This is a genomic window from Streptomyces sp. NPDC024687 (assembly GCF_055559055.1).
In genome coordinates this window covers 1-56,447 of the sequence record NZ_JBVHLJ010000020.1, presented here as the reverse complement: position 1 = coordinate 56,447, position 56,447 = coordinate 1, and the positions used below count along the sequence as shown (strand labels likewise).

Genomic DNA, 56,447 nt, shown 5'->3' with positions numbered 1-56,447 from the left:
GACCCCGGCCATCTCCTCAGGTGTCACACCACCCCAACGACCCTCACGGACCAGCGGACACGCCACCCAGAGTGAAACTGACCAAGCCCTACTAGTGCCGTGACCGGGAAGGTTCGCCGGGTTGGCGTGGTCAGGCCGCCGTGGTGAGGGGGCGCCCGCCCCAACGAATGCCTTTCTCACTGCGGATGTGGGCACGTTCACGGCGTTGGGCGGCCAGGACGTCAGGGTGTCGGGCGTTGGTGTTGCGCCAGCGCAGATATCGGTGCAGTTCGCGGGTCTGGACGGTGTGATTCGGGTGGTGGGAGTTAGCCAGGGTGAACTGCCGCAGCGGGCCGAAGTGGGTTTCGATCGGGTTGGCCCAGGACGCATTCGTCGAGGTGAAGCACAACTCGACCTTGATCTTCCGGGCTCACCGGCGGATCTTGCTGCCCTTGTGGGCGGAGAGGTTGTCCAGGATCACGTAGATCGGGGCGCCGTCCGGTCGCGCGGCCCGGATGGACTTCAGCGCGGCCAGGGACTGGGTGGCGCCCTTGTGACGGCGGTTGACGCCCCACAAGGTGTCGTCGCCGACCGCGGAAGTAGGTGAACCCCGTGGGTGCGGTGACACGTCGCCGGCACCCGGTGCGGGCGACCCCGCTCGGCCCAGCCGGACCCGCCGGTCGGGCTGATCCCCGAGTGGCCCGAACTCGTCGAACGCGAAGATCCGGTTGGGGAAGCGTGCGAGGACGAGCTCGATCCGGTCGAGCTTGACGTCGCGCTCGGGATCGGTGGATTCTTTCCAGGTCTTGGTGCGCTGGAAGGTGATCCCGCGGCGGACCAGCAGACAGCGCAGGGCCTCCCGGCCGATGCGGATGCCCCGCCCGTGCACCTTGCGCAGGTAGGCGGCGAGCTTGCGGATCGACCAGCGAGTGAAGGGCTGGTCGAGCTTGCGTGGGCGGGTCTTGGCCGTCTGGACGACGAAGTTCTCGTCATCAGGACTGAGTTGGCGGGGACGGCCGCCCGCCCACCGGGGGTCCAGACAGGCCAGACCGATTTGGTTGAAGCGGTGGATGACGCCGCGGACGGTGCCCTGGTCAGCCTGAACAAGCCTCGCGATGACCGGGACGCTGGTGCCGCCCGCCGATGCCAGCAGCATCATCGCCCTGCGGAACCGCACCGTGCTGGTATTGCCCCGCCGCACGATCCGCTGCAGAATCTGCCCCTCCTGTCCGGACAGCCTGCGCACCCTGACCGGCTCTGCCATCAAATCGCCCCATGCTGATCGGACATGTCACCACAGACGGCCGACGTGAGGCCACCTTGCACTAACCCGGTGTTCGATCCCGGTCACACCAGTAGCACGGCAGAAGCATGACGCAGTTCACAAAGAAAGGGTGACAGGGCGTTGTCGCGGGCCGCTGAGACTGTCGAGGGCATGACGATCACTGATGAGGACTGCCTTCCCGAGACCCTCGGGTTCAACGAGCAATTTGAGGCTGCCGCCGCGAGACGTCCAGCTCGCGGGCAGGTGCCGAGCGCCGCCACGCTGGCGCTCCTGCGGCGCAACCGGCTCGGCGGTGACACGCCACCGGGAAGACTGCCGCACGGCCAAGACCGCGTCGTTGAGGGCGCAGTGAAGGTACGGGTCTTCGTGCCGGACCAAGTCGACGGCGTTTACCTGCACATCCACGGAGGTGGTTGGGCTTTCGGGTCCGCGGACGGACAGGACGAGCGGCTTTGGCGGCTCGCCGAGCAGACACGGCTGGCCGTGCTGAGCGTGGACTACCGCCTCGCGCCGGAACACCCCTTCCCCGCCGGGCCCGACGACTGCGAAGTGGCTGCCCGGTGGCTGGTGAAACACGCCGCGGGCGAGTTCGGTACCGACCGGCTGCTGATCGGCGGTGAATCGGCCGGTGCCCACCTCAGCGTCGTGACGCTGCTGCGCCTTCGCGATCGGCACGGCATCACCGGCGCGTTCCGGGCAGCTCACCTGCTCTTCGGCCCCTACGACCTGTCGATGACACCAAGCCAGCGGAGGTTTGGCCCCCGACAGCTGCTGAGCAATACCGACACGCTTCGGGGCAGCTATGAGCTGTTCACACCGGGGATGGGGGAAGAGCAGCGCCGTAGCCCAGAGGTCTCGCCCCTGTTCGCGGACCTGGCCGGGCTGCCGCCCGCCCGGATCGTCGTCGGCACCGAAGATCCTCTGCTGGACGACTCGCTGTTCCTGGCCGCACGGTGGCAGGCGGCGGGTGCGCCTGTGCAGCTCGGCGTCGTCGCCGGCGCGATGCACGGCTTCACTCTGTTCCCCCTGACCATCACCGAGCGGGAACTACGGCGAGAGCGGGACTTCCTGGCCTCCGCGTGACGGTAGCGTCGGCGGCATGAACCGCACTGCCCGGCTGTATGCGCTGGTGGAAGAGTTGCGCGCGGCGGCGCCGCGGCCGCTGACGGTCGCGGCGCTCGCCACGCGGTTCGAGGTCAGCACACGCACGGTACAGCGCGACCTTCAGACACTGATGCAGACCGGTGTCCCGGTGCGCTCCATACCCGGGCGAGGCGGCGGCTGGTCGATCGACCCGGAGATGACCCTGCCCCCGATCCACCTCACCGCCGATGAAGCCTCGGCACTGACCGCCGCGCTCGCCGCGGCCGACGCCTCCACCCCCTACGCCGGCGCGGCCCGCACAGCGGCTCAGAAGATCGTGGCCTCGATGACCGGCCCCGTCTCGGCGGCGGCCCAAGAACTCGCCGCACGGATCGTTACCCTGCCGACGCACGGCGACTCCGCGATCCGTACCGCGGTGGAGCACGCCCTCGCCAACAACATGGTGCTGCGGCTGTCCTACACCGACGCGGCAGGACACGAAAGCAACCGCGTCGTGGAACCGGTCGGACTGCTCACCGCCGACGGCCGCTGGTACCTCATCGCCTGGTGCCGCACACGCCGGGCTGGCCGGGGCTTCCGGCTGGACCGGATCGCAGCAGCGGCTCCAACCGGCGAACAGGCACAACCCCATAACCTGACCGAGCTACTACTCGGCTCGGCCGCCGCCAACGCAGTACAACCCACCGCACTGGCCTCACTCACACCCTCACGATGAGAATCCGAAGGCACCAACCCGGCGAACCTTCCCGGTCACGGCACTACCGCGGCTTGCTCCGGGCTTTCTACCTCTCCGCGATGGCCAGTCTGAGAACCTGTTCCGCCTCCCAGGCCTACTACGGGCGCAAGCGGAACGAGGGCAAGGGACACAAGCAGGTCCTGCTCGCTCTGGCCCGTCGACGAGCCAACGTCTTGTGGGCCATGCTCCGCGACGGAGCGTGTTACGAGGTCCTACCAACCGTCACGTCGGCGGCTTGACATCGTCATTGGGAAGTTCTTTGCCAAGGCGGAGGTGGAGCGTGGCAGTTGAGCTGACAACGCGGGGTGGAAGAACAGTGATGTGCGGTGACTGCTGGGGCGGTGTGGGCGTTTACGGGTAGGTCGGATACTCGGTGATCGTTCGATGGTGTCCGTGTGCCGCGCTCGCATGGCCTTGCTCTGACGGGGTGTGAAGCCGGCCGCCGTTCTCACCGCCAACGATCTGCGGGCCCTGGGCGTCTACCAGGCGGCTCGGGAGTCGCGGCTGACCATCCCCGGCGATCTGAGCGCGGTCGGATTCGACGACCTGCCGGTCACTTCCTGGGTGGAGCCGCCGCTGACGACGGTTCACCAGCCCCTGGTGGAGCCGGTCGAGTGCACGTGCTGTCCCTTCGGACAGGTGGGTGGGGGCCTGTGGCGGTCCGGAGGCACCGGGACCGCCACAGGTGTCTGCAGGCCCTAGCAAACCAGGGGTGCGTAGTCGAACCAGTCGAAGTAGGCGGTCCCGGTGGCGGCGTAGAGGCTGATGACGCGTCCGGTGAAGCCGCCGGCGACCTCGGTGGAGAGGTAGCGGCCGTCCAGGGTGGCAAGGTCGGTCGCCGTTCCGTCGGCGGACTCGAAGCCGAAGACCAGGGAGTCCGGGCCGGTGCGCGCGCCGTGCGGCTCGGGGGCGGGTCCGGTGCGGACGAAGAGGGTCACCGGGCCTGCCGGGAGGGTGCGTTCGGCGGTGACGGTGCGCAGCGAGCCGATCCTGGCGATGACCGAGAGCCGGCCCCCGGGGGCCGACTCGATGCTGTAGTGGTGGAACTCGTCCAGGCGCACGGCGAGCCCCCCGCTGCCCTCGGCCGTATCGATCAGGGTGCGGGCACGGAAGGCGAGGTGCTGCTGGCGGCGGCCCAGCAGGACCACGTCGGGCTCGTCCAGGGAGGCGCCGCGGGCGCGCAGGGTCAGCCAGCTGTCGCGCTCCTTGGTGCTGACCAGCTCGGTGGGCCGGTCGCGCAGGGAGATCCAGCGGTGTGCCAGGTCGCCGGGCTCGAAGTCGTCCCGCTCCGGCTCGGGGGTGGGGGCCGCCACCGGCCAGGGCAGCTCGGCGCGCTCCACACCGACCTCGCCGATGACGGGCCAGCCGTCCTCCCAGCTGACCGGGGCCAGGAAGGTCTCGCGGCCGAGTACGTGCCAGCCGGGGGTGCCGCCCTGGGGCCGGACGGCCAGCAGCAGCATCCACCAGCTGCCGTCGGGCGCCTGCACCAGGTCGGCGTGGCCGGTGTTCTGGACCGGCTTGCTGGTGCCGCGGTGAGTGAGGATCGGGTTGGCCGGGCACGGCTCGAAGGGGCCGCTGGGGGAGGAGCCGCGGGCGATGGAGACGCTGTGGCCGCGTTCGGTGCCGCCCTCGGCGAGCATCAGGTACCAGTGGTCGCCGATGCGGTAGAGGTGCGGCGCCTCGGGCGCGGTGGCGCCGGGGGTGCCGGACCAGACGGGGTAGGGCTCGCCGAGGATTTCGCCGGTAGAGGGGTCGAGGCGGACCTGGGCGACCCCGGCGTAGGTGCACCAGCAGGTGCCGTCCTCGTCCCAGGCGAGGTCGGGGTCGATGCCGGGGACGCCGGGGACGCGGACGGGATCGGACCAGGGGCCTGCCGGGTCGGTCGCGGTGTAGACCATGTTGCCGCCGCCGGAGGCGACATTGGTGACGATCAGCCAGAAGCGACCGTCGTGGTGGCGCAGGGTAGGGGCGTAGAGGCCGCCGGAGGAGGGGGTGTCCGGAGGGAGGTCGAGCTGGCTGGGGCGGTCCAGGGCATTGCCGATCTGGGTCCAGTTGACCAGGTCGCGGCTGTGGAAGACGGGCAGGCCGGGGAAGTACTCGAAGCTGGAGCAGACGAGGTAGTAGTCCTCGCCGACCCGGCAGACGCTGGGGTCGGGATGGAAGCCCGGGATCACCGGGCTGGTGGCGGAGGTCATCGGTGTGAAGTCCTTGGCGGCGTGGTGGGCGGCGTGGTGGGTGGGTGGGCGCCGTTCAGGGCGCGAACGTCAGCGCGGCGAGACGCTGTTCACCGGTGAGTACGACCGTCAGTTCGCTGAGCGTGCCGTGCTGGTGGCCCAGGGCGGCGCTGACGGTGGTCCAGGTGTACCGGTCGCCGGTCGAGTCCACCGGCAGTGCAGCAAGCAGCAGTCCGTCCGCGTAGACGTCCAGGCCGGCCGGGCCGGGCGCGGTGCGGGAGACCTCGGCGGTCAGCGTGGCCGCGCCGGTGAGGTCCACATTGCGGAAGACCAGCCGCGCGGCCTGGTTCGCGGCAGGCGTCACCGCGTCCCCGTCGGTGCGCCCGGCGTCGACGATGACGGCGTCGCGGTAGTCGTCGAAATCCACGGCACGCAGTGGCCGGCCGACGGCCCGGCGGGGACCGGGAGCCGGTCCGTCCACGGTGAACCGGGCGGTGAGCACGGGGTCGGCGGCGCTGCGGGCGACGAGCAGTTCGTAGCGGCCGGGGTCCACCGTGAAGGCGCCGGTGGCGACGTCCCAGTGGGCCAGTGCCTGCTCGACGGGCAGCCGGAACTCCAGCTCCGTCCACTCGCCGGCCGCCAGCCGGACCTTGCGGAAGTCGGCGAGGCGCAGCAGTGGCGCCTCGTAGCGTGCGTCCAGGGCGCGGACGTAGAGCTGGACGGTCTCCATTCCGGCCCGCTCGCCCCGGTTGCCCAGGGAGACCCGGGCCGTGACCGTTCCGTCCTGGGGCAGGCGGTCGGCGTCGAGGGCGAGCCGGGAGTAGCTGAAGTCGGCGTAGGAGAGCCCGTGGCCGAAGGGGTAGAGGGCGGGGGTGCGGTGGTACTGGTAGGTCCAGCCGGCCTTGATGATGTCGTAGTCGAGGCGCTCGGGCAGTTCGTCCTCGCCCTGGTACCAGGTCTGCGGGAGGCGGCCTGACGCGTCGGCATCCCCGCGCAGCACGCGGGCGAGGGCGCGGCCGGTCTCCTGGCCGGCGTGCGAGGTCCACAGGATGGCAGGGACATGCCCGGCTGCCCAGTCCAGCGCGTAGGGGTAGCTGGACATGACCACCAGGACGGTGTCCGGCTGGGCGGCGAGGACCGCGCGCAGCAGGCAGTCCTGGTTCGGCGGGAGGTTCAGTCCGGCCCGGTCCTGGGTCTCCCGGCCGTTGATGTGTGGGTCGTTGCCCAGGACGACGACCGCGGTGTCCGCCGCGGCTGCGGCGGCGACGGCCTCGGCGACGCCGTCACGGACGACGGTGCGGGTGAGGACCGCTGCCACCTCCGGCGACTCTCCGGACATGGTGACGGCACCGGTGGCGGCGTGGACCTGCGCGTACCGGCCGGTGAGGACGCTCCGCAGCAACTCGCCCCCGTCGCCGTCGGGTTCGAGCCGGAAGGTCTCGTGGACGTCCCACTCGCCGGGCTGGTCCCGGTCGGCGGCTACCCGGCGGTCGGCGTCGCGCAGGGAGGCGTAGCGGCCGGTGGCGGCGGAGCGCAGGGTGAGCACCCCGAGATCCCAGTCGAAGAGGTCGAACTGTGCGGACGGGTCGCTGTCCTGGGCTTCCGCCACGGTCAGCAGTCCGTCGGGGCCTGCGGCGGTCAGCGCCCGGCCGTCCGCGGTGCGCAGCACGATCCGGTCCACGCCCTCCACGCCCTGGACGCCGAGGCCGTCGGCGACGGTGATCCGGTAGGGGTGGCTGCCGCTGTACCAGTCCTCGAACAGGGAGCAGGCCAGTGGGCCGACGACGGCGACCCGGCGGTCGGCGGGCAGTGGGAGCAGCCCCTCGTTCTTCAGCAGCACCACGGATTCGGTGGCCGCGCGCAGAGCGAGCTCCTGGTGGGCGGGGGAGTTGACGACCTCCCAGCCGATGCCGGCGTAGGGGTCGTGCTCGGGGTCGAACTCGCCCAGGCGGAAGCGGATCGACAGCTGGCGACGCACGGCCAGGTCCACGTCGTCCATGGTGAGCAGGCCGCGGTCCAGGGCCTCGGTGATCCGGCCGATGGTGACGGACGAGTCTTCGCCGTGGTCGGTGAAGGAGTCGATGCCGGCCTTGAGGGCGGCAGCGTGCGACTCGGCATGGTCCTCGTAGTAGTGCTCGGGGTCGACCAGGTTGGAGGGAGCCTCGGCGTCGCTGACCACGAACAGCTCGTGCCCGGTGGGTTCGGCCCAGCGCCGCAGCTGCTGCTCGATCAGCGGACTGACGTGGCAGGGACGGCCGTTGACGAGGTTGTACGCGGCCATGACGCCGGTGGCGGCGCCGGTGGCGATGGCGAGCCTGAAGGCGGCCAGGTCGTACTCGTGCAGCACCCGGGGGCGCAGCCCGGAGGAGGTGGTGCAGCGGCCGTCCTCGTTGTTGTAGCCGAGGAAGTGCTTGAGCACGGGGGCGGTGCGCAGATGCTCGGGGTCGTCGCCGGACATGCCCCGGCAGAAGGCGTCGCCGAGCCGGGCGGAGTGCGCGGGGTCCTCGGAGTAGCCCTCCTCGTTGCGTCCCCAGCGCGGGTCGCGCAGCAGGTTCACCACCGGCGCCCAGCCCTGGAGGCTGGTGCGGCCGGTGCCGACGGCCGGCGGGCGGTGGTGGTGGAAGGCGCGCTGTTCGACCGAGACCGCCTCGGCGACCTCGCGGACCAGGCTCTCGTCCCAGCTCGCGCCCAGGCCCACGGCCTGCGGGAAAGTGGTGGCCTCGCCCAGCCAGGCGACGCCGTGCAGGGTCTCGGTGCCGGTGCGGAACTCGCCGACTCCCAGCCGGGGGATCGCTGGGGAGTACTGGTGCAGCATGGCGATCCGCTCCTCGGCCGTGAGCTGGGAGAGCAGCTCGTCGACGCGCTGGGCCAGAGGCAGCCCGGGATCGCGGAAGTGGGGCGTGGCGGACACGGCGGCAGTGCTCACAGGTGAGGATCCCTTGCAGAACGGGCAGTCGGGCCGACAGGCGCGGTCGCGCAACCCTGCCGGTGGTGAAGCCCTTCGACGCTGACAGGCGATCACACCAGCGTCAAGAGAAAGTTTCGTTGGTAGCCACCGGAAACTTTAAGTTGTCGTTTCTCTGTGCATGCCTTGCCCTCCGGGGAAAGTGGCGCTTAACCTCTCGGCAACATCGAAGCGCCTCGACGGCTTCCGGCGGACAGGCCGTCAGTTCCCTGCAAGGGTCCGGCTGCACTACAGCGCGTCTGCACGAGGCTCGACTCCTCATCCCACCCTCGAAGGGCAGCCCATGAGCATCGCCATGAGTCGTAGAACTTTCGTGAACGGCGCGGTCGCTGTGGCGGGAGCAGCCGCCCTGTCCCCGGTGCTCTCCGCCTGCGGCGGGGGCAAGTCCTCCAGCAGCAAGGGCGGCGCCAACAGCAAGACCGGTCTGGCCGCGGCGCTTCCCGCCTACGTGGCGAGCACGGCAGTCAAGCCGGACATTCCCTCGGTGACCGGGGCCGCAGGTTCCTTCACCGACCCGGGCTACCTGACCTACCCGGCCCACCCGGTCGCCACCGTCTCCGGCATACCGGGCAAGGGCGGCAGCTACACCGCGGTGACCCCCATGTGGGACGTCCTCCCGTCGGCGGGCAACTCGTTCTACCAGGGCATGAACAAGGCGCTGGGCATCAACCTCACCATGAAGCCGGCGAACGGCAACGACTACGCGACCATCATCCCGACGATGACCGCGGCGAAGAAGCTGCCGGACTGGATCAACCTGCCCAGCTGGTGGAACAACACCTTCAACATGGGTGGGCTGGTCGGGACCCAGCTGGCGGACCTCACGCCCTACCTGGCCGGGGAGAAGATCAAGAAGTACCCCAACCTGGCGGCGATCCCGACCCTCGCCTGGCAGGTCAGCGCCTGGCAGGACAAGATCTACGGCATTCCCACCTTCGCCAGCGGGATGCCGCTGTCCGGATCGGTGTTCTACCGCCGGGACATCCTGGAGGCCAAGGGGATCACCGCCGACCAGGTCAAGTCCGCCGAGGACTACATGAACCTGGGCAAGGAGCTGACCGACGCCAAGGGCGGAGTCTGGGCGTTCGGCGAGGTCTGGACCTCCCTGTACCAGGCATGGGGGCTCCCGGACAAATACAAGGTGGTGGACGGCAAGCTGGTCCACTTCTACGAGATGCCCGAAATGCTGGAGGCCCTCGACTGGCACTACCGGCTGGCCAAGGCGGGATACGTGCACCCCGACGCGCTGGCCGGCAACACCAACAACGCCAGCACCCGCTTCTACGCGGGCAAGGCCCTGATCCAGGGTGGCGGCACCGGGGACTGGAGCCTCAGTGACTACCAGTCCGGAACCGCCGCGAACAAGAACTACCGCCGGGACGCCTTCAACATCATCGCTGCCGATGGCAAGTCCGACCCGCAGATCTTCCTCGGGTCCTCCACCAGCATGCTGAGCTACTTCAACGCCAAGCTCTCCGGTGACCAGATCCAGGAACTGCTCGCGGTCGCCGACTACCTGTCCGCCCCCTTCGGCTCGGCCGAGTACACGATGGCCAACTACGGCGTCGAGGGCGTCCACTACACCCTGCAGAACGGTCTGCCCACGTACACCGCCGAGGGCAAGAAGACCGCTCTGTCGAAGACCTTCCCGTTCCTGGGCGCGGGTCCCTCGGTGGTGTTCAATCCGGGCGCCGAACAGGTCACCCGCGACTCCCTCGCCTGGTGCACTGCTGCGAGCAAGCACGCCTACAAGCCGGTCTTCTACGGCATGAACATCACCTTGCCGGCGCGCTTCAGCACCATCGCCAACGCCCAGTCCGTCCAGGACGCCATCAAGGACGTCACCCACGGCCTGAAGAAGGTCTCCGACTACCAGGCGGCACTGGCCAGTTGGAAGAGCAGCGGCGGTGACCGGCTCAACGCGTGGTACCAGACCGAGATCCTCGACAAGCTCGGCACGGGTCAGTAGTCCGCACCAGCAGGCGGCGCCACGCAAGGAGGAACCGTGACCGTGACATCCACCATCAAACCCAAGAAGACCCAGGGGAGCCGCAGAGCCGAGCGAGCGGCCGGCGCGCGGAGCGGCCGGGCGGACAAGAGCCTCCCGGGGACCAGGATGACCTGGCGGATCCGGCTGCGCCGGGACAAGTCACTGATCATCATGACCCTCCCGGCCGTGGCACTGCTGCTGGTCTTCAACTACGCGCCGCTGTTCGGCCTGATCACCGCCTTCGAGTACTACGACCCGCTGGTCGGGGTGATGCACAGCGACTGGGCCGGTCTCGACCAGTTCCATCAGTTGTTCAACGACCCGGTCTTCTGGGCGGCGCTGCGCAACACCGTGTGGCTGAGCTTCGTCCAGCTGGTCCTCTTCTTCCCGGTTCCGGTCGCCCTCGCACTGATGCTCAACTCGGTGATGAGTCCTCGGATCCGCAACTTCATCCAGTCCGTGGTCTATCTGCCGCACTTCTTCTCCTGGGTGCTGGCCATCACCATCTTCCAGCAGATGCTCGGCGGGGCCGGCGTGCTCAACCACCTGCTCGCCCAGCACAATCTGGGCAGCTGGGACATCATGACCAACCCCCGCACCTTCGCGCTGCTGATCTCCGGCCAGGCGGTGTGGAAGGAAGCGGGCTGGGGGATCATCGTCTTCCTCGCCGCGCTGGCCGCGGTGGACCAGAACCTCTACGAGGCCGCCGCGGTGGACGGGGCCGGCCGGTGGCGGCGGATGTGGCACATCACCCTGCCCGGCATGCGCGGCGTCATCGTGCTGATGCTGGTGCTGCGGCTGGGCAACGCGCTCAGCGTCGGCTTCGAGCAGTTCCTGATCCAGCGCAACGCCGTCGGTCACGACACCGCTGACGTCCTGGACACCTTCTCCTTCTACTACGGCATCGCCACCAACAACTACAGCTACGGCGCGGCGGCCGGACTGTTCAAGAGCGTGATCTCGCTGCTGCTGATCTGGGGAGCCAACCGGCTCGCACACGCCTTCGGTGAGGACGGGCTGTACCGCAAATGAGCCAGACACTCAGTGACACCCCGACCCCGGCTCTGACGCTCCGTCCTGACCGGCATCCCAACCGCCCGGTGTGGGAGGAACCGCCCACGGCCGTCGGGCAGGGCCTCAAGGGCGGCGTGCTGCTGCTGGTGCTCGCAGCGGTCCTGGTGCCGCTGTGGATCGTCGTGGTCACCAGCTTGTCCACCCCCGGCGCCATCAACCGGGCCGGCGGCCTGGTCATCTGGCCCGACGGGCTGACTGTGGCCGCCTATCACCAGATGCTCGTCGACGGGCCGGTCACCCGGGCCGTCCTGGTCAGCCTGGGCATCACCGTCGTCGGCACCCTGCTCTCCATGGTGGTCTCGGTGCTGTGCGCCTACGGGCTGTCCCGTTCCCGTTCCTTCGGTCACCGCGCCATCCTGCTGGTGCTCGTCATCACCATGTTTGTCGGCGGCGGCCTCATTCCCACCTACCTGGTCGTCACCGCCCTCGGCGGCTACGGACAGTACTGGGCGCTGATCCTGCCCAGTTCGGTCTCCGTCTTCAACATCCTGGTGCTGCGCTCCTTCTATTCCGGGACCGCCTCCGACCTCATCGACGCCGCCCGCATGGACGGCTGCACCGAGTGGCGCATCCTGTGGTCGATCGTGCTGCCGACCTCCCGCGCGGTCACCGCGGTGGTGGCGCTCTTCTACGCGGTGGGCTACTGGAACTCCTTCTTCAACGTGATGCTCTACATGCCGACCGAGAGCACCAAGTGGCCACTGCAGTACGTGCTGCTCCAGTACGTCAGCAACGGGATGACCATGCCGGGCGCCACCAACGGCGGCTTCGGCTCCCTGCACACCCAGACCGCGCCGCTCTCCCTGCAGATGGCGGTGGTGGTGCTGACCCTGGTGCCGATCCTGATGGTCTACCCCTTCATGCAGAAGCACTTCAAGACCGGCATGCTCACCGGCGCGATCAAGGGCTGACCGGCATGGTGACACTGGCCCAAGTGGCCGAGGCGGCAGGCGTCTCCCCGAGCACCGTTAGCTACGTCCTCAGTGGCAAGCGGGCGATCTCCACCCCCACCAAGAAGCGGGTCGAGGAGGCGATCGCCCGCCTCGACTACCACCCCAACGCCGGTGCCGGGCTGGCAGCGCACCCTCGCCGAGGCCCGCGCCCAGGGCGGCGCGGTGAAGACCGAGCGGGTCACCGAGCAGGACGGACTGCGCACCGTCGAGGTCGACGACGTGCACTTCCCCGGCTGGAACGGCGGGCCGGTCGCCGCCTGGCTGCTAAGCCCGCGCGGGGTAGAGGGCCCGCTGCCCGTCGTCGTCACCTACCAGGGCTACAGCGGCGGCCGCGGACTGCCCACCGAGCACCTGTTCTGGTCGGCTGCCGGGTACGCCCAGCTGGTCGTCGGCACCCGAGGTCAGGGCCACGACACCCCGGACCGGGGGATGGGCGACGGCACCCAGTGGTCCGAGGGCTTCATGACCAAGGGCATCGACTCGCCCGAGAACTACTACTACCGGCGGCTGATGACCGACTACGTGCGCGCGGTGGACGCGGTCGCCGAGCTTCCCGGGATCGACGGCGGCCGGATCATCGTGGCCGGCGGCAGCCAGGGCGGCGGACTCTCCCTCGCCGTGGCCGGCCTGATGACTGATCACATCGCCGCCGTACTCCCCGACGTGCCCTTCCTGTGCCACTTCCGCCAGGGGGCCCGGATCGCCTTCGAGGGGCCCTACCAGGAGCTCGTCAAGTACCTGCCCTGGCACAGGCGGCACAAGGTGCAGCCGACCTTTGCCACCCTCGACTACTTCGACGGCGTGTATTTCGCCCAGCGGGCCACCGCCCCCGCGCTGTTCAGCGTCGGCCTGATGGACCCCATCTGCCCGCCGTCCACCGTCTACGCCGCCTTCAACCACTACGCAGGCGTGGACCGCACCATCACCGTCTGGCCGTTCGCCGACCACGGCGGCTACGGCTCCACCCCCGGGATCCAACTGGCCTGGCTGCGCGAGCGCGGCCTGGCGCCCGGCACCACCCGAGAGGACGTACCCCAGTGACGCACGGCACAGCGCAGACGATCCGCTGGGGCCACCCGGCCCTGGCCATGGAGATCGCCCTGGACGAGGACGGCGCCGCCCGACTCGTCCACCTCGGGACACCCGGGGAGTCGGACGGCGCGAGGCGTCCCGGCGCACCGCTGCCGCTGGTCGAGGTGACGGTGGGGGGCCAGGGCCGGCACCTCATCGACACCAACCTCGCCTCGCGGCTGCGGCACCGCTCCCACCGCGCGGGCCGTGACGGCGACTGGCACACGCTGAGCGTCGAACTCCACGACCCCGGCACCGGGCTCACCGCCGAGGTGCGCTACCGCTCCCCGGACGGCCTGCCGGTGCTGCGCAGCGAGGTGCTCCTGCGCAACGAAGGGCCGGATGCGCTGCAACTGGAGTCGGTCAGCTCGCTGGTGACCGGCTGCCTCACCCAGGACGGACCGGCGGGCCTGGACTCCGCCGACCTGATGTGGGCGGATAACGAGTGGTTCACCGAGCTCCGCTGGAAGCAGGAGCAGCTGCGGGACTCCTCGCCCGCCCTCAACGGCCGGGTCATGACCGGCCGGGGCGTCCGGTCCAGCAGCCGGTTCCTCCCCATGGGCGGCCTGACCGACCGTGAATCGGGTCGCACCTGGCTGTGGCAGATCGAGCACAACGGCGGAGGCTGGCGCTCGGAGTGCGGCGTCCGCGACGAGACGGCCTACGTGGCCCTGTTCGGTCCCACCGACGCCAATCACAGCTGGCGGCACCTGCTGGACCCGGGGGCCGAGTTCCGCACGGTGCCGGTGGCGCTCGCTCTCGCTGCGGACGGCGGCCCCGACGAGGCCTTCGCCGTGCTCACCCGATACCGCCGGATCACCCGCCGCCCGCACCGGGACCACCTCCACCTGCCGGTGATCTTCAACGACTACATGAACTGCCTGATGGGCGACCCCACCACGGCCAAGCTGCTGCCGCTGGTCGATGCTGCGGCCGAGGCGGGGTCGGAGTACTTCGTCATCGACGCCGGCTGGTACGACGACGACAACGGCCACTGGTGGAGCTCCGTCGGCACCTGGGAGCCGGCCGCCAGCCGCTTCCCCGGGCCGCGCGGGATCCACGAGGTCCTGGACCGCATCCGGGAGCGGGGGATGGTGCCCGGCATCTGGCTGGAACCGGAGGGGGTCGGCGTGTCCAGCCCGGTCGCCAAGTCCCTGCCGGAGGAGGCGTTCTTCTGCCGCGACGGGCAGCGTGCGGGGGATGGCGGCAACCGGTACCACCTCGACCTGCGCCATCCCGCTGCCCGGGCCCACCTCGACCAGGTCGTGGACCGTCTGGTCGGCGAGTGGGGCGTCGGCTACCTCAAGCTCGACCACAACACCGACTTCGCCCGCGGCACCAGCAGCCACCCCGGGGAGGCCCCGGCCGACGGGCTGCTGGGCCACAACCGGGCCCTGCTCGACTGGCTGGACGGCGTCCTGGACCGCTACCCGGACCTGGTGATCGAGAACTGTGCCTCGGGCGGCATGCGCGCCGACCACGCCATGCTCTCGCGGCTGCAGCTCCACTCCACCAGCGACCAGGAGGACCTGCTGCTCTATGCGCCGATCGCCGCCTCGGCGCCCACCGCCGTCACCCCCGAACAGGGTGCGGTCTGGGCCTACCCGCAGGCCAAGGACTCCCCCGACGAGGTCGCCTTCACCATGGCCAACGCCCTCCTGGGCCGCATCCACCTCTCGGGGAAGATCACCGAGCTCGGGGCCGGAGAACGAGCGCTGGTCCATGAGGGGGTGGCGGTGTACAAGTCCATCCGCGCCGACCTGCCGCAGGCCGTCCCCGCCTGGCCGCTCGGCCTGCCGGCCTGGGAGGACCCATGGATCGCCCTGGCCCTGCACACTCCGGCCACCACCTACCTCACGGTCTGGCGCCGCCCCGGAGCGGACGACACCGCAGTCCTGCGGCTGCCCCGGCTGCGGGGAGCCGATGTCAGCACCGACCTGCTCTACCCCAGCAGCGGGCGACCGCACTGCGCCTGGGATCCGGATGCGGCCGAGCTCACCGTGACCCTGCCGGCGGCACCGTCCGCCGTGCTGTTGCGCCTCCGGCAGCCGGCCCGCCCCACACAGACTTCCTGACCAGCACCACGCCAGAGATCCACTCATCTCGAGAAAGGCACATGGCATGAGCGACATCCAGCCACCCGCGCACCGGCGCGCCAGAGGCCGCGGCCTCGGCCGCCTGGCCGCCCTGCTGACGGCCCTGGCCGTCATGCTGGGCCTGTCCGGCACCGCCGCCTTCGGCGCCACCGACGATCACGGCGCGGCGCGGCACCCGGTCGTCCGCGTCCCGGCCAAGGCCATCGACGCCGTGGCGCAGATGCAGCCCAGCTGGAACCTGGGCAACTCCCTGGACGCCCCCAGTGAAACCGCCTGGGGCAACCCCCTGACCACCAAGGCGATCTTCGACACCATCGCCGCGAATGGCTTCCGCAGCGTCCGCATCCCGGTGACCTGGGGCACCCACCAGTCCGCCACCGCGCCGTACACCATCGATGCCACCTTCGTGGCCCGGGTCAAGCAGGTCGTGGACTGGGCGCAGGCCGACGGCCTGTACGTCGTGCTCGACGCCCACCACGACTCGGTGAATTGGGTCAACAACATAACCACGGACCATGACAATGTCATGGCCCGCTTCGCCTCCACCTGGTCGCAGATCTCCGAGGCCTTCAAGTCCGAGCCACGCACCCTGCTCTTCGAGAGCATCAACGAACCGCGGTTCCCCGGTGCCACGGCCGCGCAGGCGACCCAGTACCTGAACGAGCTGAACGTCTCCTTCCACACCGTGGTCCGCGCCTCGGGCGGGGCGAACGCGACCAGGATGCTCGTCCTGCCCACCGTGGGCGGCGATGGCGCCCAGCCCCTCCTGGACGACCTGTCCACCACCATCAACTCCCTGCATGACAGCCAGCTGGTGGCGACCGTGCACTTCTACAGCTACTACCCGTTCAGCGCGAACATCGCCGGCGGCACCCTGTACGGCGACATCGCCCAGAAATACCTGGACGACTCCTTCGCCGATATGCACGACACCTTCATCGCCAAGGGCATCCCGGTCTACCTCGGCGAGTACGGCCTGTTGACCAGCCCCAACTACTTCTGGCCCGAATCAGTCGAGCGGGGCGAGCAGCTGAAGTACTACGAGCAGCTGGGATACGCGGCGCGCAAGTACGGCGTCACCACCGCTCTGTGGGACGCCTTCAACTACCTGAACCGTGAAACGCTCCAGTGGCGTGACCCGGACATCATCGCGATGATCAAGTCGAGCTGGACCACCCGCTCGGGCACGGCCTCCTTCGACAAGCTCTTCGTCTCCAAGTCCGCCCCGATCACCGCCGAGTCGCTCACCCTGAACCTCAACGGCACCCACTTCCTGGGCGTGTGGCAGGGCAACACCAAGCTGCGCCCGGGCAGGGACTACACCGTCTCCGGAACCACGCTGACCTTCACCGCCAGTGCGCTGACCCGCCTGGTCGGCAGCCGCGCCTACGGCACCGACGCCACGGTCCAGGCCCGGTTCTCCACCGGGGTGCCGTGGAACATCGACATCGTCACCAACGACAACCCGTCGGTGGCGGCTGCCACCGGTACCACCGACGGCCTGACCATCCCCACCCAGTACCGGGGCAACAACCTGGCGACCATGCACGCCACCTACGCCGACGGCACCAACGCCGGCCCGACCGACTGGACCCCCTACCAGACGTTCAACGAGACGTTCTCGCCCGACTACCCCAACAGCACGATCGTGCTGACCCCCCTGTTCCTCAACTCGCTGCGTGACGGCGACACGGCCACGCTGGTCTTCCACTTCTACAGCGGCCAGACCGCCACCTACAAGGTCACCAAGAATGGCAGCAAGGTGACCGGCACCGTCGGCTGACCATCCGTCAACCACGCCCCGGCCGTCGGAGACCTCCGACGGCCGGGGTTCCCCAGGCCCCGAGGAGCCCTCGTGGCCGCCCCTTCTATCGATACACATCCCACCCCCTGGAGCCACCCCGTGCCCACCGCCACCGCCACCGCTGTCATCAACCTCGACATCGAGGGCCCGACGATCAGCCGCCACCTCTACGGTCACTTCGCCGAACACCTCGGCCGCTGTGTCTACGGCGGCTTCTGGGTCGGGGAGGACTCGCCGATACCCAACGAGGGGGGTATCCGCCTGGATGTCGTGCGGGCTCTGCGCGCGCTGAACATCCCGAACCTGCGCTGGCCGGGCGGCTGTTTCGCCGACGAGTACCACTGGAAGGACGGCATCGGCCCCCGGGACCAGCGCCCCCGCATGGTCAACACCCACTGGGGCAACGTGGAGGAGAACAACCACTTCGGCACCCACGAGTTCATGGCCCTGTGCGAGCTGCTCGGTGCGGAGCCGTACATCAGCGGCAACGTCGGCTCCGGCACGGTGCAGGAGATGAGCGATTGGGTGGAGTACCTGACCCGTGACGGCGACAGCCCGATGGTGCGGCTGCGCAAGGCCAACGGCCGGGAGGAGCCGTGGCGGGTGAAGTTCTGGGGTATCGGCAACGAGACCTGGGGCTGCGGCGGCAACATGCGCGCGGAGTATTCCGCCGATCTGGCCCGCCAGTACGCCACGTACTGCCGTGACCACAGCGGCAACACGCTGTACCGCATCGCCTCCGGCGCGACCGGCGACGACTACAAGTGGACCGAGACGCTGATGCAGCAGATCAGCTGCTTCGGCTGCGAGGCCACGCCCCGCAACTTCTTCCAGGGCCTGTCCGTCCACCAGTACACGGTGATCGGCCCGTGGGACGCGAAGGGCAGCGCCACCGACTTCGACACGGACGACTACTACCGCACGATGCTGGAGGCCAAGCGGATCGACCGTATCCTCACCGGCCATTCCACGGTCATGGACTGCTACGACCCGGGCCGCAGGGTCGGGCTGGTCCTGGACGAGTGGGGCACCTGGTGGGACACGGAGCCCGGCACCAACCCGGGCTTCCTCTTCCAGCAGAACGCCCTGCGCGACGCCCTCGTGGCCAGCACCCACTTCGACATCTTCCACCGGCACGCGGCACGCCTGTACATGGCCAACATCGCCCAGACCGTCAACGTCCTCCAGGCCATGCTGCTCACCGACGGCGACGCACTGGTCCTAACCCCGACGTACCACGTCTTCGAAATGAACAAGGGCCATCAGGACGCCACCTCGCTCGCCGTGCACCTGCATGCCCAGAACGCCCAGCGCCGGGTCGGGGACAGCGAACTCGACACGCTCTCCGCCTCCGCCAGCATCAAGGACGGCACGGTGCTGATCTCACTGACCAACCTGGACGCCCAGGAGCCCGCCGAGGTGACACTCGACCTGCGCGGCGGCTCCGTCGGCGAGCCGACCGCCCGCCTGCTGACCGCAGACCGGCTCCAGGTCCACAACACCGCGGAGACGCCCGAGGCGGTGGCCCCACGCCCGTTCGACGCGGTGAAGTCAACCGGCCAGGGAATGGTGCTGACGATTCCCCCGCACTCGTTCCTCACCATCCAGGCACCCGTGGCCCACCTGCGCTGAGGCCTGCCACGGCGTCTGCGCCCACCATCGACCGAGGGTAAACGTGGCAACCATCCAGGACGTGGCGAAGGCCGCCGGGGTCTCGGCGATGACCGTCTCCAATGTCATCAATGATCACCCGAACGTGCGCAGGGCGACGCGGGAGAAGGTCCTCGAGGCGATGGCCCGGCTCGACTACCGCGTCAATCTGGCAGCCCCCAACCTGCGCAAGGGCCGGACCGGCACCATCGGTCTCGCCATTCCGGGGGTCAACAGTGCGTACTACGGCGAGTTGGCTGCCGCCATCGTCGCCGCGGCCGTGCGGTACGACCTGCGGGTGAACATCGAGCAGACCGGTGCGCTGCGCGAGAACGAACTGGCTGCGCTGTCCCTCTCACGCAACCGGCTGTACGACGGACTCCTCCTCAGCCCCGTGGGCATGGGCTCGGCCGATGCCGAGTGGCTCAACGTCGACTACCCGGTGGTCATCCTTGGTGAGCTGATCATCGGGGGCCCGGTGGACCACGTCGCCATGCCCGATGCCGACGCGTCGAGGGCGGCCACGCGCCATCTGATCGATCGAGGCTGCCGGCGCATCGCGATCCTGTGCGGGCCGGTGGGTGAAGAGGTGGACGTGTCCAGCCTGCGCCACACCGGATACCGGCAGGCACTGGAGGATGCCGGTCTGCGGGTGGATCCCGCTCTGACCCAGAGCATGGAAGCGTTCACGATGCGGGCGGGTGCACAGCGCGCCCGGGGGATGGTGGAGAGCGGGCTCGGCTTCGACGGTGTGTTCTGCGTGACGGACACCCTGGCGATGGGCGTGCTGCGCGGCCTCGCCGACGTCGAGGTGCGGGTCCCCGAGCAGGTCGAGGTGATCGGCTTCGACAACGTCGAGAGCAGCGAGTTCCTCGTCCCCTCACTGTCCACCATCGATCCGGATCACGGCGCCATGGCCGAGCGGGCGGTCGCGCTCCTCGCCCGGAGGATCGGCCAGGCCGAGCTCCCGCAGGACCGGGAGGAGTTCGTCAGCCACTTCTCCCTGGTGGTACGGGAGTCGACCGGCGGCTGACCCGGCAGCCGCCCGCCCGACACAGAGCTGCTGACCGGCCATCAGGTTTGGCTGGGAGGACCACTACGACATGCTCAGCGCTTCGGCCGGGCCGTGCTGCCGCGGACGGTGAGGGTCGTGGCGATCTCGGTGCCGCCCTGCTGGACCTCCTCGCGACGGCCGAGGGCGAGCGCCAGTTCGGTCGCGGCGGCTGCCATCTCGTTGAGGGGCTGGTGCACCGTGGTCAGCGGCGGCTCGGCCCATGAGGCGATCGGCAGGTCGTCGAAGCCGACCACGCTCAGGTCGCGGGGGACGGACAGCCCGAGTTCTCCGGCGGCCTGGTAGACGCCGAGCGCCTGCGGGTCGGAGACGGTGACGAAGGCGGTGGGCCGCTCGGGGAGGGCGAGCAGCTCGAGTGCGGCGGCCCGGCCGCCCTCGCGGGTGAAGGGGGAAACGGCCAGCAGCTCGGGATCGGGCGCCAGTCCGTCCTGGGCGAGCGCCGCGAGGAAGCCCGACTGCCGGGGCACGATGACGGGCTGGCCGGTGCCGCTGATCATGGCGATGCGGCGGTGCCCCAGGTCCAGCAGGTGCCGCATCGCGGCCTGCCCGCCGCGGAAGCCGGTGGAACCCACGAACGGCACCTCGTCGGGGAGGTCGTCGAGCGGATCGATGATGACGAAGGGAATGCCCGCCGCGGTCAGCTGCTCGCGTTCCTCCGGCGAGAGCCGGTTCACCGCCAGGACGCAGTTCGGCCTGCGGCTGGCTGTCTCCTCGATCGAGCGCCCCGGTGGGCCGTCACTGCGGACCTCGGAGACCATCACCACGGCCCGGTGCTTGCGCGCTGCCCGCTCCACCCCGCGGATGACCTCAACCGCCCACAGGCTGTCGAGCTCACGGAAGACCAGCTCCACGACGTTGCTGCGGTTGCCGACCGGCTTGCGGTAGCCGTGGAGGGTGATGAGTTCCTCGACGCGCGCGCGGGTCTGGTCCGAGACGCCGCCGCGCCGGTTGAGCACCTTGGACACGGTCGGAATGGAGACGCCCGCCGATTCCGCGATGTACGCGATCGTGACGGCGCCCGCTTCCGCGCCCGCTTCCGCCCGGTCGTCCGTCGCCTTCATGCCGTCCCGTTCGTCGTGCCGCCGTGCTGCCGCGGAGGCGCGGTGCTCTGGCGGACCACCAGTGCGGTGGCGATCTCCACCCCGGTCTGGGGCAGTTCCCCGCCCCGGCCCAGCGCGAGCGCCAGGCCGGCGGCGGTGGCTGCCATCTCCCGCAGCGGCTGGTGCACCGTGGTCAGCGGAGGATCGAGCAGCGCCGCGACCGGCAGATCGTCAAAGCCTACGACGCTCAGATCGCCGGGAATGGACAGCCCCAGCTCCCTGGCGGCCTGGTAGACGCCGAGCGCCTGCATGTCGGAAGCGGCGAAGATCGCGGTCGGCGGGTCGGGGAGCGAGAGCAGCTGCCGTGCGGTCGCATGGCCGTCCTCGAAGGTGATGGGCGTCCGGGGCGTCAGCCCGGGCTCCGGGGACAGGCCGGCCTCGGCCAGCGCGGCGAGGTGGCCGGCCTGCCGGGCCACACAGTAGGGGTGGTCAGGACCGTTGATCATGGCGATGCGGCGGTGCCCGAGCCCCAGCAGGTGCCGCGTCGCCGCTTGGCCGCCGCGGAAGTTCGTGGAGCCGATATAGGGCGTGCCCTGCGACAGCTCGGTGATCGGGTCGTAGACGACGAAGGGGATGCCCTGCGCCGTCAGCCGCTCGAGCGCCGAGGCCGGGAGGGGCCGCACCGACAGGCAGGGGGCTCCGGCGCGCAGGGGCAGCAGCTCACCGGAACGGGCCGCGAATCCGCTCACCACGAGCCCGACCCGCTGCTCCCGCGCGACGGCTTCGATACCCTGCAGGATCTCCTCGCTCCACATGTTCGTCAGCTCGTGGAAAACCAGCTCGACGAGCTCGCTGTTGTCCCCCGGCTGGTCGGCGCCGTGGTGCCGCAGCAGCTCCTCCACGCAGGCGCGGGTGCGCTCCGGCAGGGCGTGGTGGTCGTCCGACGGCGGCTGCGGGGCCGGGGTCGGAGCCGGGAGGTCGGCGGGATCGGTCATGCAGGCGATCGTGATGGAGCTCCGGGTGTCGCCCGGAGCGGCCAGGTCCTCGCCCTCGCCTTTGTCCGTCACATTCGCCTCCTGGTTCACGCCGGTGCGTCCACGACCGCCGCCCTTGCCGGACAGGCCCGGCCGAGGAGCGGCCTTCCTGCCTGCCGGGGCCATTGTGGCACTTCAGGGCACCGGGCAGGGATTGGTTCGCCTGGGCGGGACCTTTCGGCAGGCTTCGAGGGCCGGCGCGCCCTCCTGCTGCGCACACCCGCGCGCCGGCCCGTGGACCGGGCCCGGCGCGCGGGTGTTCCTGCTCGGCTGCCAGGCGATGATCGTCGACCAGCGAGGCCCAATTGCCCTGTGATGACGGGTTCTTGGTGACGGTGACGGTGACCTTGAGGATGTGGGCCGCGGTCGGGTCGAGTCCGTCGGCGGTGAACACCGGTGCGTTCACCCCCTGGCTGGAGCTGCGGTACAGGTCCACGGAGGTGGCCGCGCCGCCGTCGACGGAGACGCCCATGATGCCCTGGCCGTTGTAGGCCGTGGAGTTCAGTGCCACCTAGCTGCCCTCGAAGCTCAGGGTGACGGTGTCGCCTGTGGTGTTGGACCAGGTGTTGCCGCTGCCGCCGGCTCGGTGAAGGTCCGGAGCACGGCGTACTGGGAGCAGAACGACCTTGCGCTCAGGAACGCCGGGCCGCTCACCGCGCTCACGGTGGAGGTGCACGTTGCGCTGACCGGCTCGGTGCAGCAGACCGGCAGCTGGCGGACCCTGCCCAGCGACGACTTCAGCGTTACCATCCAGCAGACCGGACATTCGCTGGTCTACCGGTGGGTGCTGAAAGCCGGACGCACCGTGCCGCCTGGCCAGCACGTGTTCGCCGTCCAGTTCAACCACGCGACGGGACGCGCAGCGCCGCAGGCGACAACTACCGCGTGGACGCGCAGGGCAGGCGGGCGGCGCAGTCTCGGTCTGGGGCGGCTTCGCGGGCCGATGACCGCCGCCGCCGGAGCGGAGACCGACGGCCGGGGCGCACTCCCCGGGTGGGCGGTGTCGCTGCCGGCCGTCGGTCACTCATTCACGTGGTCTCACTTCCCGTGCAAAGCCCTGCGGCGATGTCCGCGAAGCACCAGGACGCTTCCGGCGATGATGGCCAGCAGGCCACCGAGGGCGCTGTAGGTGACCGTGCTGCTCACCTCGGTGGAGGCCAGGCTGCCGGACGTGCTGCTCGGGGTCGGCTGGGCGACGGGTGCGCCGGTCCCCGCCTGCGCGCGGGTGCCGATGGTGCCGGAGGCGGAGACAACCGGCGCGGCGGCGGTCGGTGTGGCGGCGGCCGACGGCTTGTGCACGCCGGCAGTCCCCGATGCGGGCTTCAGCTGAAGGGTCGTGATCGAGTACGGCGGCAGCGTCTGTGCGACGGCCGTGCCCTGCTGCGCCGTCGTCAGGCCGGTGCCTCCCGTGCCAGAAGAGCAAGGCCGTGCACCAGAAGAAGACGAAGCGCTGGACGGTCACGCTGGCCGCTGTCGCTGTCGGGATCTTCCTCTCGACTGTCAGTCTCGTGCTGCACACTGACGGCCATGACAAACGCACAGAACCAGGGGAACCCGCCCCCACCTCCTCCGCCTCCCCCTCCGCCCAGCCTCACTGACTCCCTCGCCAATCCGGCTCTTGTGGGCACGGAGAAGAGGAGCGAAGGCAAGCCCGCAGGCAACCGGGCGCCCCCGGGACGGGGCATCGAACGGCGCTGACCCGTACCGCGCGAGCGGTCCTCGCCTGTCGTGGCGAGACAGCACGAGACCCCGGGCATCTGCAGCCCGGAGTCTCTCTGTGCTCTGGGGTGTCCGACCGGTTCAACGACCCGCCGACGGAAGCGTCACGCCACTCATACCCAGCTCCCGCACCGCGTCCAGCCGCCCTGAGTACCGAAATGCGTGGTGACGGCCGGTGATCCCGTTTAGCGTGATCTGGCTGGCGATCGTCAGCAGCATGTGGTGAACACGCTGGAGTCGGTTGTCACCTACGAAGCCATCGGCCCTTTCCTCCACCACAACGAATTTGTCAGTGGGTGGGACAAGGGCCGGGCGGAGGGATCGGGCGCCGCCGTGCTCCCTTGCGCGTCGGCGGGGGACGTGAAGACGGCCGCCGGACTGGCGGTTACAGCCTGTGGAGCGCAGGTCAGAGCAAGACTCGTTCCGGCATAGCGAGATGGAGCAGGAAACCACCGGTTCCCGTCCGAAGACTGTGCCGCTGCGCGGCACAGTCTTCGGACGGGAAGGCCGGAATCCGCGGGCTTCAGCCCGGCGAGCAAGCTAACGCGGTGCGGCTACGCGGCGCGGGTGAACTGCCACCAGTTCATGTTGAACAGGTAGCCGCTGCCGCCGGTGAACCGCAGGTAGAGGTCCTGGGTCCCCGTCACGCCGCTCACTGGGCAGGTCACCGTGGTCCAGGCCTGCCAGCCGCCGGTGTTCGGCACACTGCACCGGCCCACGACCGTCCCGCTCGGACTGCCCAGGCGCAGCTCGACGGTGCCGCCGTCGGTGGCGGAGGCCACGCGCGCAGTGTAGGAGGAGGCACCGGCCCCGAAGGCCGCGCCCTTGACCTTGATGTAGTCGCCGTTTTCGATCCAGCCGACGTTCATTCCGCCGTCACTGGTCCATTCGGTCTCGATCCCGGAACCCCAGGCGATCGTCTCGGCCTCCTGGCGTACGTACGGGTCAAGCGCACCGACCTGGGGTGCACCGGGGCTCGTCATGTTGATCGTCGGGATCGTGCCGTCGGCGTTGTAGGCGAACTTCTCCACCGCGACCGAACGGGTGAAGTTGCCGCCGCCCGGGAGGGCGCCGTTTTGGTAGAAGAAATATGAGTTGCCCTGGAAGTCCACGATGCCCGCGTGGTTGGTGAAGCTGTTGCCCTGGGTGGGCATGACTGTTCCACGGTAGGTCCACGGCCCGGTCGGGCTGGGTGCCGTGGAGTAGGCGATGAACTCCGAGCAGCACTTGGCCGCGTACACCAGGTAGTACAGGCCGTTCCGCTTGTAGACCCAGGGTGCTTCTTCGTACAGCGTGGGGCGGTCGGGGTTGTCGGTGCGGGTTCCGAAGCCCGCGGTGGTGAGGGGGATTTGGGTGGGGCTGCCTGCGTAGGACGTCATGTCCGCGTTCAGCTTGACGTACCAGAGGTTCGGGTTGCCCCAGTACAGGTAGGCCTGGCCGTCGTCGTCGATGAAGACGGTCGGGTCGATCTCACTGTTCTCTATCAGCGGGTGGCCGAGGGCGTCGCGGAAGGGGCCGGTGGGGCTGTCCGACACTGCCACGCCGATGGCCATCCGGCCGGTCGCCCGGGCCGTCACCGGCACATACCAGTAGAACTTGCCGCCCCGTTCGATGGCCTGGCCCGCCCACGCGTCGGCGGACGCCCAGCTGAAGGTGTTCAGGCTGAGCGGCGAGCCGTGGTCGGTCCAGTTGACCATGTCGGCGGAGGACCACACCCGCCAGTCCTTCATCACAAAGGAGGTGGAGCCGTCCTCGTCGTGCCCGGTGTAGAGGTAGACCCGTCCGTTGTAGACCAGCGGGGCCGGGTCGGCGGTGTAGACGTTCTGCACGATCGGGTTGTCGGCCCTGGCCGCGGTGGGCTGCACCGCGGCGGGCACGACGGCGAACACGAGCAGGAGGCCCACCACCCAGGCGGCTGCCCGGGTGAGTCTCGTACCGGTGGCGGGTGATCTCACTGCGGTCGGGTGAGCCGTTGGCCTGTGGACGGCGGTACTGGCCATGGTGTGGTCCTTCCTGGTGCTGCGGGTCGGGGACTGAGCGGCTGGTCAGATGCGGGGGAGGAACGTTGCTGCGCTCGGGGGGTGGTCAGCGCGAACCGGGCGATACGGACGGAGCCGCCGAGTGTCTGTGCGGCGTAGCCCGTGACGTTGGCGCTCGCGACTTCGGCGCCGGTGCCGGTGGTGTTCCAGGTGCTGTCCGTCGCGGATCGTCGCGTAGTCCAGCTGGATGGTCGCGGTGGAGGTGGGTCCCAGAATCCGGTGGGTGAGGGTATTTCGGGCCCAGTACAGGTCGTTGGTGGCTCGCGGTGCGCAGGGTCAGGCCGTTGTTGACGGACCACTTGTCGTGGTCTGGATTGTGGTTCGATTCCCGCTTCGGTTTCACGGTCGTTCCGTCGAAGGCGTCGCCGCCGGTCAGTGGGGTGAACTGGCGGGATGGGGGCGGCGGGACGGGGCTGGGATACGACGTGCCCCAGGCACGGCCTACGAGTTGGACGACGGGTCGGCCGCGCCAGGCCTGACAGGAGGACCACGGCCGCGCGGCGCCGGCGCGGGCGTGGGCATGGGCATGGTGCGGACGACGTCACACGATGCTCCGGGAGGCGATCGGGGGCTCGCCGCACGAATGCCGGGTGCACCTTCCAAGTCCGGCACTTGGCGTGTGGGGGAGAGCCTTACTGGACGGATGATGCGGGTGCTGTCATGGCCGGCTGTGCACCATGCGCAAGCCGCTTCGGCCGGGCGTGTTCGGTACTGCGAACGTGAGCCGATCCTTCGGACGGCACGGATCCTAGGAGTTGAGAGCGGACAGCACAAGATCCTGGATCGACCCGTTCATGCCAAAGTGAGGAGTGGGTCGACCGGTCGCAGCGCACAGTGCGAGCCGACAAGCTCCACGAACGCCTCCATCTACTGGGGTTCATCGGGGACGAGCGGACGACGCGGCGGGCGGTCGCGCGGGCGAAGGGGACAGTGGCGGGCCGGCCACTGTCGTACTTACCGGCCGTGGATCGCCGAGCCCGGTCTCTGGTTTCAGTTCGACTGGGGATTAGGTCCGAAGTGCCTGGTCCGAGCGGTGGAAGCGCGCGAGACGCTGTTGTTCTGCGCATGGCTGGCGTGGTCCGCTTTTGCTCACCGACAACGAGAAGACGACGACCATCGACTGGGTCACCGGGATCGCGGTCCGTCATCCTCAAGTCGTGCACTTGGACCGGGCGGCAACCTATTCGGGAGCGGCGGCAACCAGTACTGCAACGGTGCTTGTCCAAGTCCGCGCCCGCACCGCTACCTGACTCCGTGTCAAATGCCCTTGCGACCGCGGAACTTGTAGCCGCCTGGTTTCAGCCTGCGAACGTTTTTGCCCGCGAATCGTGTGCGAAGTATTGACGTTGATCGTCGGGTCTTTATCATCCAATTGATCGACACTTCGACCATTGTTCGGTATATCGGACATGGGTGTATCGCGTCGGCATCCGGACAGCCTCTGACGGGGTGGACCGGACCCGCTTGCTCAAGGATGACGAGGTCCTTATGCGCACACGTAGTTTCAGCCGCAGACGTCCGTCGGCGGTGTTCGCCGCCGTGGTCGCGGCCCTGGCCGCGTTGGCGGCGCTGCTCGTGGCCGGCCCGGCCCAGGCGGCCACCACCAGTGACGTGCGCGGTGTTGATTCCGGCCGCTGTCTCGACGTGGCGGGCGTCAGCCAGACCGACGGCGCGAACGTGCACATCTGGGACTGTCACGGCGGCACCAACCAGCAGTGGACGCTGACGGACAGCAGTCAGCTGACCGTGTACGGCAACAAGTGCCTGGATGCCCGGGACGGCGCCACCACCTCCGGGACCCCGGTGCAGATCTGGGCATGCAACGGCAGCGACAACCAGCAGTGGCGGGTGAACCCCGACGGCACGATCGTCGGCGTGCGGTCCGGGCTGTGCCTGGAAGTCTCGGGCTGGGGCAAGGCCAACGGCACAGAGGTGCGGCTCTGGTCGTGCACCGGCGGCGCCAACCAGAAGTGGACCGGCCTGTCCGGGGCGAGCAACGCGTGTGCTCTTCCGTCGACCTACCGCTGGACATCGACCGGCCCGCTGGCGGAGCCGAAGGCGGGGTGGGCCTCGCTCAAGGACTTCACCAGCGTTGTCCACAACGGCAAGCACGTCGTCTATGCCACGACGCACAACACCCTTGCCGGTGACGATGGGCGCTGGGGATTGGCGACCTTCAGTCCCTTCACGAACTGGTCCGACATGGCCACCGCCACCCAGTACACGATCCCCTTCGACGGCATCGCGCCGACGCTCTTCTACTTCGCCCCGAAGAACCTCTGGGTGCTTGCCTACAACGGGGCTTGGCCGTACAGCTTCGGCTACCGCACCTCGAGCGACCCCACCAACCCCAACGGCTGGTCCGCGCAGCAGGAACTGTTCACGGGCACCCTCCCGAAGGGCGGCCCCCTCGACGTGACCCTCATCGGCGACGACACGAACATGTACATGTTCTTCGCCGACGATGAAGGCGGCATCTACCGCGCCAGCATGCCCATCGGCAACTTCCCGAGCACCTTCGGTTCGTTCACGAAGATCATGAGCGAATCGTCGCTCGACCTGTTCGAGGCGGTCGAGGTCTACAAGGTCCAGGGCCAGAACCAATACCTCATGATCGTCGAGGCCCAGAACTACACCGGGTACGGTCGCTACTTCCGCGCGTTCACGGCCACCAGCCTCGACGGCACGTGGACACCGTCACCGCAGGCCAACACCGTGACCAGCCCCTTCGCCGGCAAGGCCAACAGCGGCGCGACCTGGACCAACGACATCAGTCACGGCGATCTGGTTCGCACCAACCCCGACCAGACCAAGACCATCGACCCCTGCAATCTGCAGTTCCTCTACCAGGGGCACGACCCCAGCACCGACGGCGGGGACTACGGCCTCCTGCCCTACCGGCCGGGCGTGTTGACACTGCAGCGCTAGCCGACGGCATGACACAGGTCAGGCTCCGGGGTTCCTCACGTTCGCGGGCAACGACGCACGCCGAACCGGGCCCGGAGCCCGACTGAACCATGCCTCGACACCTCGTCAGGCCCTACCCACCCGACAACGTGACAACGCCCACCGGTGGCCGGCCAGTGCTTTCACCGCGAGGGGGCCGGGCATGCCCGCTCGCTGTGGGAGCGGTCGCGGGCAGCCGGCTACGCGCAGGTTCCCCACCACGCCGTTCCGCCAGTACGTCATGCGCCCGCCGATGCCAGCGGGACGACACAGCAGCCGAGTTGCCGACACGAACGTCGAGCAGCCCGCGCCAGATTCAGCACTCACCCGCAGAAGAGGACGACTGCATGAGAAAGCCTTGGATCCTGCCCCTCATCACGCTGGTCACTGCCGCGCTCGGGATGACGGCAGCAGGTGTGGCACCTGCCTCCGCTGCCTCGAACACGCCCTTGCGGGTCATGCCGCTCGGCGACTCGATAACGTGGGGCGTGGGAAGCAGCACGGGCAACGGCTACCGGGCCCCGTTGTGGGACAAGCTCGCGGCAGACGGCCATCCGCTGGACTTCGTGGGCACGGGGCGGGGCGGTTCGATGTCCGACCCCGACAACGAAGGTCACCCCGGATACAAGATCCACCAGATCGCCGAACTCGCCGACGCCTCGCTGACCCGCTACCGGCCCAACGTCGTGACGCTGATGATCGGCACCAACGATCTCAACGAGAGCTATCAGGTCCCCACCGCCGCCGACCGGCTGAAGTCGCTGGTCAACCAGATCACCGCCGACGTCCCCGACGCCACCGTCCTCGTGGCCTCCCTGGTCGTGTCCACCAGCGGCTCGGAGGAGCAGTACCGTGCCGCGTACAACCAGGCCATCCCCCAGATCGTGAGCGAGGCACAGTCCGCGGGCAAGCACGTCGCATACGTGGACATGAGCAGCCTGACCACGGCCGACCCCTGGACGACTTCCTGCATCCCAACGACGCGGGCTACCAGAAGATGGCCGACGCCTTCCACCGCGGCATCCAGTCCGCGGACAGCGCCGGGTGGTTGAGAAACCCCGCGCCCGCCCCGGCACGCGTGCAGTCCGACACGGGTGGCAAGTGCCTGGATGTCAGCGGCTTCGGGACCGCCGACGGGACCGCCGTCCAGATCTGGAGCTGCGGCGACAGCATCAACCAGTACTGGTCCGCCTACACCGACGGCACCCTGCGCTCCATGGGCAAGTGCCTCGAAGCCGCCGGCTTCGGCACGGCCAACGGCACCAAGGTGCAGCTCTGGACCTGCCACGGTGGCTCCAACCAGATCTGGCAGCCCTACAACGGCGGCTACCGCAACCCCGCCTTCGGCCGCTGCCTCGACATTCCGGGCTTCTCCACGACCGACGGCACACAGCTCCAACTGTGGGACTGCCACGGCGGCTCCAACCAGAAGTGGACCACTCTGGCCGCCGGATGACCCCCGCCCGGGACCGGAGCCCCTCCCCGCCCCGGTCCCGGGATTCGAGGGCGCTCCTGGACCGGCCGGCATCACCACGTCACCTGGTCGCCGCCGCCCATGCGTTCCTGACCGAGCAGCGCCTGGCCCGAAAAGCCGATACAGCGGGTTCACCCTCTACCAGATCCTCGACACCATCCAAGACCTGCTGAAAGAGCGTTTTGCCCCGGCGAAGTTGTTTGGTCCGAGGTTCAGGTGTCGCGCCAGTTCGGGGTGGATTCGCGGGTGAGTCGTCGGCTTATGAGGTCGATCATCGCGACGTGGATTATGGCTTCGGAGCGGTTGAGGTAGGGCCTTCTTCGCGCCGGGCTGGGCGGACTTCGGCAGGGCGTTCGTGGCGTTGGAGATCTTGTGAACCCAGCACCTCTGATGCCGGGTTTCGGGGAACACCTCGGCCAGGGCTTTCCAGAAGAGGATGTAGACGGTGTCCGTGTCAGTCGGGACGGCGCCGAACCTCGGTACGGGCGGCCCGCGCGCAGAGCCACCCGTGCGCACGACAGCCGCCCGCGCCGGTGGACCCGGCACGGGCGGCTGAGGTGCGGCCGGCGGCGGAGCGTCAGCGCACGTCGAACCGGTCGATCACCAGGTACGAGCCTCCTGTCTTGGTGAGGGTGAGGGTGTGCCGTCCGAGGGGCAGGCCGCTGACGGTGTACACGGTCTTCTGGGCCTGGCGGCTCGCGGAGGATGCGTTGACGCTGCTCTGGGAGGCTCCGTCGAGGGAGACCGCGATGGTGCCCTCGTCGGAGTTGGTCTCGGTGACGAGGCTGATCCCGGTGCCGGTGAAGGTGACGGTGACCGAGTCGCCGTTGGCCGTGGCGGCGTGGACGTCGTCCTGGTAGTCGCCGAAGCCGCGGTTGGCGTAGTACCTCCAGGAACCGCCGTTGTATGTGATCTTCGATGTGGTGTCGTTGTACGTGCTGGTCACGTCGAAGCCGTCCAGAGTGGCCCAGGTGCCGCTGCGCTTGACGAACTGGATCGTGTGGCTTCCAAGAGGCAGTCCGCTGGTGCTGTAGATGACGGCCTGGGTCTGGCGGGTGGTGGCGTTGGTGTCGGCCAGGCCCTTGGAGGTGCCGTCGAGGAAGACCTCGACTTGTCCCTGGTCGCTGTTCTTCTCGCCGAGGATCGAAACCCCGGTGCCGGTGAACGTCAGCGAGGCGGTGTCGCCGTTGCCCCCTGTGGCGTGGACATCGTCGACGTAGTCGCCGACGCCGCGGTCGCTGCTCTCGGTCCAGCTTCCGGTGTAGGTGATCGCGGAGTCGTCGTCGTTGATTCTCCCGGTCAGCCCCTCGGTGACGGGATTGGGTGTGCTGGGGCCGGCGGCGGCGATGATGGACTGGGCCGCGGGGGGCCAGGCGCCGCCGGAGACGATGGTGGCCTGGTTGAAGGTGATGTTGGTGCCGTTATTCGTGTAGCTCGACGTGTCCGAGTAGTTGTCGTGGATGTTGATGTCGTGGATGGTCGGCGTCCACATGCCGATCCACTTGCCGCCGCCGGTGCGGGTGACGTTGTTGTAGGTGTTCCAGTAGGAACTGCCCTCGTCCTGGTACAGCTTGTTGTTGGTGTGGTGGGTGACCTCGACGAGGTTGTTCGCGAGTACGGAGGTGGTGGAGCCGTCGCCGCTGCCCTGGCCGCCGTTGGTGTAGATGGGGCCGCCGTCGTAGAGGATGTTCATCACGTCGTGCACGTGGTTGTTCAGGATCTGGTTGGCCCCGGCGTAGATGGTGCCGTGCTGGCAGGTGGTCAGGCCCTGGGCGGACTGCATGGAGCACGGTGAGGCGTAGCCCCAGCCCCAGCCGAGCGACATGCCCGAGTAGGGGGTGTGGCCGATGTCGTTGTGGGAGATGGTCAGGTTCCGGGTGTAGCCGGCCCAGATGCCGACCGCGTCTGAGTAGTCCCGGCCGACGTCGGAGATCCAGTTCTGGGAGACGGTGTCGCCGGTGGTCATGCGGCCGGTGTCGGTGAGGTAGTAGTCGTCCACCTCGCCCACGGAGACGCCGCCACCGGACGTGTCGTGGATGTAGCTGCCGGTGATCGTGGAGTCCTGGGTGCCGTCGGCGAGGTCGATGCCGGTGCCGCCGGTGTGGGTGATCTCGTCGCCGGTGAAGGTGATGTCCGAGCCTCGGTGGACCTGGACGGCGGCGGGGATGCGGACGGGGGCGTTGTTGTTGGCGGGGTCCCACAGCACGGCGGCCTGGTTGTCGATGTAGCCGGCCGTGGAGGGCAGCGTCCAGGTGGTGTAGGCGAAGGTCAGGCCCTGGAAGGTGATGTCGTGCGCGGGCGTGATCGCGTCCGGCACCACGGTGAAGCCGTCCAGGAGCATGTAGGTCCCGCCGGTCTTGACCAGCTTGATGGTGTGCTGGCCCTTGGTGAGGCCGCTGACGGAGGCGACGACCTGCTGGGCGAGCCGCGATGAGGCGGAGGCGGACACGCTCTGGACCTTGGCGCCGTCGATGTAGACGTCGATGCCGCCCTCGTCGCTGTTGGTCTCCGAGAGCACGTCGATCCCGGTACCGGTGAAGGTGTAGCTCACCGAGTCGCCGTTGGTCGTGGTGGTGTGCACGTCGTTGTAGAGGTCACCGAAGTTGCGCCCGCCGGAGGAGCTCCAGGAGCCGGTGTAGGTGATGGCCGGGGCGGTGTCGTTGACCGGGGTGAGGTGGCCGGGGGTGCCGCTGACGTTCAGCAGCGTTTCGGTGGTGGGCAGTTCCACGTCGGCGGTGCTGAGGTCCTCACCGCTGCGCGGCTTGTAGTACAGGAAGCCCGCCGAGCTGTCGAGGTAGAACTCGCCCGGGGCGTCGAGCAGCTGGTAGGCGTTCTCCACATAGGTGATCCCGCTCAGCTTCGGCAGCCCGGCGCCGTTGAAGGGGAAGCCCCGGTTGGGCACCGAGGTGTTGTTGCTCGCGAAGCAAGCCGGGGCGACGTTGAGGCTGGACCCGCCGCCGCTGGGCGCGGTGATGCTCGCCAGTGGGCAGCGCATATGCTTCCAGTCCTTGTTGTACACGACCTCCACGGAGGAAGCGTTGGTGAACGACGTGTAGGAGGAGTCGCTGGTGGTGAAGCTGGACCCGGAGAGAGTGAAACCCGAGGGGTTCAGCGGGCCGCGTGCACGCTGGGCCCGCACTCCGTCGACGAACAGCTGCCTGCTCTGCGTGCCGGCCGGCACGGCGGTGCGGTAGATGTTCTTGCCGCTGTCGAACAGGGAGAACCCGCTGATCTTCGCCGCCCCGCTGAGGACGGGCTTCTCGCCCGGGTAGGCGGCGTAGACCACCTTGAAGCCGTTGCGCCCGGAGTCGGACGCACCCAGGGCGAACGCCTGGGACAGACGGTAGGTACCGCCGCGCAGCTTGACGTCGATGTCGGCGGCCATGCCGGGGGCGAGGCCCGCCACCTTGCTCTTGGCACCGTCCAGACTGCACGGCGCGCTCAGCGAGCAGGTGCTGCCGGACCCGGAGGGTGAGGCGTACAGCACGGTCGGCGTGGCGGCGTACGCCGGGCCGGCCGCGGAGAGAGCGGCGCAGACGATCGCGCCGACTGCCCCGAGCACACCGTAGAGACCGGCGGCTCTGGAACGGAACAACTGCATTGGTGCTCCTTCGGGGATGGCCGGAACGTCCGGCGGACGCGACCCCGTCGTCGTGAGGACGGCGACTGTCGGCCCGCTGGACACCGTCCAGGGGGAGGGGAGGGTGTCGACAACTGTTCGTCCGTGGCACAGCCCGGACGGCGGGGGTACGGCGGCTCGTGTCCGCTCAGGCCACATCTACTCGGACATCGGATGTATTAAGGGCCACACCTTTACCTCCTGTCTAGAGGTAAAGGCAGAAACAGGAGAACTAACGGGAAAACCAACCGTCAGGACCGTACACTCAAATCGATGACACCTCATAGGTAGGATCTATCGCGGTCACCGCGTGGGCGAATACACCAGGTTTCGCAGCGCGGCCACCGACCGCGCTGCATTCCGTGACGTCCGACGCCGGCAGCTACGCGTCCGCGACCACGACGATGTCGAGGGTCCTGGGCCCGTGCACGCCCTCCACCCGCTCCAGCTCGATGTCGCTGGTCGCCGAGGGACCTGAGATCAGTGTCAGCGGCCGCGACGGGACGAGGCGGCGAAGCACCTCCGGCACGTCGCGCGTGATCTGATCGGCCCGCACCAGGCAGATGTGCTGGTCCGGGAGCAAGGTCAGGGCCCGCCGTCCCTGGCCGGGCCCGTGGTCGAGGACCACGGTGCCGGTGACGGCGATGGCGGCGGCGACCGTGCTGATGACGGCGTCGGCCGCGTCGAGCTGTCCGACGGTCAGCGGCGGGACGTCCGCCAGCAGCGACCAGGGCCCGTCCGGGACCAGGTCATCGGGAAGCCCGGACGGCACCACCAGGGAGCGTGCTCCGGTACGGGCAAGCGCGCGACCTACGGCCGCCGCGGCACCGGACGCCGGAACACGGACCACCGTGGCGCGGTACTCGGTGGCCCGCTCGGCGAACAGTGCGACGACATCCTGACCCGCGTGTTCGGGGCGTTGAGCGGACGGGAGCGGAATGTCGTCGGGGCTCTCGGATCCGGGCACGCCGGCCAGTGCTCCCCGAACGGCGCTCAGGACGGCGTCTCGGGCGTTCATCGTCATCCCTTCTCTCCCACCGTCGTACGGCTGTCTTCTTTCCTGCGTGTTCTTGTACGGCGCCACCAGGCGCGCAGGGACTCGCGGGCCGGCGCGGGGGTGTCACGGGTGGCGGACCAGCGGGCGAACGGGCCGGGCAGGGCGCCGATACGGCCGTCGCGGGCCACCAGCCGGGCGCCGAGGGCTGCGAACCTTTGGACCGCTGCCAGCTGCCTCGGGGAGGACAACACCACACCTGCGGCCTTCATGGCAAGCGCCTCGGGGGTGGGCAGGAGCCGGTCCCGCCGCTTGGCCTCCACGGCCTTCGCCCGCAGATGGACGAGCACCTCCGGAATGTCGATCTTCACCGGGCAGGCGTCGTAGCACGCTCCGCACAGGGTGGAAGCGAAGGGCAGCGAGGCCGCGTTCTCCACGCCGACGAGCTGTGGGGTGAGCACGGCGCCGATCGGGCCGGGGTACACCGAGCCGTAGGCGTGGCCGCCGGTGCGCTCGTACACCGGGCAGACGTTCAGGCAGGCCGAGCAGCGGATGCAGGACAGCGCCTGGCGGCCCACCTCGTCGGCCAGGGTCGCGGTGCGGCCGTTGTCGAGGAGGACCAGATGGAAGTCCTGCGGCCCGTCTCCCTCGGTGACGCCGGTCCACAGCGAGGTGTACGGGTTCATCCGCTCGCCCGTGGACGAGCGGGGCAGTAGTTGGAGGAAGACGTCCAGGTCGGAGAAGGAGGGCAGGACCTTCTCGATGCCCATGACGGTGATCAGGGTCTCCGGCAGGGTCAGGCACATCCGCCCGTTGCCCTCGGACTCCACGACCACCACGGTTCCGGTGTCGGCGGCGGCGAAGTTGGCACCGGAGACGGCCACCTTGGCCCGCAGGAACTTCTCCCGCAGATGGAGCCGGGCTGCTTCGGCCAGGTCGCGTGGGTCGTCGGTGAGCCCTTCGGGAGCGGGCCGGCCCCACTTCCCCATCTGCCGCTGGAAGATCTCGCGGATCTCGGAGCGGCCCCGGTGGATGGCCGGCACCAGGATGTGCGAGGGCCGGTCACCGCCCAGCTGCACGATCAGTTCGGCGAGATCGGTCTCGTAGGCGCGGATGCCCGCTTCGGCGAGCGCCTCGTTGAGGCCGATCTCCTGGGTCGCCATCGACTTGACCTTGACGATCTCGCTCTCGTCGGTCGCCTGCACCAGCCGTGTGACGATGCGGTTCGCCTCGGCCGCGTCCGCCGCCCAGTGGACCGTGCCGCCGGCGGCGGTCACCGTCTCCTCCAGCCGCAGGAGATGGCGGTCGAGGTGACGCAGGGTGCGACGCTTGATGGCCGCCCCCGCCTCCCGCAGGTCCTCCCAGTCCTCCAGTTCGGCGGTGACCGCCAGCCTCCTGTCCCGGATGGTGCCCGTGGCCCGGCGCAGGTTCACGCGCAGCCGGGTGTCGGCGAGCGCGGCGCGCGCCGCCTCGGGGAAGGCCGGGGTGCCCAGCCATACGACGTTGTCGGCACCGCTCACCGTACGTTCCCTTCCGTGGAGGCCAGGATCTCGGCCAGGTGCATCGTGCCGACGCCGGTACGCAGCCGGGACAGACCGCCGCCGACGTGCGTCAGGCAGGAGTTGTCGCCCGCGCACAGGTACTCGGCGCCGGTGTCCAGGACATGGCGCATCTTGTCGGCCAGCATCGCGTTGGACACGTCCGCGTTCTTCAGCGCGAAGGTGCCGCCGAAGCCGCAGCAGGACTCCGCGTCGGGCAGCTCGACCAGGTCGATGCCCTTCACCGCGCGCAGCAGCCTGAGCGGCCGGTCGCCGACACGCAGCATGCGCAGCGAGTGGCAGGTCGGGTGGTAGGTGACCCGGTGTGGGAAGTGGGCGCCGACGTCGGTGACGCCGAGGACGTCGACGAGGAGTTCCGACAGCTCGTACACCGTCGGTACCACCCGCTCGACCGCTGAGGTGAGCACGGCGTCCCCCAACTGGGCTGCCACCACCCGGTGGTGGTCGCGGACCATGCCCGCGCAGGACCCGGAAGGGGTGACCACGGCGTCGTAGCCCGCGAAGACCTGCGCGAAACGGCGCACCATGGGCAGGGTCTCGGGGCGGTAGCCGGTGTTGAAGTGCATCTGGCCGCAGCAGGTCTGGCCCTGCGGGAACTCCACTGTGTGGCCCAGCCGTTCCAGCAGTTCCGTCACCGCGCGGCCGGTGCGGGGGAACATCATGTCGTTGAAACAGGTGATGAAGAGGGCTATGCGCATGGGGCTTCCTGGGGCGGGACCGGGGATGCGGGAACGGGCAGGTGGTAGGTCCGCACGGCCGTGCCGGTGAAGACCTCGTGGCGTTCGGTGGGATGGAGTGCGGCCGTCAACTTCTGCGCGACGGCGACGACTTCGGCGTACGTGGCGGCGAGCCGGCAGACCGGCCAGTCGGAGCCGAACATCACCCGCCCGGGTCCGAAGGCGTCGAGGACGGTGTCCGCGTACGGCCGTAGGTCCTCGACGCTCCACTGGCCCCAGTCGGCCTCGGTCACCATGCCGGAGAGCTTGCAGACGGTGTTGGGGAGGGCGGCGAGGCGCCGGATCTGCTCCGCCCAGGGGGCGAGTTCGCCGGACGCGATGGGCGGTTTGCCGAGGTGGTCGAGGACGAAGGGGAGACCGGGCAGGCGCTCGGCGGCCTCCACGGCCGCCGCGAGCTGGTGGGGCTTCACCACGAGGTCGTAGACGAGTCCCGCATCGGCGAGTGCCGAAAGGCCGCGCAGTACCTCGGGACGTACGAGCCAGCGCGGGTCCGGCTCATCCTGCACCTGGTGGCGGATGCCCACCAGGTGCTCCCCTCCGGAACCCGCGCGCAGCCTCGCGAGGGTCTCTGCGACATCGGGGGCGGTCACGTCGGTCCAGCCGACGACCCCGGCGACCAGGTCGCTGCCGACGGCCAGGGCCAGGAACTCCGGGGTCTCCTCCGGCACGGTGATGGTCTGCACCAGCACGGTGGCGGTGACACCGGCCGCGCGGGCCTGCGGTGACAGGTCCGCGAGGGTGAAGTCGCGTCGTAGTGGGGCGAGTTCGTCTCCGCTGATCCAGTCCTGGTCGCGGACGGACAGGTCCCACACATGGTGGTGGGCGTCCACGATGCCGGGCTCGGTCCCCGCTCCGGTCACAGTTCCCACACCACCGGCAGTGAGGCGTCCGCGCCCTGCGCGGAGTAGTCGTGGACGACATCGAGCAGGTCGGCCATCCGGGCCTGCCAGGCGATGTTGACGGGCAGCTTGTCGAGTTCGGCGATCATCGCCTGGTAGTCCTCGACCTCCAGCACATGGAACAGGTCCATTCCGCTGCGCCAGATCGTCCACTCACTGACGCCCGCGGCGCGGATGGCGGCGGTGAGCTCCGCGGGCACCTCCCGGTGCGCGGCCTCGTACTCCTCGATGCGGTCGGCACGGACCTTGGTGTGCAGGGCGACCCTCATGACGGCTCCTTCGACGGCATGCTTTTCCCGATCGGCGCGGCTCCCCCGGTTGGTGCCGGGACGGGGGTGTCCGGGTTCAGCAGGCCCTCGGCGCGCAGCTCGTCCCACAAGGCGTCCGGAATCGGGCGCCGCAACTGCTCCACCGTGTCGCGCACCTCGTCAGGAGTGCGCGCGCCGGTCAGGACGCTCGCGACCGCGCGATGGCCGAACGGAAAGCGCAGCGCGACGGCACGCAGCGGCATGCCATGGCGTTCGCAGACCGCGAGGAGCCGCAGCGCCCGGTCGAGGACCGGCTGCGGAGCGGGTGCGTAGTCGTACGTGGCGCCGGGCCGGGGGGTCGTGAGCAGCCCGGAGTTGAACACCCCGCCGATGACGACGCTCCGGCCACGAGCGGCTGCCTCCGGGAGCAGTCCGGTGAGCGAGTCCTGTTCCAGGAGGGTGTAGCGGCCGGCCAACAGCACCACGTCGATGTCCGTCTCACGCAGGAACCGGGCGGGCAGGGCGGACTGGTTCATCCCGACGCCGATCGCTCCGACCACGCCTTCGGCACGCAGCCGCTCCAGCGCCGGGTACGCCTCGTGCAACGCCTGGTCGGCGTGGTCGTCAGGGTCGTGCAGCAGGGCCACGTCGACGCGGTCCAGGCCGAGACGTTCCAGGCTGGCCTCCAGGGACCGCAGCACTCCGTCGGCGCTGAAGTCCCAGACCCGGCGGTGAGTGGCCGGGACGGCGAAGCCGTGGGCGAGGTCGTCGACGGCGCCACCCTCCGGATCCGCCACGAGGAGCCGGCCCACCTTGGTGGAGAGGGTGTAAGTGTCACGGGGGCGGTCGCGCAGCGCGGCGCCGAGCCGCCGTTCCGACAGGCCGAGACCATAGTGGGGCGCGGTGTCGAAAGTACGGACACCGGCGTCCCAGGCCGCCTCCACCGTAGCGTGGGCGGCCTCATCCGTGACCGGATGGAAGAGGTTGCCGAGGGCGGCACAGCCCAGTGCCAGTTCCGAGACCGGTACGGCGCTGCCGCCCAGCGTGGTGGTCCTCACGAACGGTCCACCGGGCGCAGCCGCAGTCCCTGCATGCCGCCGTCCACCGCGAGCGCGGTGCCGGTGACGGACGCAGCGGCCGGACTCGCCAGGTAGACGATGGCGGCCGCGACCTCGTCCGCGGTCACCAGGCGTCCCATGGGCTGCCGGGCGTTGAGGGCCGCGCGTTCGGCCTCGGGATCGTCGGCCTGGTCCAGCAGCCGGGAGACCCACGGTGTGTCGGCGGTGCCGGGATTGACGCAGTTGACGCGGACGCCCTCGCGGACGTGGTCGGCGGCCATGGCGAGAGTCAGTGAGAGGACCGCACCCTTGCTGGCGCAGTACAGGGCGCGCTGCGGCAGTCCCGCGGTGGCGCCGATCGAGCACGTGTTGACGACCGCGGCATGCGCTGACCGCCGCAGGTGGAGCAGGGCGGCACGGGTGGTGCGGACGATGCCGAGGACGTTGACGTCCAGGACCCTGTGCCACTGCTCGTCCGGGTTGTCCTCGATGGTGCCCACCGCGCCGATGCCCGCGTTGTTGACGAGGATGTCGATGCCGCCGAGCTGCGTGGCCGCCGCGTCCACGGCGGCGCGCACGGAGGCGTCGTCGCGGACGTCGGCCTGGAGTCCGAGCAGCGGTTCGCCGACCCCACCCGGATCGAGGTCGAGTACGGCGACCGCCGCTCCCTGCGCCGCCAGTGCGCGGGCCGTGGCCAGCCCGATGCCGGACGCTCCTCCGGTGACGACGGCTCTGAGTCCTGCCAGACCGGTCATGTCACGTCCTCCTGAGCGGCGCGGTCGGCCACCCAGAACGTCCCGTCCGGGTAGCGGTATTCGGCGATGGACTCCTTCCGCATGGTGGCGGAGAAGCCGGGGGCCAGCGGCGCGGCGTAGTGGCCGTCGCGGATCACCACGGGTGCGGTGAAGTGCTGGTGGAGGTGGTCGACGTACTCGATGACGCGGTTCTCCGTGGTGCTCGACAGCGCCAGGTAGTCGAACATGGACAGGTGCTGCACCAGCTCACACAGCCCCACGCCGCCGGCGTGCGGGCACACCGGCACCCCGAACTTGGCGGCGAGCAGCAGGATCGCGAGGTTCTCGTTGACCCCGCCGACCCGGGCCGCGTCGATCTGCAGGACGTCGATGGCGCCGGCCTGGAGGAGCTGCTTGAAGACGATGCGGTTCTGTACGTGCTCTCCGGTGGCGACCTTCACCGGGGCGACCGCCCTGCGTACGGAGGCGTGTCCGAGGATGTCGTCGGGGCTGGTGGGTTCCTCGATCCAGTAGGGGTGGAACTGGGCGAGCGCCCTGGTCCACTCGATCGCCTCGTCGACGTTCCACCGCTGGTTGGCGTCGATGGCGATGCGGATGTGGTCTCCGACGGCCGCACGGGCGGTGCGCAGCCGCCGGATGTCGTCGTCCAGGTCGGCGCCGACCTTGAGCTTGATCTGGGTGAAGCCGTCGGCGACGGCCTGTTTGGCCAGCCGGGTGAGCTTGTCGTCGGAGTAGCCGAGCCAACCCGGCGAGGTGGTGTACCCGGGATAGCCGCGCTTCAGCAGGACCGCCTCACGCTCCGCGAGCCCCGTCCGGCCCTCGCGGAGGAAGGTGAGGGCGTCCTCGGGGGTGAGGGCGTCGGCGATGTAGCGGAAGTCGACCTGCGAGACAAGCCACTCGGGGTCGGCGTGGGCGAGCAGCTGCCACAGCGGCTTGCCCTCCCGCTTGGCGGCCAGGTCCCACACGGCGTTGACCACGGCGCCGATCGCCATGTGCATCACGCCCTTCTCGGGGCCGAGCCAGCGCAGCTGGCTGTCCCCGATCAGGTCGCGGCTGAGTGAGCCGGGGTCGGCGCACAGCTCCTGGACGGAACGGCCCACGACATGAGGCCGCAGTGCGTCGATCGCGGCGACCTGGACGTCGTTGCCGCGTCCGATGGTGAAGGTGAAGCCGTGGCCTTCGTGTCCGTCTCCGGCGTCGGTGCGCAGCACGACGTAGGCGGCGGAGTAGTCGGGATCCGGGTTCATCGCGTCGGAGCCGTCCAGTTCCCGTGAGGTGGGGAAGCGGACGTCGTAGGTGTCGACGGTGGTGATCCGGGCGGAGATCGCAGTCAAGGTGGTGCTGCCTTTCACGCTTGGGCGAAGGTCTGACGCTGGGCGCCGAGGCCGTCGATGGCGAGCTCGACGGTGTCGCCGGGGCGGAGGTAGGGGGTACCGGGAAGGCCGAGGGCCACGCCTGCGGGAGTACCGGTGTTGATCACGTCGCCCGGTTCCAGGACCATGTACTGGCTCAGGTACGCCACGATGTGGTCGACCGGGAAGATCATGTCGCTGGTGTGGCCGTCCTGCCGCTTCACGCCGTTGACGCTCAGGTGCAGCCCGAGGTCCTGCGGATCGCCGACCTCGTCGGCGGTCACCAGCCACGGGCCGAGCGGGTTGAAGGTCTCGCAGGACTTGCCCAGGTCCCACTGCGGCGAGTACTCGAGCTGGAACTCGCGCTCCGAGACGTCATGGCTGATCGCGTATCCCGCGATGACTTCCCGCGCGGCCGAAGGTCCGTCGAGGTAGCGGGCCCGCTGTCCGATGACGACGGCGAGTTCGACCTCCCAGTCGGTCTTCACCGACCCCCGCGGGATCAGCACCTCGTCGTACGGGCCGACGACCGTCCCCGGGTCCTTCATGAACACCACGGGGCGTGGGGGTATGGCCGCGCCGGTCTCGGCGGCGTGGTCGCGGTAGTTCAGCCCGACGCAGATGACCTTTCCGGGGCGCGTCACGGGGGCGCCGACCCGCAGGCCGTCCGCGTCGAGCTCGGGCAGTTTCCCCGCCGTGACGGCCGCGCGGACCCTGTCGACTCCTCCGGAGGCGAGGAAGGCGCCGTCGATGTCCGGGGTCAAGGAGGACAGGTCCAGCAGTCGGCCGTCGTCGGCACTGACCGCAGGCCGCTCCTCACCTGGGGCGCCGACTCGTAGCAGTTTCACCGGGGAGCTCCCTTGCCATGCGGGGTTTCGTCTGAGAGGTGGTCGGCCGTCGGGCCGGGCCGCCGCGATGCGCCGAGCGTGAGCTCTCGCGGGCCCCTCACTCCGGTACATCGCCAGTCATCGGATGAATGGCGGCACGGCGACCTTAGGTCGCCGAGATCGCGTCTGGCAATGGATACCTCGGATGTATTTGCTCGGCGTTCCTCACCGAACTCTCCCAAGGTGCAGATCCTCTGTGATCGCGTACGACCATGTGGGTGACAACGGGCTAGCCACCCGATGAATCCATGGACCGGCCACAAGGCCTAACTTCCCTGATGAGGGCCGGGTGAGACTGCATGCGGAATGGACTGCTCCGCGAGGATGCGGCACCTGGGGCGCCTCCGGGAGGCCCCCCTTGCCGAATGGTGAGCTGCCCCATCGCATCGCCCCTCGCCGACGAAGCCGGCGAATGCGCACGCCAGATGGGCGCCAACGTGGCGCCCGGGGTCAATACGACGCCACGACGCCCTGCGCACGATGTCCGGCGAATCTCTGGTGGCGAAGTCTTGTCAACGGCGGCAACGTCGTCGTAACGTCCTGGTCGTCCGAGATACATCGGAGGAATGGCCGCAACATCCAGTGCGTCCGGTTCGGCCCATATCCGGTCGGTCGCTTCGCCTCCGCACCTCGGTCCCCGGTTGCCCCTCACACCCGCCACTTTCAGGGACGTTCTCGCGTCTTCCGCGCCGGATCGACACCTGTCCGCCCGACGACCTCGCCCTCCCCACAGGCAGGTACATACACCCCCTCCCACCGTCGCCCTGCGGGCCTGTGCCCCTGGCTAAGGAGAGAACACGGCCATGAAGCTCGCTCACACCCGTCCTGCCGCCGCAGCCGTCACCGTCCTCGCGGTGCTGACCCTCGCCACCGCGTGCAACCGCGCAAGCACCACCTCGGCCGCATCGGGCGGCGACAAGCCCGCCATCGGCATCGACCTGCCCCGCTCCGACTCCGACTTCTGGAACTCCTACGCCGAGTACGTGAAGAAGGACATCAAGACCGACGGCATCAACGCTCTGCCGCTGAGCAACTCGCAGAATGACGTCACCAAGCTGGTCGCCAACGTGCAGGTGTTCCAGAACACCGGCGCCAAGGCCGTCGTCATGGCCCCCCAGGACACCGGTGCCATCGCCGCCACCCTGGACACCCTCGCGTCGAAGAAGATCCCCGTGATCAGTGTCGACACCAGACCCGACAAGGGTGACGTCTACATGGTGGTCCGCGCCGACAACAGGGCGTACGGCACCAAGGCGTGCGAGTTCCTCGGCAAGCAGCTGGGCGGCAAGGGCAAAGTCGCCGAACTGCAGGGCGCCCTGGACTCCATCAACGGACGTGACCGCTCCGAGGCGTTCGCCGCCTGCATGAAGACGAAGTTCCCGAAGATCAAGGTCTTCGAGCTGCCCACCGACTGGAAGGGCGACGTGGCGTCCGCCAAGCTGCAGACCCTGCTCGCCCAGAACCCGGACGTGAACGGCATCTACATGCAGGCCGGCGGTGTCTTCCTGCAGCCGACCCTGGCACTGCTCCAGCAGAAGGGCCTGCTCAAGCCGGCCGGCGCGAAGGGACACATCTCGATCGTCTCCAACGACGGCATCCCGCAGGAGTTCGACGCCATCCGCAAGGGCCAGATCGACGCCACCATCTCCCAGCCCGCCGACCTCTACGCCAAGTACGCGCTGTACTACGCCAAGGCCGCGGCCGAGGGCAAGACCTTCAAGCCGGGTGCGACCGACCACGACTCCACCATCATCAAGCTGCCCAACGGCCTCGAGGACCAGCTCCCCGCGCCGCTGATCACCAAGGACAACGTCGAGGACAAGTCCCTGTGGGGCAACAACGTCGGCTGACGACCGCCGGTTCCCGCTCGCCGTCGGGGGAGCACACCCCGTCCCCCGACGCCCACTCCGCATCACCCCGCAGGCCCGGGTGCACACCCGCGCCCCTCAGCCCCAGCCTCCGTACAAGAAGGACGGTATCCACCATGGCGGACACCGCGACCGCCCCGGCGACCGGCCCCGGCACCCCGGCCCCGGTGGCCGAGGCGACCGGCATCACCAAACGATTCGGCGCGACCGTCGCACTGCGTGACGCCCGTATCACCGTCGCCCCGGGCGAGTCGCATGCCCTGGTCGGACGCAATGGCGCCGGCAAGTCGACACTCGTGTCCGTCCTCACCGGCCTCCAGCAGCCCGACACCGGTTCCCTGCGGTTCTCGGGCGAGCCGGCGCCCGCCTTCGGCGACATCGACGCCTGGCGCTCCCGCGTCGCCTGCGTCTACCAGCGCTCCACGATCATCGGTGAACTGACCGTCGCCGAGAATCTCTTCCTGAACCGGCAGAGCGGCAAAGGGGTGCAGCCCATCCGCTGGAAGCAGCTGCGCCGACGTGCCGAGGAACTGCTCGGTGAGTACGGCGTCGCCGTCGACCCCGCCGCTCGGGCCAAGGCCCTCACCGTCGAGCAGCGACAGTTCGTGGAGATCGCCCGAGCCCTGTCGTTCGGCGCGCGCTTCATCATCCTCGACGAGCCCACCGCCAAGCTCGATGCCCGCGGCATCGACCGGCTCTTCGACAAGCTCCGCGACCTCCAGCGCCAGGGGGTCGCCTTCCTCTTCATCTCCCACCACCTGCAGGAGGTCTACGACCTCTGCACCACGGTCACCGTCTACCGCGACGCGAGCCACATCCTCACCGCGCCCGTCGCCGAACTCGGCCACCAGGCACTCGTGGAGGCCATGACCGGCGAGTCCGCCTCCACGGTCGCCGCCACCGCGGGCGGACCGCAGGCCGCGCGATCCGACGCCACAGAACTGCTGACGATCGACGACCTGACACTGCCTGGCGTCTGCGAGGAGATGTCCCTCTCCATCCGCGCCGGCGAGCTCGTCGGGCTTGCCGGCGCCACCGCCAGCGGCAATGTGCAGGTGGGTGAGGCGATCGCCGGTCTGCACCGCGCCACGACAGGCCGCATCTCGGTCGCCGGCAGGACCGTGCGCACCGGCAGCGTGCCGTCCGCACTCACCGCCGGAGTCGGGCTGGTCCCCGAGGACCGCCACCTCCAGGGCCTGGTGAACAACCGCAGCGTCGCCGAGAACGCGACGCTGACCGTCACCGACCAGCTCGGCCCGTTCGGCACAGTGCTGCCCGCCCGTACCAGGGCGTTCGCCGGGCGCATGATCCGTGACCTCGACATCAAGACCCCTGGAGCCTCCACCCCGGTCTCCGCGCTCTCCGGAGGCAACCAGCAGAAGGTCGTCGTCGCTCGGGCGCTGGCCACCGACCCTCACGTCCTGGTGGCCATCCGCCCCACCAACGGGGTGGACGTCAAGTCCAAGGATTTCCTCCTGGGCCGCATCCGGGAGGTTACGGAGGGCGGCAAGGCCGCGCTGATCGTCTCCGACGAACTGGACGACCTCAAGGTCTGTGACCGGGTCGTCGTCATGTTCCACGGGCGCGTGGTCGCCGAGTTCGACCGCGGATGGAAGGACGAGGACCTCGTCGCCGCCATCGAGGGGGTCTCCGGCGACGCGCCCCCCGCCACCACGTTCCCCGTATCCGCCGTACCCGCCTCATCCGGCGCAGACGAGCACGGAAGGTAGTCATGTCCGCCACCACAGATCTCACCGAGCCCTCAGTGAGCCCGGCTGAGCCGGCCGCCGCGGACGCCGCGCGCCGCCGGGTCGACCTCGGGCGCTTCCGTGAACTGTCCCTGGTCCCGGCGATCCTCGTCCTGGGCCTGATCGGGTTCATCGTCTCGCCGGCCTTCCTCACCGCCGACAACTTGATCGGTGTGGCTCAGCAGTCCACAGAGCTGAGCCTGCTGGTGCTCGCCACGACCTTCATCCTGATTTCGGGGCGGATGGACCTCTCCCTCGAGTCCACCATCGGCGTGGCCCCCGTCATCGCCGTCTGGCTCGTCCTGCCGACCAGCGGCGGCCGGTTCAACGGGCTCGGCCTCCTCCCCGAGTGGACTGCGGTACCGCTCTGTCTGCTGGTCGGCGCGGTGATCGGCGCCGTCAACGGCTTCCTCATCCTCAAGCTGCGCCTCAACGGCTTCATCGTCACCCTCGGCGCCCTGACCATGCTCCGCGGCCTGCAGGTCGCCCTCTCCCAGGGCCAGTCCATCGTCGAGCTGCCCTCCTCCTTCACCTACCTGGGAAAGGCGTCCTGGCTGGGCGTGCCCGCCGCCATCTGGGTATGCGCGCTGCTCTTCGCCATCGGTGGCAGTGCGCTGGCCTGGCTCCGGCACGGCCGGGCGCTGTACGCGATCGGCGGCAACGCGGAGGCGGCCCGCACCGCGGGCATCCGTGTCGACCGCATCGTGTGGATCGTCCTCATCCTCGGCAGTGTCCTCGCCGCGTTCGCCGGCATCCTCTACAGCGGCCACTACGGCTCGATCTCCGCGACCCAGGGCAGCGGCTGGATCTTCCAGGTCTTCGCCGCGACCGTCATCGGCGGGGTCAGCCTGAACGGCGGCAAGGGCTCCGTATTCGGCGCGCTCACCGGTGTGCTGACCCTCCAGCTGGTCGTGAACGTCATGACACTGGCGGGCGTGCCTCCGCTGTGGAACCAGTTCCTCAACGGGGCCATCATCATCGTCGCCCTGATCATCTCCCGCTTCGCCTCCGGTGAGAAGCAGGAATGACCGCGTGCCGATTGGCGGCTTCGCCGGCCCAGAGCCGGGTCGGAAGGCCGTCAATCGGCGCATCCACCACTCAGAGAGGCACGCTCGTGGCACTGACGGACGAGGCGATCGACAAGATCAAGGCAATGATCCTCGCCGGCGAACTCGCGCCCGGTTCACGGCTGCCCAAGGAGGAGATCCTCGCCGGACAGCTCGGCCTGTCCCGGAACTCCCTGCGCGAGGCAGTCCGGGCGCTGACCGCCATGCGCATCCTGATCACCCGGCAGGGCGACGGCACGTACGTCTCGAGCCTGGAGCCCCATCTCCTGCTGGAGAGCCTCTCTTTCGCGGCCGACGTCTCCCAGGGCCACACGGCTCTGCAGTTGCTCCAGGTACGCCGACTGCTCGAACCGCAGGCGACCGGGCTGGCCGCCGCGCTGCTGAAAGAGCGGGACCTCAAGGAACTGCGCAACATCCTCGACCGGTCCCGGACCGTCGCCACGGTGGAGGAGTTCGTCGCTCACGACATCGCCTTCCACCTCAGGATCGTCGAAGCGGTCGGCAACCCCGTGCTGTCGATGCTGCTGCAAGTGCTCTCCACCCGCACACAGCGTGTCCGCATCGTCCGCGGCGGCCAGACCAGTGACGCCCTGAACAACGCCCACCAGGACCACGAGCAGATCCTCAGCGCACTTGAGTCACGCGACGCCCTCCACGCCACCGCTGCGGCGACCGTCCACATCACGGCCGTGGAGCAGTGGCTGGCTACCAGTCTGTCCGCTGACCCGACACCAGCGATCGTCGGCTGACAGCACTGCTGCATGACGAGGTGACAGGGAGTCCTCAGGTCGTGGGGGTGTTTCGCCGGGCGCAGGGGCTCTCTGTCCTCCGGGCGGAAGGCTCCCTCGCGTGCGGCCGACGGGCTTCAAGCCCGATGCAGCTTCTCTTTCGATGATCCGTACGGTGACGCATCAAGAGCGCCACGTCGCAAACCGGCAGGGCACCAGTTTGCGGTGCTCCGCATTTCGGGACGACGACGGCCGGCGGCGCTTGCTCGGCCGGCTGAGCCCATGCAGCACCGCGTACTGGCCAGGAGCCGCTGCCCGAGGAGTCCCTGCCCAGCTCACGGCGCATCCCCGTGGATGCGCGCCGCAGCGTGGGCCGTCGAGAAGTAGAAGCTGGAGGTGTTCTTGCGGACCCGAGACGAGGCCGGAGCCACGGTCCCGGACCTTGCTGAAGTCTGCAACCACTCCGTGGCCACGGTCTACCGGCTCCTGCAGCAGGCACGCCTCACCGGTCGACCGCGGCAAACGCGGATAGCGACGCTGTGCCGGGTGTTGACGGGCGGGGTCGTCCGTGGCGGGATCACCGGCAGGTGATCAACAGGGTGTTGTGGCGGTTGCGGACGGGTGCTCCGTGGCGTGATCTGCCGGAACGGTTCGGGCCGTGGCAGACGGTCTATGAGCGGTTCGCCCGGTGGGAGGCGGACGGGACCTGGGCCCGCCTGCTCGAGGAGGTCCAGGTCCGCGACGACTCGGTCGGGGCGGTGGAGTGGACTGTGCCGGTCGACTCCACGATCAACCGTGCCCACCAGCACGCGGCCGGCGCCCGCAAAAAGGGGCGGCGTCGGGGGACGAACTGGAAGATCCGGAACGCGAGGCGGATCGTCAGGCGCTCGGCCGGTCCCGCGGCGGGCTGACCACCAAGGTCCACCTCGCCTGTGACGGCCGGGGCCTGTCCCTGGCCGTCCCCGTCACGCCGGGCAACGTCAACGACTCCACCGCCTTCGACGCGGTCCTGGACGCGGTGAGAGTGCCCCGGACCGGCGTCGGCCGGCCGCGCCGCAGGCCCGACGCGGTCATCGCCGACAAAGCGTATTCGTCACGGGCGATCCGCCAGACGCTGCGGCGCCGGGGCCTCCTAGCCGTCATCCCCGAACGGGCGGACCAGAAGGCCAACCGGACGCGGCGCGGCCGAGCCGGCGGCAGACCACCGGCCTTCGACCGCGACCTCTACAAGGCCCGCAACGTCAGGCCCTGCTGCTGCCGTCGCTGCACGACTGGCTGCCCGAGGGGCACCTGGCCCGGTTCGTCGTGGACCTGGTCGACGAGATACTCGACCTGGGACCGGTCCTGGCCGGTTACACCGAGAAGCGGGGCTACCCGCCCTACGACCCCAGACTGATGGTGCGTCTGCTGATCTACGGCTACACCACCGGCGTCCGCTCCTCCCGGGCGATCCAGCGCAAGTGCGCCGACGACATCGCCTTCCGGTTCCTGCCGCCGACCGGGCCCCGGACTTCCGCTCGATCGCCCGGTTCCGCCGCCACCTGAACGCCCTGGCTGGCCTGTTCACCCAGTCACTGCACCTCGCGATCAAGCTCGGCATGGTCAAGATGGGCCGCGTTGCCCTGGACGGCACCCAAAGAGGCTCGCGGGGGCGACGATCACGGCGAACGAACACCGACTCCCGGACTGCCTCGCGAGGAAGGACTCTGCCCGAAGTGCGAATATCCGGGTACGCCTTTTCATCGGACCGTTGGGTGCCGAGGTAGATCATGAGACGCCACTGCATCCCGACGGCGGTGGCCGGCGCGTCGACTTGGGTGAGCGTGGCGATGCGCCGCTCAGCCGCGGTTTCCTACCGGCACCTTGATGCGGCAAGGGTGTGCGTGTGATCAGCTCGTCGTCCACGGCGGTCTCCATGATGGCCTTGAGGAGCCGGTTATGCCTTGGCCGTCATCGTCGGCAGCAGTTGCCCGCAGGCGTACGGATGACGGGCCGTTCCGTCCGGTGCCCCGTATGCGGAGAGGGGGCACCGAACGGAACTACGCCGTCCGGGAGGTGGGCACCGCTCAGGAGGTGAGCAGCGCGAGGTTCACGGCGTTGGCGATGGCCTGCATGCCCGCGTTGTTGGGGTGGAGATGGTCGCCGCTGTCGTAGGCGGGGAGCAATCGCGCCGGGTTGGCCGGGTCCCGCAGCGCCGCGTCGAAGTCGATGACCGCGTCGAAGGCGCCGCTGGTGCGGATCCAGTCGTTGACCTGGGCGCGGATGGCGGCCTTGTCGGCGGTCTGCGTGGAGTGCGGCAGGATCGTCCCGCCGATGATGCGGACACCGGCCTGGTGCGCCTGGTCGATCATGGTCTGGTAGCCGGCGATGATCTGGTCGGCGGGGGTGGGGGTGGTGGTGTTGTTGATGTCGTTGATGCCCTCCAGCACGATGGCGTTCTTCACGCCCGGCTGGGTCAGGACGTCGTGGGAGAACCGGGTCATGGCCGCGATGCCCTGCGGCACGGACGGGCTGTCGGTAGCCACGCGGTTGCCGCTGATGCCCGCGTCGACCACGCCGAGGCGCTGGCCGCCGGACTCGGCCTGGAGCCGCCGGGCGAGGTAGTCGGGCCAGCGCTGGTTGGTGTTGTCGGTGGCGCTGGAGCCGTCGGTGATGGAGTCGCCGATGGCCACGACGGTTCCCTTGGCCGTGGGTGACACGACGTCGAGTCCGGCGACGTAGAACCAGCGGGCCGTGGTGGTGGTGAAGTTCGTCGCGGCCTCCTCGGCGGCGTGGTTGCCGGTGCCTGCGGCGGACAGGTAGGAGGTCTGGTGGGCGTCGTTGTGGTAGGTGGAGGCGCCGGTGGTGCCCGGGAGGTAGACGCTCACCAGCAGGTTCTGCTCCGCGACGACCTGCATCGGGATGACGTCGCTGGTCAGTTCCTGCCCGGCGGGGATGGTGGGCGTGGCCGACCGGCCGAAGGTGACGGTGTGTGTGGTGCCCGCGGCCGCGGTGGCGCCGCTGGACTGGACCGCCACGGTGACGGCGCCGACCGAGAGGGCGGTCGTGCTGCGCAGGTTGGACAGTCGGATGCGCAGCCCCGCGCCGGAGGTGTTGTTGTGGACGACCATCCGGATGGTCTGCTCGGTGAAGGTCTGGCCGCCTCTGACCATGGCCGGGCCCCAGGTGGCGGAGCGCGGGCGCTCGGTCAGGCTCCACTGCTGGTTGGCGTTGGCCGTGGTCTTGCAGGTGTACTGGATGATCCGGTGGTCCTCCGCGGTGGAGTTGTCGGAGACGTCCAGGCACAGGCCGCTGCGGGGGGAGACGATCGCCGAGCCGCTGAAGGTCCAGTTCTGGCTGTTGGCGCCGGTGCAGGTCACCTGGATGATCGCGGCTCCTGCGTTCATGGAGCCGTTCTGGATGTCCATGCACTTGCCGCTGTTGATGTTGACCAGCGAGAAGGTGCCGTCGCCGTGGTCGACCGCCTCCCACAGCTGGCCGGGGCCGCCGGAGGCGGTCTTCTGCACGACCGCCGCGCCGTTGGTCAGGGAGTCGCCCAGCACGGCGGCGTTCTTGCCGCTGTTGGCCGCCGTCAGGGAGTAGACGTGGCCGCCCTGCGGCGCGCCCGCGGCCGAGGCGTCTGCCGCCGGGACGAGGGCGAGTCCGACAGCGGCCAGACAGGTGGCGGACGCCGTGGCGGTGAGTCTGGCGGCGAGTCTTGAGGAGGTGTGCATGTGCGGCCCTTCTTTGCTGGATGGGGACGTGCGCGTCTTCTTCGTGGAGAGGTGCGGGTCGAGGGGGCTGGGGCGCTCCGGAGGTGACGCTCCGCAGCGTGAACTGCTGGTCGAGCCGGCTTCCGCAGGTCTACTGGACCAGCGCGGCCCCGTCGGCGGAGGCCGAGTCGGCGGCCCCGGAGCCGGCGAGGTGGACGGTGGCGCCGCTCATGTCGCCGAGTGCGGGCAAGCCGTGTGCGCGGACGGCATGAGAGCGGCGTTGATGTACGGCAGGAGTGCGGGCCTGGGTGAAACCCGGGAAGTACAGCCGGACATTGATGGTGACGTGGGGAGGAATGATGGAATCAGGCACGCGTTCCGCGAGGTGCCAGGCGCCTCGCGCCCGCAGGGGACCGCCACCGCTGCCCCTCGCAACAGGCCGAGGAGGAGCGGGCCGGAGGTCAGGGTCAGGAGGGGATGATCTGCCACTGCTGCTCGGTGCGGCCCGCGTAGGGCTGCTGCTCGACGGCGGCTGCGTTGGCGGTGCTGGCCTCGTCCACGGCGAGCGAGAGCCCGCTGTAGCGGTTGATCAGTAGGTAGTGCCCGTCACCGGTGGGTGTGACGGCCCAGTGCTGCTGGGGGGCGCTGGCGTCTCCCCAGATGCCGGCGGTGCCGCCGTCATCGCGGGAGAGACCCGCGATCTCCAGGAGCTTGCCGCTGCCCACACCCTTGATCTTGTAGTAGCCGTCGCCGGTGTTGATGAAGGTCCACTTCTGGTTCGTCTGGTCGAGCCAGGGCCACTGCTGGATTTTGGTGCCGTTGGTGGTGAGCCTGTTCACCACGTCGGCCACCTGGCCGCTGTTTCGGTTGACCAGCCGGTAGACGGTGCCGTCACCGGGCAGTGTGGTGGACACCAGTGCCGGCTTGAGTGACCGGCCGCCGATCCTGACGCCGCTGATGTTGGCGTAGCCGCCGGTGGCCGCGTGGACCTGGATCCGTACGAAGCCCACGTTCCGGTTGGGCCACTCGACCAGCTTGGTCTTCTGGTTGCCGGCCCAGGTGCCGGTGGCGACCTGGGTGAAGGTGACCCCGTCGGTGCTGGTGAGGATGGTGTAGGCGGTGATGTCGCCGTCGGTGGAGTTGTTGCGGTTCCACTGTTTGGGCAGGTACTCCAGGGTGGAGACGTTGCTCCACACGCCGCCGAGGTCAATGGTGATCGACTGCGGCAGCGGCGTCGGCAGTCCCCAGGTCGACCAGCAGGTCTCGTAGCGGACGTCGCTGAGTCCGTCGATGGCGTTGAGCGGTCCCTCGCCGGTGTGGAAGGCGGTGGCGTACGCGCTGACCGGTGTAACGGGGTGCTCGGCGCGCAGCAGCTGGGCGGGCAGCGACGGCCGGGAGGTGTTGGGGCTCCAGGCCGCGCCGACCTCGGCGAGCCGGTTGACGACGTTGGTGTCCAGCAGGCCGCTGCGGTTGGGCGGGCAGTTGAGGATGAAGGAGGTGTACTTCGGTTCCAGGTCGGCCAGGTGCGAGAGGATCGCGGCCCTGCTCATGAGGCCTTCGGTCGGGGTGGAGGGGTGCCAGAACCAGCCGTTGCTGATGGTCTGTCCCTGCATGCCGGCGTAGGTGTTGCCCGCCGGCGCCGTGACGCCCAGTGGCTCCTCGAAGAAGATCGCGTCGCTGAGGAAGGGCTCCGACAGCCCGCCGATGTCGATCATGACGCAGTCCGGCTGCAGCTCCTTCACCAGCGAACGGATCCGCTGGTAGGAGACGGCCTGCTGCCCCATCTGCCACGCGTAACCGTCAGTCATGAACATGTCGATCGTGCCGTAGTTGGTGAGCAGCTCGCGAATCTGCCCGAGCATGAAGGTCATGTGGTCGGGCTTGATGGCATCGGTGATTTCGAGCCCGGTCACCTTGTGCCGGCTCTCCCACGCCTCGACGCCGAAGGTGCGGTCCCAGATCGAGTAGTAGAACCCGACCTTCAGCCCCTTCGCGCGGAAGGCGTCGCAGTACGCCTTCACCACGTCCTGCTTGTAGGAGCTGTTCGCGACGTTCTGGGTGCCGTAGGCGCTCGGCCACAGGGCGAAGCCGTCGTGGTGCTTGGTGGTCAGGATGCCGTAACTCATCTTCGCGGCAGCCGCCGCGTCGGCCCACTGCGCGCAGTTGACACTCGGCGGGGCGAAGACGGTGGGGCTCTGCTTCGGCGCCGCCCACTCCTCGTTGGTGAAGGTGCCCAGGCTGAAGTGGTTGAACATGCCGAACCGCATGTCGACCATCTTGCTCAGGTTGGTCTGCGTGTCCGCGGCCGACGCCTGCGACAGCAGGCCGGAGAAGCCGGGGACCAGCGGCAGGGCGGTCGCCGCCCCCGCCGCACCGAGAAAGGTACGGCGATTCATTCTGGACGCGGACATGGGGCACTCCTGTGGATCGACGGCGCTGCTTGCGGTGACGATGTGCGGGGACATTCCGGGCCGGCCGGGTGTCGTGTGTGCCGGGGGACAGGCGGCGGGGCTGCCAGTCGCGGGCGTTGTCGGGCGGAGCGACCTGCGGGCCGGCCCGGGAGGTGGACCGACGGGCTGCGGCTCTTCCTTTCGGGGCGGGGCCCTGGACGCAAGGGCGAAGCCCGCCGTCGGTGACCGCCATGCCGACGAGCGACTCTTCGGCGGTGATCGACTCCAGGCAAGGTTTCTCCCCGGCAGTTCGGAGGACAGGGCACGGTGTCCTGACAGGCTTTGCGCACCGCGTATGTTTCGGCGAAGCAACATCGGATGTATTAAGGGTTACGAATCAGCGATCTGTCTAGGTGCTCGACAGAAATTGCCAGATCAAGCGAAGATCGCTACTGGCCGACGAGTTCGCCCCTCAGGGCTGAAGTCGCGATACATGGGAGGTGTTGACACGGCGCATCTGTCCGACCTGTCGGACGCTGAAAGCTATTGACGCTGATCCTGTCCCACTTCACACTCCCCAACGCCATGTCACACGGGCGGAGAGTCAGCACCTCGGTCGCGGCCGCGCGCACCTTCCAGACCCTCCCGGGCCATGTCTTCTTCAGGGGTTGCGAACCCATGCACAGCGTGAGATCTCAGGGCTACCGAAGAGCGTGGTCGGTCGCCCTGGCCGCCGCCTCGCTTCTGTGGGGCGTCGCCGGCCCGGCGGCCCCCGCCCAGGCTGGCGTTCCCGGTATGGTTCCGCTGCTGGCTTCGGTGGACCCTCAGGCGGCAGGGTCCCATATGCGTCGCCACCTTGAACTCTGCGTGGGCGAGGGCCACTTCTCCTGGTCCGATGTACTGCCCGGCTGGGGCCGAGGTCGCGCCTGGCTGCGGCTGCCCGTCGCCGACGCCGCGCATCGTCTCGACACCGACGATCTCGCGGAAGCCATGAGTACTTGCCTCAGGAAGCAAGCCGTGCCGCCGGCCGACGCGGCACTCTCGACACCTCCGCCGCCGCCATCACCGCGGCGGCCCTGCTCAAGCTGGGCCACCGCGAGCAGGCCCTCGCACTGCTCGACGATCTGGTCTGCACCCATGTCACCGCGGACGGCCGCCTCCTGAACGGCTCCTACGACCTCGCCTCCGGGACAGCGACCCGCCACGAGACTTCTTCCTCGCGTACGCGCTCGTCGGCACTCACGGGCTTCATCGACCTCCACGAGGCATAGGTACCGCATCAAGCCACAGCCGCCTGCGTGGGAACTCGGTCGTCGCCCGCAACTACTACTGGTTCGCGGGAAGGTGCCGGCCGAATCCGGTTCCGAAGGCCACGCCCGGCAGACACGAGCCGCGCACGCCACACATCACTGCCCAGTCACAGCCACCCAGGGAGACACGGGAGGCATCCCCTTGGAGCGCAGACATTTTCTTCGCCGGACGACTTCGGCGGGCGCAGCGACTTTCGGAGCCGGGACGCTGACGGCCACAGCCTTACTAGCTCTAACAAAAGCGGGTTGATCATGTGACTGTCCGCTTGATCGCTCGTTGATGTGGGCATGGGGAAGCGTCAGTCGCGGCCGTGGATCGTGTCGGACGAACTGTGGTCGCTCATCGAACCGTTGCTGCCCGAGCCGCCACCGAAGCAGGTCGAGGGACGGCCGCGAGTGCCCGATCGTCAGGCCTTGTGCGGGATCCTGTTCGTGCTGCACACCGGCATCCAGTGGGAGTACCTCCCGCAGGAGCTGGGCTTCGGCTCGGGCATGACGTGCTGGAGGCGCCTGGCGGCCTGGAACGAGGCCGGTGTCTGGGACCAGCTGCACCAACTGCTGCTGAACACGCTGCGCTCGAAGAACCAGCTGGACTGGTCGCGGGCGGTGATCGACTCCTCCCACGTCCGGGCCGCCCGCAGGGGCCCAAAAGCGGGCCCAGCCCGGTCGACCGCCCACGTCCGGGCAGCAAGCACCACATCATCACCGACGGCCAGGGGATCCCGCTCGCGGTGTCGCTGACCGGCGGAAACCGCAACGATGTCACCCAATTGCTGCCCCTGCTGGACAAGATTCCGGCAGTGGCCGGAGTCGTCGGCCGGCCCCGCAGACGGCCGGACATACTCTTCGCCGACCGCGGCTACGACCACGACAAGTACCGCCGGCTCTTGCGGCAGCGCGGCATCAGGCCCGCGATCGCCGAGCGAGGACAGCCGCACGGCACGGGACTGGGCACCTTCCGCTGGGTTGTCGAGCGGACGATCTCCTGGCTGCACGGCTTCCGCCGCTTACGGATCCGCTGGGAACGCCGCGACGACATCCACGAGGCCTTCCTCGGACTTGCCGTCTGCCTGATCACCCACCGGCACGTCCAGAGGCTTTGTTAGGGCCAGTTAGAGGGCATCTGGTCTAGGTAGTTGGTGTTCTGGGATGGTTTTGTGACTGGTGCTGTTGGCGGTCGTTGGATGGGGCGTGAGTGTGCGTCGTCCTTACCGCAGTGACGTGTCTGATGCCCGATGGGCTCTGATCGAGCCGGTCTTCACCGCCTGGCGGGCGAGACGGACCGGACCTGGAGCGGCAGCGCGGGTGCACGATCTGCGAGAGATCGTGAA

35 protein-coding genes and 14 pseudogenes are annotated in these 56,447 nt (G+C 69.2%); 26 read left to right on the top strand and 23 right to left on the bottom strand.

Annotation, left to right across the window (positions count from 1 at the left end; genetic code table 11):
* Positions 1-130: 130 nt before the first annotated feature.
* Positions 131-1,243 (bottom strand): annotated as a pseudogene (locus ACZ39I_RS41090) (IS630 family transposase).
* A 171-nt stretch (positions 1,244-1,414) separates the two neighbouring features.
* Here ACZ39I_RS41090 and ACZ39I_RS41085 point away from each other — a divergent pair.
* From ACZ39I_RS41085 to ACZ39I_RS41070, 4 genes and pseudogenes are all read left to right on the top strand, one after another.
* Positions 1,415-2,347: an alpha/beta hydrolase gene (locus ACZ39I_RS41085; protein ID WP_467250772.1), complete on the top strand. Its 933-nt coding sequence runs from the start codon at positions 1,415-1,417 to the stop codon at positions 2,345-2,347.
* Positions 2,348-2,363: 16 nt separating this feature from the next.
* Complete coding sequence (locus ACZ39I_RS41080; protein ID WP_467250770.1) at positions 2,364-3,083, top strand: helix-turn-helix transcriptional regulator; 720 nt, start codon at positions 2,364-2,366, stop codon at positions 3,081-3,083.
* 20 nt (positions 3,084-3,103) lie between these two features.
* Positions 3,104-3,343, top strand: a pseudogene (locus ACZ39I_RS41075) (IS110 family transposase); the annotation flags it as partial.
* A gap of 193 nt (positions 3,344-3,536) precedes the next feature.
* Positions 3,537-3,710: pseudogene (locus ACZ39I_RS41070) on the top strand (substrate-binding domain-containing protein); the annotation flags it as partial.
* A 92-nt stretch (positions 3,711-3,802) separates the two neighbouring features.
* On the opposite strand, the gene ACZ39I_RS41065 reads toward ACZ39I_RS41070, so the two are convergent.
* Together ACZ39I_RS41065 and ACZ39I_RS41060 are read right to left on the bottom strand one after the other, a co-directional pair.
* The gene (locus ACZ39I_RS41065) at positions 3,803-5,299 is read right to left on the bottom strand and encodes a glycoside hydrolase family 43 protein (protein ID WP_467250768.1); all 1,497 of its coding nucleotides are present in this window, start codon (positions 5,297-5,299) and stop codon (positions 3,803-3,805) included.
* A 55-nt stretch (positions 5,300-5,354) separates the two neighbouring features.
* Positions 5,355-8,204 (bottom strand): glycoside hydrolase family 3 C-terminal domain-containing protein, encoded by a 2,850-nt coding sequence (locus ACZ39I_RS41060; RefSeq protein ID WP_467250766.1) that lies wholly within the window; start codon positions 8,202-8,204, stop codon positions 5,355-5,357.
* 322 nt (positions 8,205-8,526) lie between these two features.
* Between ACZ39I_RS41060 and ACZ39I_RS41055 the strand changes: the two genes are divergently transcribed.
* The 9 genes and pseudogenes from ACZ39I_RS41055 to ACZ39I_RS41015 all read left to right on the top strand — a co-directional run bounded on the left by ACZ39I_RS41055 (position 8,527) and on the right by ACZ39I_RS41015 (position 19,914).
* Positions 8,527-10,212 (top strand): type 2 periplasmic-binding domain-containing protein, encoded by a 1,686-nt coding sequence (locus ACZ39I_RS41055; RefSeq protein WP_467250764.1) that lies wholly within the window; start codon positions 8,527-8,529, stop codon positions 10,210-10,212.
* A gap of 36 nt (positions 10,213-10,248) precedes the next feature.
* A complete protein-coding gene (locus tag ACZ39I_RS41050; RefSeq protein ID WP_467250762.1) occupies positions 10,249-11,265 on the top strand; it encodes an ABC transporter permease in 1,017 nt (338 codons plus the stop codon).
* A complete protein-coding gene (locus ACZ39I_RS41045) occupies positions 11,262-12,218 on the top strand; it encodes a carbohydrate ABC transporter permease (protein ID WP_467250760.1) in 957 nt (318 codons plus the stop codon). Before ACZ39I_RS41050 ends, ACZ39I_RS41045 begins: the two co-directional genes overlap by 4 nt.
* Before the next feature lie 5 nt (positions 12,219-12,223).
* Positions 12,224-12,397 (top strand): annotated as a pseudogene (locus ACZ39I_RS41040) (LacI family DNA-binding transcriptional regulator); the annotation flags it as partial.
* Positions 12,372-13,301, top strand: coding sequence for an acetylxylan esterase (locus ACZ39I_RS41035; RefSeq protein ID WP_467250758.1), 930 nt, complete (start codon positions 12,372-12,374; stop codon positions 13,299-13,301). The pseudogene ACZ39I_RS41040 and the gene ACZ39I_RS41035, both read left to right, overlap by 26 nt.
* A 47-nt stretch (positions 13,302-13,348) precedes the next feature.
* Positions 13,349-15,406 carry a glycoside hydrolase family 36 protein gene (locus ACZ39I_RS41030; RefSeq protein WP_467250774.1) on the top strand — a complete coding sequence of 686 codons (2,058 nt, stop codon included), beginning with the start codon at positions 13,349-13,351 and terminating at the stop codon, positions 15,404-15,406.
* 46 nt (positions 15,407-15,452) lie between these two features.
* Positions 15,453-17,210, top strand: coding sequence for a cellulase family glycosylhydrolase (locus ACZ39I_RS41025; RefSeq protein ID WP_467250756.1), 1,758 nt, complete (start codon positions 15,453-15,455; stop codon positions 17,208-17,210).
* 120 nt (positions 17,211-17,330) lie between these two features.
* On the top strand, positions 17,331-18,863 hold the full coding sequence (locus ACZ39I_RS41020; protein WP_467250754.1) for an alpha-N-arabinofuranosidase: 1,533 nt from the start codon (positions 17,331-17,333) through the stop codon (positions 18,861-18,863).
* A gap of 43 nt (positions 18,864-18,906) precedes the next feature.
* Positions 18,907-19,914: a LacI family DNA-binding transcriptional regulator gene (locus tag ACZ39I_RS41015; RefSeq protein WP_467250752.1), complete on the top strand. Its 1,008-nt coding sequence runs from the start codon at positions 18,907-18,909 to the stop codon at positions 19,912-19,914.
* A 74-nt stretch (positions 19,915-19,988) separates the two neighbouring features.
* On the opposite strand, the gene ACZ39I_RS41010 is transcribed toward ACZ39I_RS41015, so the two are convergent.
* The 4 genes from ACZ39I_RS41010 to ACZ39I_RS40995 all read right to left on the bottom strand — a co-directional run bounded on the left by ACZ39I_RS41010 (position 19,989) and on the right by ACZ39I_RS40995 (position 25,746).
* Entirely contained in the window at positions 19,989-21,014 is a 1,026-nt protein-coding gene (locus ACZ39I_RS41010) for a LacI family DNA-binding transcriptional regulator (RefSeq protein WP_467250750.1), read from the bottom strand.
* A complete protein-coding gene (locus tag ACZ39I_RS41005) occupies positions 21,011-22,060 on the bottom strand; it encodes a substrate-binding domain-containing protein (RefSeq protein ID WP_467250748.1) in 1,050 nt (349 codons plus the stop codon). The genes ACZ39I_RS41010 and ACZ39I_RS41005 overlap by 4 nt, the downstream gene beginning before the upstream one ends.
* Positions 22,061-23,065: 1,005 nt before the next feature.
* Entirely contained in the window at positions 23,066-23,326 is a 261-nt protein-coding gene (locus ACZ39I_RS41000; protein WP_467250746.1) for a hypothetical protein, read from the bottom strand.
* Between the two features lie 974 nt (positions 23,327-24,300).
* Positions 24,301-25,746, bottom strand: a complete 1,446-nt coding sequence (locus ACZ39I_RS40995; protein WP_467250744.1) for a glycoside hydrolase family 43 protein — start codon at positions 25,744-25,746, stop codon at positions 24,301-24,303.
* An 821-nt stretch (positions 25,747-26,567) separates the two neighbouring features.
* On the opposite strand from ACZ39I_RS40995, the pseudogene ACZ39I_RS40990 reads away from it, so the two are divergent.
* The 4 genes and pseudogenes from ACZ39I_RS40990 to ACZ39I_RS40975 form a co-directional block, all read left to right on the top strand.
* Positions 26,568-26,957 (top strand): annotated as a pseudogene (locus tag ACZ39I_RS40990) (IS21 family transposase); the annotation flags it as partial.
* Between the two features lie 316 nt (positions 26,958-27,273).
* Positions 27,274-28,713, top strand: a complete 1,440-nt coding sequence (locus ACZ39I_RS40985) for a non-reducing end alpha-L-arabinofuranosidase family hydrolase (protein ID WP_467250742.1) — start codon at positions 27,274-27,276, stop codon at positions 28,711-28,713.
* 365 nt (positions 28,714-29,078) lie between these two features.
* Positions 29,079-30,187: pseudogene (locus tag ACZ39I_RS40980) on the top strand (ricin-type beta-trefoil lectin domain protein).
* 48 nt (positions 30,188-30,235) lie between these two features.
* Positions 30,236-30,378, top strand: a pseudogene (locus ACZ39I_RS40975) (IS701 family transposase); the annotation flags it as partial.
* 39 nt (positions 30,379-30,417) lie between these two features.
* On the opposite strand, the pseudogene ACZ39I_RS40970 reads toward ACZ39I_RS40975, so the two are convergent.
* The 12 genes and pseudogenes from ACZ39I_RS40970 to ACZ39I_RS40915 all read right to left on the bottom strand — a co-directional run.
* A pseudogene (locus ACZ39I_RS40970) lies at positions 30,418-30,510 on the bottom strand (IS5 family transposase); the annotation flags it as partial.
* 4 nt (positions 30,511-30,514) lie between these two features.
* Positions 30,515-30,637 (bottom strand): annotated as a pseudogene (locus ACZ39I_RS40965) (transposase); the annotation flags it as partial.
* A gap of 145 nt (positions 30,638-30,782) precedes the next feature.
* Entirely contained in the window at positions 30,783-33,806 is a 3,024-nt protein-coding gene (locus ACZ39I_RS40960; protein WP_467250740.1) for a hypothetical protein, read from the bottom strand.
* Between the two features lie 400 nt (positions 33,807-34,206).
* The gene (locus ACZ39I_RS40955; protein WP_467250738.1) at positions 34,207-34,842 is read right to left on the bottom strand and encodes a LutC/YkgG family protein; all 636 of its coding nucleotides are present in this window, start codon (positions 34,840-34,842) and stop codon (positions 34,207-34,209) included.
* 2 nt (positions 34,843-34,844) lie between these two features.
* Positions 34,845-36,338, bottom strand: a complete 1,494-nt coding sequence (locus ACZ39I_RS40950; protein WP_467250737.1) for a LutB/LldF family L-lactate oxidation iron-sulfur protein — start codon at positions 36,336-36,338, stop codon at positions 34,845-34,847.
* Positions 36,335-37,075, bottom strand: a complete 741-nt coding sequence (locus tag ACZ39I_RS40945) for a (Fe-S)-binding protein (RefSeq protein WP_467250735.1) — start codon at positions 37,073-37,075, stop codon at positions 36,335-36,337. The genes ACZ39I_RS40950 and ACZ39I_RS40945 overlap by 4 nt, the downstream gene beginning before the upstream one ends.
* Positions 37,066-37,974, bottom strand: a complete 909-nt coding sequence (locus tag ACZ39I_RS40940; RefSeq protein WP_467250733.1) for an amidohydrolase family protein — start codon at positions 37,972-37,974, stop codon at positions 37,066-37,068. Before ACZ39I_RS40940 ends, ACZ39I_RS40945 begins: the two co-directional genes overlap by 10 nt.
* Entirely contained in the window at positions 37,971-38,282 is a 312-nt protein-coding gene (locus ACZ39I_RS40935) for an L-rhamnose mutarotase (protein ID WP_467250731.1), read from the bottom strand. Before ACZ39I_RS40935 ends, ACZ39I_RS40940 begins: the two co-directional genes overlap by 4 nt.
* A complete protein-coding gene (locus tag ACZ39I_RS40930; RefSeq protein ID WP_467250729.1) occupies positions 38,279-39,319 on the bottom strand; it encodes an aldo/keto reductase in 1,041 nt (346 codons plus the stop codon). Before ACZ39I_RS40930 ends, ACZ39I_RS40935 begins: the two co-directional genes overlap by 4 nt.
* The gene (locus ACZ39I_RS40925) at positions 39,316-40,074 is read right to left on the bottom strand and encodes an SDR family NAD(P)-dependent oxidoreductase (protein ID WP_467250727.1); all 759 of its coding nucleotides are present in this window, start codon (positions 40,072-40,074) and stop codon (positions 39,316-39,318) included. Before ACZ39I_RS40925 ends, ACZ39I_RS40930 begins: the two co-directional genes overlap by 4 nt.
* Positions 40,071-41,408, bottom strand: a complete 1,338-nt coding sequence (locus ACZ39I_RS40920; RefSeq protein ID WP_467250725.1) for an L-fuconate dehydratase — start codon at positions 41,406-41,408, stop codon at positions 40,071-40,073. Before ACZ39I_RS40920 ends, ACZ39I_RS40925 begins: the two co-directional genes overlap by 4 nt.
* Before the next feature lie 14 nt (positions 41,409-41,422).
* Positions 41,423-42,274 carry a fumarylacetoacetate hydrolase family protein gene (locus ACZ39I_RS40915; protein ID WP_467250723.1) on the bottom strand — a complete coding sequence of 284 codons (852 nt, stop codon included), beginning with the start codon at positions 42,272-42,274 and terminating at the stop codon, positions 41,423-41,425.
* Between the two features lie 842 nt (positions 42,275-43,116).
* Here ACZ39I_RS40915 and ACZ39I_RS40910 point away from each other — a divergent pair.
* The 6 genes and pseudogenes from ACZ39I_RS40910 to ACZ39I_RS40885 form a co-directional block, all read left to right on the top strand.
* Positions 43,117-44,163 (top strand): sugar ABC transporter substrate-binding protein, encoded by a 1,047-nt coding sequence (locus ACZ39I_RS40910; protein ID WP_467250721.1) that lies wholly within the window; start codon positions 43,117-43,119, stop codon positions 44,161-44,163.
* A gap of 134 nt (positions 44,164-44,297) precedes the next feature.
* Positions 44,298-45,911, top strand: coding sequence for a sugar ABC transporter ATP-binding protein (locus tag ACZ39I_RS40905; protein ID WP_467250719.1), 1,614 nt, complete (start codon positions 44,298-44,300; stop codon positions 45,909-45,911).
* Positions 45,912-45,913: 2 nt separating this feature from the next.
* The gene (locus ACZ39I_RS40900; protein WP_467250717.1) at positions 45,914-46,957 is read left to right on the top strand and encodes an ABC transporter permease; all 1,044 of its coding nucleotides are present in this window, start codon (positions 45,914-45,916) and stop codon (positions 46,955-46,957) included.
* An 86-nt stretch (positions 46,958-47,043) separates the two neighbouring features.
* Positions 47,044-47,745: a FadR/GntR family transcriptional regulator gene (locus tag ACZ39I_RS40895; protein ID WP_467250715.1), complete on the top strand. Its 702-nt coding sequence runs from the start codon at positions 47,044-47,046 to the stop codon at positions 47,743-47,745.
* Between the two features lie 518 nt (positions 47,746-48,263).
* Positions 48,264-48,988: pseudogene (locus tag ACZ39I_RS40890) on the top strand (IS5 family transposase); the annotation flags it as partial.
* Positions 48,973-49,361 (top strand): annotated as a pseudogene (locus ACZ39I_RS40885) (transposase); the annotation flags it as partial. The pseudogenes ACZ39I_RS40890 and ACZ39I_RS40885, both read left to right, overlap by 16 nt.
* 95 nt (positions 49,362-49,456) lie before the next feature.
* Here the strand turns inward: ACZ39I_RS40885 and ACZ39I_RS40880 are convergent.
* The 4 genes and pseudogenes from ACZ39I_RS40880 to ACZ39I_RS40865 form a co-directional block, all read right to left on the bottom strand.
* Positions 49,457-49,659, bottom strand: a pseudogene (locus ACZ39I_RS40880) (tyrosine-type recombinase/integrase); the annotation flags it as partial.
* 131 nt (positions 49,660-49,790) lie between these two features.
* Positions 49,791-51,437, bottom strand: coding sequence for a GDSL-type esterase/lipase family protein (locus ACZ39I_RS40875; RefSeq protein WP_467250714.1), 1,647 nt, complete (start codon positions 51,435-51,437; stop codon positions 49,791-49,793).
* Positions 51,438-51,567: 130 nt separating this feature from the next.
* Positions 51,568-51,789 (bottom strand): hypothetical protein, encoded by a 222-nt coding sequence (locus tag ACZ39I_RS40870; protein WP_467250712.1) that lies wholly within the window; start codon positions 51,787-51,789, stop codon positions 51,568-51,570.
* 94 nt (positions 51,790-51,883) lie between these two features.
* A complete protein-coding gene (locus ACZ39I_RS40865) occupies positions 51,884-53,827 on the bottom strand; it encodes an alpha-L-fucosidase (protein ID WP_467250710.1) in 1,944 nt (647 codons plus the stop codon).
* Between the two features lie 977 nt (positions 53,828-54,804).
* Between ACZ39I_RS40865 and ACZ39I_RS40860 the strand changes: the two genes are divergently transcribed.
* The 3 genes and pseudogenes from ACZ39I_RS40860 to ACZ39I_RS40850 form a co-directional block, all read left to right on the top strand.
* The gene (locus ACZ39I_RS40860; RefSeq protein WP_467250708.1) at positions 54,805-55,077 is read left to right on the top strand and encodes a hypothetical protein; all 273 of its coding nucleotides are present in this window, start codon (positions 54,805-54,807) and stop codon (positions 55,075-55,077) included.
* Positions 55,078-55,404: 327 nt separating this feature from the next.
* Positions 55,405-56,222, top strand: a pseudogene (locus ACZ39I_RS40855) (IS5 family transposase).
* Between the two features lie 85 nt (positions 56,223-56,307).
* Positions 56,308-56,447, top strand: a pseudogene (locus tag ACZ39I_RS40850) (IS5 family transposase); the annotation flags it as partial.

Bases quoted from the DNA above. Each gene is read 5' to 3' on its own strand.
- ACZ39I_RS41085 (WP_467250772.1), top strand. From the start codon at position 1,415: ATGACGATCACTGATGAGGACTGCCTTCCCGAGACCCTCGGGTTCAAC.
- ACZ39I_RS41080 (WP_467250770.1), top strand. From the start codon at position 2,364: ATGAACCGCACTGCCCGGCTGTATGCGCTGGTGGAAGAGTTGCGCGCG.
- ACZ39I_RS41065 (WP_467250768.1), bottom strand. From the start codon at position 5,299: ATGACCTCCGCCACCAGCCCGGTGATCCCGGGCTTCCATCCCGACCCC.
- ACZ39I_RS41055 (WP_467250764.1), top strand. From the start codon at position 8,527: ATGAGCATCGCCATGAGTCGTAGAACTTTCGTGAACGGCGCGGTCGCT.
- ACZ39I_RS41045 (WP_467250760.1), top strand. From the start codon at position 11,262: ATGAGCCAGACACTCAGTGACACCCCGACCCCGGCTCTGACGCTCCGT.
- ACZ39I_RS41030 (WP_467250774.1), top strand. From the start codon at position 13,349: ATGGAGATCGCCCTGGACGAGGACGGCGCCGCCCGACTCGTCCACCTC.
- ACZ39I_RS41025 (WP_467250756.1), top strand. From the start codon at position 15,453: ATGAGCGACATCCAGCCACCCGCGCACCGGCGCGCCAGAGGCCGCGGC.
- ACZ39I_RS41010 (WP_467250750.1), bottom strand. From the start codon at position 21,014: ATGAAGGCGACGGACGACCGGGCGGAAGCGGGCGCGGAAGCGGGCGCC.
- ACZ39I_RS40995 (WP_467250744.1), bottom strand. From the start codon at position 25,746: ATGGCCAGTACCGCCGTCCACAGGCCAACGGCTCACCCGACCGCAGTG.
- ACZ39I_RS40985 (WP_467250742.1), top strand. From the start codon at position 27,274: ATGCGCACACGTAGTTTCAGCCGCAGACGTCCGTCGGCGGTGTTCGCC.
- ACZ39I_RS40960 (WP_467250740.1), bottom strand. From the start codon at position 33,806: ATGCAGTTGTTCCGTTCCAGAGCCGCCGGTCTCTACGGTGTGCTCGGG.
- ACZ39I_RS40955 (WP_467250738.1), bottom strand. From the start codon at position 34,842: ATGAACGCCCGAGACGCCGTCCTGAGCGCCGTTCGGGGAGCACTGGCC.
- ACZ39I_RS40945 (WP_467250735.1), bottom strand. From the start codon at position 37,075: ATGCGCATAGCCCTCTTCATCACCTGTTTCAACGACATGATGTTCCCC.
- ACZ39I_RS40935 (WP_467250731.1), bottom strand. From the start codon at position 38,282: ATGAGGGTCGCCCTGCACACCAAGGTCCGTGCCGACCGCATCGAGGAG.
- ACZ39I_RS40925 (WP_467250727.1), bottom strand. From the start codon at position 40,074: ATGACCGGTCTGGCAGGACTCAGAGCCGTCGTCACCGGAGGAGCGTCC.
- ACZ39I_RS40910 (WP_467250721.1), top strand. From the start codon at position 43,117: ATGAAGCTCGCTCACACCCGTCCTGCCGCCGCAGCCGTCACCGTCCTC.
- ACZ39I_RS40905 (WP_467250719.1), top strand. From the start codon at position 44,298: ATGGCGGACACCGCGACCGCCCCGGCGACCGGCCCCGGCACCCCGGCC.
- ACZ39I_RS40900 (WP_467250717.1), top strand. From the start codon at position 45,914: ATGTCCGCCACCACAGATCTCACCGAGCCCTCAGTGAGCCCGGCTGAG.
- ACZ39I_RS40875 (WP_467250714.1), bottom strand. From the start codon at position 51,437: ATGCACACCTCCTCAAGACTCGCCGCCAGACTCACCGCCACGGCGTCC.
- ACZ39I_RS40865 (WP_467250710.1), bottom strand. From the start codon at position 53,827: ATGTCCGCGTCCAGAATGAATCGCCGTACCTTTCTCGGTGCGGCGGGG.